The organism is Paraburkholderia solitsugae (assembly GCF_013177695.1).
GTDB classification, from domain to species: domain Bacteria; phylum Pseudomonadota; class Gammaproteobacteria; order Burkholderiales; family Burkholderiaceae; genus Paraburkholderia; species Paraburkholderia solitsugae.
Genome location: NZ_WOEY01000011.1, coordinates 1 through 57,295, shown reverse-complemented (window position 1 = coordinate 57,295; position 57,295 = coordinate 1). Strand labels below are relative to the sequence as shown.

The window sequence follows — 57,295 nt, the reverse complement described above, 5'->3', positions numbered from 1 at the left end:
GATCCAGAGCGAGAACCAGACGCTCGCGTCGATCACGTTCCAGAATTACTTCCGTATGTACGCGAAGCTGTCCGGAATGACCGGTACGGCCGATACTGAAGCGTACGAATTCAACGAGATCTACGGTCTCGAAACGGTCGTGATCCCGACCAACCGTCCGCCGAAGCGGATCGACAAGCAGGATCAGATTTACAAGACCGCCAAGGAACGCTACGACGCGGTGATCCGCGACATCCGCGATTGTCACGAGCGCGGTCAGCCGGTGCTGGTCGGCACAACGTCGATCGAAAACTCGGAACTGCTGTCGCATTTGCTGAAGCAGTCCGGGTTGCCGCACGAAGTGCTGAACGCCAAGCAGCACGCGCGTGAAGCTGAGATCGTCGCTGAAGCAGGCCGTCCGAAGCGCGTCACAATCGCGACGAACATGGCCGGTCGCGGTACCGACATCGTGCTCGGCGGCAACGCCGAAAAGCAGGCGTCCTTTATCGAAAAGGATGAAACGCTTTCTGACGATGAGAAGCAACGCCGCATTCAGAAGCTGCACGACGAATGGCAAGCACTGCACGATCAGGTGAAGGCCGCGGGCGGTCTGCATATCATCGGCACTGAACGTCACGAATCGCGCCGGATCGACAACCAGTTGCGTGGCCGTGCCGGCCGTCAGGGCGACCCGGGGTCGTCGCGCTTCTATCTGTCGCTGGAAGATCCGCTGCTGCGCATTTTCGCGGGCGACCGCGTGCGCGCGATCATGGACCGCCTGAAGATGCCGGAAGGCGAGGCGATCGAGGCGGGCATCGTGTCGCGTTCAATCGAATCGGCGCAGCGCAAGGTTGAAGCGCGCAATTTCGACGTTCGCAAGCAATTGCTCGAATACGACGATGTGTCGAACGATCAGCGCAAGGTGATCTACCAGCAGCGCAATGAACTGCTCGAAGCGAACGATATCACCGAAACCATCGGCGCCATGCGTCATGGCGTGATCAACGATATCGTTCACCAGTTCGTGCCGGCCGGCAGCATCGAAGAGCAGTGGGACGTGCCTGAACTGGAAGAAGTGCTGCGCAACGAATGGCAACTCGACCTCGCGATTCAGGAAATGATCAACGAGTCGAACTCGATCAGCGTGGACGAGATTCTCGAAGCGGTTGAAGCTGCTGCGGACGAAGCGTACGAATCGAAGGTCGAACAGGTCGGCCGCGAATCGTTCAGTGCGTTCGAGCGCTCGATCATGTTGCAAACGCTGGACCGCAGCTGGCGCGAACACCTGGCCGCGCTCGATCACCTGCGCCAGGGTATCCATCTCCGCGGTTACGCGCAGAAGAATCCGAAGCAGGAATACAAGCGCGAAGCGTTCGAACTGTTCGCTGCCATGCTCGACGCCGTGAAGCTCGAAGTCACCCGTGTGGTGATGAACGTGCAGATCCAGTCGCCGGAACAGTTGGAACAGGCCGCCGAGCAGTACGAAGAGCAAGCCAGCCACCTCGAAAACGTCGAGTTCCGTCACGCCGAATTTGCCGAAGCGGCAGCAGCAGCGCCTGCTGCTGCGGAAGCAGCCACTGCCGCGATGATCGGCGAGGCGATGAGCCACGGCTCGTCGCACGCCGTCGCGCCGGACCTGAGCGGGGACAACGTGCCGAAGGTCGGCCGCAACGACCCGTGTCCGTGCGGTAGCGGCAAGAAGTACAAGCAGTGTCACGGTAGGATTGCATAATGGCGAAAGCGGCGCGCTTTAAGCGCGCCGCTTCGTTTTACACAGCGCTTTGCTGGTGATTTCGCGGTGGTTCGGCAACGCGCCCGAACCATCAGTTTCCGTTTCCCTCGATGCCGGCGTCTGCCGGCATTTTCTTCGACAGGTCGCGACCATGGCTGTCAATTTTCCCTCGATCGATCCCGCTCAACTCCATCCCATCGCCGGCGTGACACTGGGCTGGGCGGAGGCGAATATCCGCAAACCGAACCGCAAGGACGTGCTGGTCATTTCCGTTGGCGAAGGTGCGACGGTAGGTGGCGTGTTCACACAGAACCGCTTTTGCGCCGCGCCCGTTACGGTGTGCCGTGAGAATCTGGAGCGCGTGCGTGCGGGCGGCAAGCCGATTCGCGCGCTCGTGATCAACACCGGTAATGCGAATGCGGGCACGGGCGAACCGGGCCTCGCTGCAGCACGCGAAACCTGCGCTGAACTCGCGAGTCTCGCGGACATCGCGCCGGAACAGGTGCTGCCGTTCTCGACCGGCGTGATTCTGGAACCGCTACCGGTCGATCGTCTGAAGGCAGGTCTGCCGGCCGCGCTGGCGAACCGCAAGGAAGCCAACTGGTACGACGCCGCCCAAGCGATTATGACCACTGACACCTTGCCGAAAGCGGCTTCGCGCCAGGTCACGATCGACGGCCACACGGTCACGCTGACCGGTATCAGCAAGGGCGCCGGCATGATCAAGCCGAACATGGCGACCATGCTTGGCTTCCTCGCGTTCGACGCCGCCGTCGCGCAACCGGTGCTCGACGCGCTGGTCAAGCACGTGGCGGACCGCTCGTTCAACTGCATCACAATCGACGGCGATACGTCGACCAACGATTCCTTCATCCTGATCGCGTCTGGCAAATCGAGCCTGCCCGCGATCACGTCCACCGACGCGCCCGCTTATGCAGCGTTGCGCGACGCGGTGACCGAAATCGCCCAGACCCTCGCACAACTGATCGTGCGCGACGGCGAAGGCGCGACCAAATTCATGACCGTGCAGGTCGAAGGCGGCTCGAGCGTAGGCGAATGCCGCCAGATCGCTTACGCGATCGGCCACTCGCCGCTCGTGAAGACGGCCTTCTATGCATCGGACCCGAATCTTGGCCGCATTCTCGCGGCTATCGGCTATGCCGGCGTGGACGATCTCGACGTCGGCAAGATCGATCTGTATCTGGACGACGTGCTGGTCGCCACTGCCGGCGGCCGCAATCCGGCCTACCGTGAGGAAGATGGCCAGCGCGTCATGAAAAAGAGCGAGATCGGCATTCGTGTCGTACTCGGCCGCGGCGATGCGCAAGCCACGATCTGGACTTGCGATCTGTCGCACGACTACGTGAGCATCAACGCCGACTATCGTTCGTAACCAGGTTCATTACGCGGCGTTTTGGCCGCTTATTTCACAGCCATGGACAAACTCGAAAAGTTTCTGACCCGGGCAGAAGCCGTACTCGTCCGCCTCGAAGCGATGCTTCCGCCCGCCGAACCGGAGATTGACTGGTCGGCGGCGGTTGCCTTTCGCTGGCGCAAGCGCCAGGGGCGTGGCTATCTGCAGCCGGTTCCCGCCATTTCGTCGATCACGCTCGACGACCTGCAAAACATCGATCGTCAGAAAGGATTGATCGAGCAGAACACGCTTCAGTTCGTGCACAAGCAGCCGGCCAATAACGTGCTGCTGACGGGTGCGCGCGGCACGGGCAAGTCGTCGCTGATCAAGGCTTGCCTGAACGCCTATGCGAAAGACGGCCTGCGCCTGATCGAAGTGGATAAAGACGATTTGCACGATCTCGGCGACATCGTCGATCTGATCGCGCAACGGCCGGAGCGTTTCGTGGTGTTCTGCGACGACCTCTCGTTCGAAGACGGCGAGTCGGGCTACAAGGCGCTGAAGGTCGCGCTGGATGGCTCGATCGCTGCGCAGTCAGACAACGTGCTGATCTACGCAACGTCCAACCGCCGCCATCTGCTGCCCGAGTACATGAGCGACAACGAGACGTACAAGCACATGGCCGACGGCGAGATTCATCCGGGCGAACTGGTCGAAGAAAAGATCTCGCTGTCCGAGCGCTTCGGGCTGTGGGTGAGCTTCTACCCGTTCAAACAGGACGACTACCTGTCGATCATCGGCCACTGGCTGCGCTATTTCGGCTGCGACGACGCAGAAGTCGAAGCGGCGCGCGGCGATGCGCTGGTATGGGCGCTGGAGCGCGGTTCGCGCTCCGGGCGTGTCGCGTGGCAGTTCGCGCGCGACTGGTCCGGCCGGAAGGCCCCGGCATGAGCGACGCGCAGAAGAATGCCGCTGGCCGCCCGGTGACGGAAGTCGCCGTCGGCGTGCTGATTCAGCCAGACGGACACTATCTGCTGGCGCAGCGCCCGGCCGGCAAGCCGTACGAAGGGTATTGGGAGTTTCCGGGCGGTAAGCTGGAAGCGGGCGAGTCGGTCGAGGCCGCACTAGCCCGTGAACTGCACGAGGAGCTGGGTATCGACGTCAAGGCGAGCCATCTTTGGCACACGCTCGAACACGACTACCCGCACGCCTATGTGCGGCTGTTCTTCTGCAAGGTGACGCAGTGGTCCGGTGAACCGCACGGCCGGGAAGGTCAGGCGTTTGTCTGGCAGACGCTGCCGGCGGATGTCTCACCGTTGTTGCCGGCGACGATTCCCGTGCTGGAATGGCTCGCGGCTGAGAAAAACTAGAAAACTGATTCGTGGTTGCAGGCGGCGCTGCGCGAGCAGCGTCGCCGCGCGCGACTGCATCGCATCGCTGCGTGAGTCTGCCGCCCTCAGTGTGGGTTGTAATCCCCAGTAGGCGATTCATCTGACGGCGCTTCTTCATCCGTGCCGCCTATCTTGTACTTCTCAGCGGCCCAGGCGCCGAGGTCGATCTGCTTGCAGCGGTCGGAGCAGAACGGGCGGAAGCGGTTTTCAGGGGTCCAGCGGACATCCTTCCCGCAAGTGGGGCATTTGACGACAGTAGGCATACGGTCAGGCAGTCAATCGGAAACGGAACAAGTAACGAATATAGGGGCATTTTTCGCCGGTTCAAAGGCGCGGCCCCGCGATTCACTTCTACAAGGCGGGCGTTACAGCTTGGCTTACAGGCTGCAAAGCGTGAGCTGGAACGGCACGTCGACATCGACCGCGCGCGGACGGAGATCGCCGTCCTGCACGGTGAATCGCACCCAGAGCATGTACTTGTTAGCACTCGCCTCTGGAATCACGCGCAATTCAGGCGCCACCCGTACCTGCATCAACTGGTATGAACGGCCCGACAGCATCTGCTGATAGCTGCCCTGCATGGCCATGACCTTGGACGCCTGACCCGATTCGCGTGCGAGGCGCAGCACGATGGTTGCCGCGTCGCGCAACGGCAGCAGCGGCGTGACCCATTTGGCGATGTCCTGCCGACGCTGATCGGGATGGATCTGTTGCCATGCGTAGTACGAAGGCAAATCGAACTTGCAGGTGCCGCCCGGGATGATCGCGCGGCTGCGGATGCTGGCGAGCCACTCATTGTCTGCCAGATGCTGGCCGGTCTTGCCCTGCATCTGTGAAAGCCCCGCCAAGGTCTGCTCGATTTCTCCTAGCACCGCCTCCAGCGCGTTCTGCTCGATGCCCGGATTGCCGCGGAACGGCGCCAGCGTTTGCCGTTGGCGCTCGAGCTCCTTCATCAGATCGGACTTCAGATCCGCACGACCCGCAACCTCTGAGATTTCGAACAACGTTGTCAGTGCGACGTGATGTTCCCTGGCGTCTTCCTGAGTCAGAAAGAACGTGAAGCGCTCGAACAGATCTTCGAGGCGCAATAGCGTCCGGATTCGCTCGTTGAAGGGATACTCGTAAAGGATCAAGCGGGCTCGCCTCGGGCGTGGTCGGTGACGGGAATGCAGAACATTCTAATGCCGTGAGACTACCCTAGCAATCACGCACTTTTTCAGCGCGAATTCGCAACTTTTTTCACGTGTTTCGGGTGGGTTTCGGCGTGCTTTGGTTCGTGTGCCACCGCGAAGCTCAACAAACCGACGTGGGACGCGGCGCACGGCCGCGTGTTGTCATGCGCCCGCTAGCGACAGATAGACGCGATGCTGCGCATCGACGTGCGCCTTGAGCGCGTCGAACGGTGCGTTGTCGTTCTCGATGACGTCGTCGGCAGCGGCGAGGCGTGCTTCGCGCGTCGCCTGGCGGGCGATGATCGCCAGCACCTGTTCACGGCTGAACCCGTTGCGACTCATCACGCGCGAGATTTGCGTCTCGACGCTGCAATCGACCGTCAGCACACGATTCACGCGCGTCTTCCAGTTACCTGACTCCACCAGCAGAGGTACGACCACGATCACGTACGGCCCTTGCGCCTCACGCTGCTCGCGCTCGGTCTCCGCACGAATCAACGGATGCGTGATGCCTTCCAGGCGTTTGCGCGCGCCGTCGTCGCTGAACACCAACGTGCGCATGCGGGCGCGGTCGAGCGAGCCGTCTGCCGCAACGAACGAATCGCCGAACTCCGCGGCGATCTGTGGCATCGCAATGCCGTGCGGCGTTGTGATGCGGTGCGCGATCAGGTCCGTGTCGACAAGCGGTACGCCGTGCGCGGCGAACAGGTCGGCCACGGTCGATTTGCCGCTGCCTATGCCGCCGGTCAATCCCACAGCAAACATGCTTCAGCCCCCCAATGCCAGGTAAAGCGGTGTGCCGAGAAATAGCGTAACAGCACCGCCCGCTGCGAGAAATGGCCCGAACGGCAGTGGCTCAGAGAAGTGCATGCGGCCGCGCCACGTCGCCGCGAGACCGACCACCGCGCCAGCGACCGCCGCGATCAGCACGATCTGCGGTAGCGCCGCCCAGCCGAGCCACGCGCCGAGCGCAGCCAGCAGTTTGAAATCGCCATAGCCCATGCCTTCGACGCCGCGTACCAGACGGAACAGCCAATGTACGGCCCACAGCATCAGGTAGCCGAAGATCGCGCCCAGCACGGCATCGTGGAGGCTTGCGAACGTGCCGTTGAAGTTCACGATCAAGCCGGCCCACAGGAGCGGCAGCGTCATGGAGTCAGGCAGCAGATGTGTATCGATATCGATCGCGCTCATTGCGAGCAATGCGGCGCACAGTCCGAAGGCGGCGAGTGCCATGCCGGTCGGCCCGTACAGTGCGAGCGCCCCGGCCGCGAAGGCGGCGCTGGCGATTTCGAGCAGCGGGTAGCGCAGACTTACGTGTGTCTTGCATGCGGAGCAGCGCCCGCGCAACAGCAAATAGCTCAGTACCGGCAGGTTCTCCCATGCGCTGAGCACATGGCCGCAATGAGGGCACGCGCTGCGCGGCACCCACAGGTTGTAGCGGGCGGGCAAGCCGTCGCCTTCGAGGGGTTGTTCGGTGGCCTCGCTGACTTCCTCGCGCCACGCACGCTCCAGCATGATCGGCACCCGATGCACGACCACGTTCAGGAAACTGCCGATCACCAGGCCGAATACGATCACGAATGCGATCTGCAGGCCGCTGGGCAAGCTGCCGAACGCGAGGCCGAGACCTGATGCGAAGTGGCCGGGCAGCAGGCCCGAAATGAGGCTGGAAGAAGTATCTGACACGAGCGGAATAGTGGCCTGCATATAAAAGGGTGGGATTCGGCTGCGATGCTACACTACGTTGCCGAGTTGAATAATGGGAAGATACATCGCGATCACCAGGCCGCCGACCAGCGTGCCCAGCACGATGATGACAAGCGGTTCGCACAGGCTCGAGAGCGTGCCGATCTTTTCGTCTACCTGCCGATCGGCGAGCGACGCCACATCGATCAGCATCGTGTCGAGCGCCCCGGACTCCTCGGCAACCGCAACCGGCTGCACGACCTCCGGCGGAAAGCAGTGCGCCGCGCGCATGGCCGCGGCAAGCCGTTCGCCGCGCCGCAGCCGGGCGGCAATTTCCACAGTGGCGCGATCGAAGAAAGCGTTGCCGGTGGCGTGAGTCAGTGAATCGAACGCGTCCGCGAGCGGTGTGCCGGCCGACAGCAAGGTGCCGAGCGCGCAGCTCCAGCGCGCCGCGCACAAGGTGCGCAGCAACGGACCGGCGACCGGCATTGTCAGCGATAAGCGCGCGAAGCGGATGCGCGCTGCTTCGGAACGTCGTAACAGAAACGTCACAACCGAGCCCGCTGCGAAGATCACGACGGCCAGAGGAATGCTCCATCGCGCGGCACCCGCCGACAAAGCCAGCACGAACTGCGTGGGGGCGGGCAGTTGCGCGCCGAAGCCGTCGAAGATCTGCTTGAAGGTCGGCACGACCCAAACCAGCAGCGCTGCGGTAATGGCAATTGCCAGCAACAGGATCGCGACCGGATAAGTGAGTGCGGCGCGCACCTTGGCACGCTGCGCGGCGGCGCGTTCGCGGTCGTCGGCAATCCGGGCAAGGACGGCCGGCAGCGCGCCGGCTGCTTCGCCGACTTCGACGAGCTGACAGTACAGCGCGTTGGACTGCGCAGGATGTCGCTGCAATGCCGCGGAGAAGCGCAGGCCACGGGTGATGTCGCGCGCCAGCGCGCCGACGATCCGCGGCATGCCTTGCCGGCGTGAATGCTGCGCTTGCGCCAGCAGTTCCAGCGAAGGTGCGAGTGGCAAACCGGCGCGTAGCAGACTGGCGAGCTGGCGGGTGAACACCGTGACGTCGATGGTGCGGGTTTGGGGACGTGGCGCCGGCCCGCGTGCCGCGAGTTCGACGATGAACAGCTTTTTACGCTTGAGCATGGCTCGCGCGGTGCTGACGTCTGGCGCAATGAGCGCACCGGTTTTCTGTACACCGTCGGCATCGACGCCGCGCCATCTGAAGCGCATCTCGGCCGCTGGCGGTGGGTGAGTCGCTGCAGTGCTCATGCGACCTCGGTAGCGGCCAGCGCTTCGGCAAGACTTGTCGTGCCGTCGCGCACACGCGCCAAGGCTGCGGCGCGCAAGGTGGTGACCTGTTCAGTGTGCGCGAGCCGGGCCAGCTCGTGGGTGCCTGCGCGTGCCACGATCAACTCACGCATCGCATCGGACACAGGCATGACCTGGTGAACCCCGACACGGCCCCGATAGCCGATATCGTGGCAGGCTGCGCATCCGGTGGCGGTGAATAGTTGCCAGCCGTCGAGCTGATCGTCGGCGAAACCCGCTGCCCGCAGCGCCGCCACCGATTGCCGAGCGGGTGCGCGGCACGCTGCGCAGAGCCGCCGCACGAGCCGTTGTGCCGTCACCATCCTGAGCGCGGCGGCGAGGTTGTACGGCTCGACGCCGATGTCGATCAGGCGCGCGACGGCAGCAGGCGCGTCATTCGTGTGCAAGGTCGACAGGACGAGGTGGCCGGTCTGCGCGGCCTTCACGGCAACATCGGCGGTTTCGTCGTCGCGGATTTCTCCAACCATGATCACATCGGGGTCCTGACGGAGAAACGCACGTAGTGCCACCGCGAATGTCAGGCCGGCCTTTTCGCGCACGCTGACCTGATTGATACCCGCCAACTGGATTTCCGCCGGATCCTCCACCGAGCACAGATTGCGCGCCTCATCGTTGAGCATGTGCAGGAAGCAGTACAGCGACAGCGTCTTGCCGCTTCCGGTGGGCCCGGTGACGAGCACGAGGCCGTGCGGCGCGCGAATCGCGGCATCGACGGCTTCGCGTTGTTGTGGATCGAGGCCGAGCGAGTCGAGCGAAAGATCGGTGGGTAGCGCGTCGAGCCTGCGCAACACCAGCTTTTCGCCGAACAGGGTAGGCAGCGAGTTGACGCGATAGTCTTCGACGCGGCCGGGTGACGTGGCAATACGCAGCCGGCCGTCCTGCGGCACGCGCCGCTCGGCGATATCCATGCGCGCCAGCACCTTCACGCGCGTGATGAACGCGTCGCGCAGATGCGCGGGAGGCTGAGGGATTTCATGCAGTACGCCGTCGATGCGCAAACGCACGCGCCAGCCATGTTCCGCCGGCTCGATGTGCAGGTCCGACGCATTGCGGCGGGTTGCTTCCTGCAGCGTGTCGGTTAAGAGGCGAACGGCAGGCGCGTTGTCGGAATCGACGAGACTCGCGTTGAGGTTGGCACTGACACTGGCATCGGCCGGAAAGGTGTTGTGCCTGGGTTTGGCTGGGCTTTCGCTATCGAATGCGACGGGCCGCAACGACGCCGCGCGTTGAAAAGAACCTTGCATGAGCGACCGGTGATGAGCCGCCTGTAGAACACGACGACTTCATCATCCGGTAAGGCCGCCAACACCACCATTCAGCCAATCGGCTAATGGCGCGCGTTGCGCCACTGTGCGATGCTCTGCGGCGTGCGGGGCTTAGCCGCGCGCGGCCTTGACGGCCTTTGCACCCGCGCGAGCGGGCGGTCTGAACAGCTTGACGGTGCGAATCGCCTGGTCGTCGCTGCGCATCACTTCGAGTTTCACCTCGCCGATCTGCACGCACACGTCACCATCGGGAATCTCTTCGAGTATTTCGAGAATCAACCCGTTGAGCGTCTTTGGTCCGTCGGTCGGCAGTGTGAGATGCAGCCAGCGGTTCAGTTCGCGCAGCGGCATGCTGCCCGCAACGATACATTCGCCGCCCTCGTTCCAGCCGCCGCGCGAATTGGCGCTACGCGGAATCGACGTGGTGAATTCGCCGATCAACTCTTCGATGATGTCTTCCGGCGTGACCAGCCCTTGCAGCTCGCCGTACTCGTTCACGACCAGCGCCGTACGGTGACGGCTCTCCTGGAAGTACTGCAGTTGCTGGAATACTGGCGTACCGGTCGGCACGAAATACGGCTCGGCCAGCAACTCGCGCAGTGTCTCGCGCTCCAGTTCCTGGTTGTGCAGCGCAGCCAGTGTCTTGCGCACGTGGAGCACGCCGAGCACCCGGTCGATGTCGCCTTGATAGACGATCAGCTTGTTGTGATAACAGGTTTCCAGCTGATGCAGGATCTGTTCGAACGGCGCGTCGAAGTCGAGCGCTTCGATGCGGCGGCGCGGGATCATCACGTCGTCGACGGAGATGTTCTCGAGGTCGAACAGGTTCAGCAGAATGCTGCGGTGCTTGGTCGGCATGAAGCTGCCTGATTCGAGCACGATGGTGCGCAGCTCTTCGGTGGAAAGCCGCTGATCGTGCGCGCCTTTGGTATTGATATGCAGCACGCGCAAGATCGTGTTCGCGAACAGATTGACGAACCAGACGAGCGGCTTGCCGACTCGCATCATTGGTGCAATCAACAGGCTGGCCGGCAGCGCGATCTTCTCCGGGAACGTCGCGCCGACGATCTTCGGCGTGATTTCCGCGAACACGATGATCAGGAACGCGACGATGCCGGTCGCGATTGACAGCACCACATTGTTATGGCCGAAGGTATGCAACGCGATCGAGGTGGTGAGCACCGGGATAATCGTGTTGAAGAGATTGTTGCCGATCAGGACCACGCTCAACAGCTGGTCGGTGTGTGCCAGAAGACCCTGAGTGGTCTTCGCACCGAGCGCATTCTTATTGGCAAGGTGTTTCAGGCGATGGCGGTTGATCGCCATCATCGCCGTTTCGGAAATCGAAAAAAAGCTGGAGCAGATAAGCAGCAGAAAGACGGCGCCAATCTGCGCCCATAAGGGAAGTTGTTCCACGCGTTGTGAAAGATAGGGGACGGGATGGAGAGAATATAGCAGAGGGGGCTGGGCTAACCGCCTGTGCGGATGGCCTAAGACGCTCAGGACAAGTCGCACGCAACGGCATGCCGTTGACGAGGTGCAGAAAAATCGCGACCCAAAACAAAAAACCGCCAAGCAAGCTGGGCGGTTTTTCGAGCCTTGAACTAACAAGGCAAATCTGGTCGGGGTGAGAGGATTCGAACCTCCGGCCTCTACGTCCCGAACGTAGCGCTCTACCAGGCTAAGCTACACCCCGATCTGTACTGCTGGACTCTTACGGTGTTTCAGTCTCGTTCAAGACTGTCTTGCCGTCGAGTAAGAACATAATTCTAGCAGACTATCTTTGAAAATGGAATCGGGAAATGAAGAAATTGCTGCAGCTGCTGCCAGCGCTTCCTGCTTCGCGCACTCGAGCGTGTGATCCAGTGCGCCGGAACGCGTGATCGCTTCGAAAATGGTGTCGAAACGGTCCGTGCCGCCTTGCTCGATGGCTTCCCGTGCGAGCGCCGACTGCTCAGGCGTGCCGCGTTCGATCAGATAAATGAGCGGGAGCGTGGGTTTGCCTTCGCGCAGATCGTCGCCGGCGTTCTTGCCCATCGATTCAGCCGTGCCCGTATAGTCGAGCCAGTCGTCCATGATCTGGAACGCGGTGCCGATACGGCGGCCGAATTCCGCCGCCGCGGCTTCCGTCTTTGCATCCGAACCGGCCAGCACCGCCCCGAGTTGGGCGGCGGCTTCGAACAGCTTGGCCGTTTTGTAGCGGATCACCTGCATGTAGCGCGTTTCGTCCACGTCGGCGTCGTGCATGTTCAGCAACTGCAGCACTTCGCCCTCGGAGATGATGTTGGTCGCCTCCGACAGGATTTCCATCACGCGCATCTTGCCCACGCCGACCATCATCTGGAACGAGCGCGAGTACAGGAAGTCACCGACCAGGACGCTCGCGGCGTTGCCGAACAGCGCGTTGGCGGTCTGGCGGCCGCGCCGCAGGTCGGATTCGTCGACCACGTCGTCGTGCAGCAGCGTGGCCGTGTGGATGAATTCCACCACCGCCGCCAGTTCGTGGCGATGCCCGGTGGTTTCGCCCAGTGCACCCGCCATCAGCAATAGCAGCGCGGGCCGTAGCCGCTTGCCGCCTGCACTGATGATGTACTCGGAGATCTGATTGATCAGCATCACGTCGGACGCCAGACGGTGCCGTATGACGCGATTGACCTGCTGCATGTCTTCGGCGATCGGAGCGAGCAGGCTGGCGGCGTTGGAGGAGGGGGTGGCAGTCGACGACATGATGGCTGAGTTGGGTAGTGCCGCGAATTATAAGGCGAATCGTGGCAGTTCCGGGTCGCAGGCTGCGGCACGGCGCGACGGAGGCCGCGGCAGGGCCGCGTGCCGGGGCTGGACGGCAAGGCGCCGGGCGGTGCGCGCGGCGACGCTCAATGAGTTTTGACCGAGCAGCTAACTCTATGTATAATCACGGGTTTCCGCGCGCGGTGCGTGGGAAAAATGAACACAGAGTGAGGTTCTCAATGTACGCGGTCATAAAAACCGGTGGCAAGCAATATAAGGTTGCCGTCGGCGAAAAACTTAAAGTAGAACAGATACCGGCAGACATTGACGCTGAAATCACGCTCGACCAGGTTCTCGCAGTGGGCGAAGGCGAATCGATTAAGTTCGGTACGCCGCTGGTCAGTGGGGCTTCCGTCAAGGCTACCGTCGTGTCGCAAGGTCGTCACGCAAAAGTGACCATCTTCAAGATGCGTCGCCGGAAGCACTACCAGAAGCATGGCGGCCACCGCCAGAACTATACCGAACTGCGCATCGACGCGATCAACGCGTAAGCGCACCGGTTAAGGAGCAAATCAAATGGCACACAAAAAGGCAGGCGGATCATCCCGCAACGGCCGCGACTCTGAATCGAAGCGTCTCGGCGTCAAGGTTTACGGCGGTCAGGCCATCAACGCTGGCGGCATCATCGTGCGTCAACGTGGCACGCGCATGCACCCGGGCGAAAACGTCGGTATCGGCAAGGATCACACCTTGTTCGCGCTGACGGACGGCCACGTCAATTTCTCGACGAAGGGCGCAGCGAAGAAGCACATGGTCAACGTCGTCCCGGCAGCAGTCTGAGTTTACTCAGGCACGGGCTTCAGGACCGGAAAAAGGCCCCGCGAAGTTCGCGGGGCCTTTTTTATTGCAGCGTCTTTTGCCTGAAGAATGGGCGGATTGAGTGGCCATGTCGGCGCGGTTAGCCGATCGGCTGATTGCTCACCGCACGGCGGGCGCGGCAAAATAGCATCATCTGAAAGCATCAACCCAGCAGCACCATCTAGCAGTACACCACGGGACGGAGTTACGCATGAAGTTCATTGACGAAGCGAGGATTGAAGTCATCGCCGGCGACGGAGGGGATGGCAGCGCGTCGATGCGCCGCGAGAAATTCGTTCCGTTCGGCGGCCCGGATGGCGGCGACGGCGGGCGGGGCGGCAGCGTGATCGCGGTCGCGGACCGCAACATCAATACGCTGATCGACTACCGCTACGCGAAAAAACATTTGGCGCGCAACGGCGAAAACGGCCGCGGCGCGGACTGCTACGGCAAAGGCGGCGACGACATCACGTTGCGCATGCCGGTCGGCACGACCATTTCCGATATGGAAACCGGCGAACTGATCGCCGACTTGACCGAGCACAACCAGAGCGTGCAAATCGCGCAAGGCGGCGCGGGCGGTCTCGGTAACCTGCATTTCAAATCCAGTACGAACCGCGCGCCACGTCAGAAAACCGACGGCAAGCCGGGCGAGCGCCGCATGGTGCGCCTCGAATTGAAGGTGCTGGCCGACGTCGGTCTGCTCGGCATGCCGAACGCCGGCAAGTCGACCTTCATCGCGTCGGTGTCGAACGCGCGGCCGAAGATCGCGGATTACCCGTTCACCACGCTCGCACCGAATCTCGGCGTGGTGCGTGTCGGGCCGAGCCGTAGCTTCGTGATCGCCGATATTCCTGGTTTGATCGAAGGTGCGGCGGAAGGGGCCGGCCTCGGCCACCAATTCCTGCGTCACCTGCAACGTACCGGCCTGCTGCTGCATATCGTCGACCTCGCACCGTTCGACGAAGCAGTCGATCCGGTCGCGGAGGCCAAGGCGATCGTCAACGAGCTGCGCAAGTACGACGAGTTGCTGTATGAGAAACCCCGCTGGCTCGTGCTGAACAAGCTCGACATGGTGCCGGAAGACGAGCGTGAAGCGCGTGTGTCGGCATTCCTCGAAGGCTTCGGTTGGGATGGCCCGGTGTTCGAAATCTCGGCGCTGACCGGCCAGGGCTGCGAAAGTCTTTGCTACGCGATATATGACCACATCGCCGCGCATTCGGACGCGCAGCGCGCGGCCGAAGCCGAAGATCTCGCCGCTGATGTGCGCTTCCGCGAGAAGCCAGAAGCGCCGGCCGCTGCGCCGGACGACTCCAGCGTCGACCCGCAGTAATAACAAGCCTGAGCGCCGGCGCCTGTAAGGGTCGCCGGCATGCATCACGCGTCATCTTGGGAGACCGCGCACAATGCGTTCCGTCATCGCAGATTCACGGCGATTGGTAGTGAAAGTCGGCTCGAGCCTCGTCACGAATGACGGGCGCGGCCTCGATCATGCTGCGATCGGCCGCTGGGCCGCTCAGATTGCCGCACTGCGCGCGCAAGGCAAGGAAGTGGTGCTGGTCAGTTCGGGCGCCATTGCCGAAGGGATGCAGCGGCTCGGCTGGACCAAGCGGCCACGCGAGATCGACGAATTGCAGGCGGCCGCCGCGGTCGGTCAAATGGGTCTCGCGCAAGTCTACGAAAGCCGCTTTGCCGAACATTCGATCCAGACCGCGCAGATTCTGCTGACCCACGCCGATCTGGCCGACCGCGAACGCTATCTGAACGCGCGCTCCACGTTGCTGACGCTGCTGCGTCTTGGCGTCGTGCCGATCATCAACGAGAACGACACCGTTGTCACCGACGAAATCAAGTTCGGCGATAACGACACGCTGGGCGCATTGGTCGCGAATCTGATCGAAGGCGATGCGCTCGTGATCCTCACCGATCAGCAAGGTCTCTTTACCGCCGACCCGCGCAAGGATCCGAACGCAACACTGGTTCAGCAGGCAGATGCTGGTGCGCCGGAGCTCGAAGCAATGGCGGGCGGTGCTGGTTCGAGCCTGGGGCGTGGCGGTATGCTGACCAAGATTCTCGCGGCCAAACGCGCGGCGCACAGCGGCGCCAATACGGTCATCGCGAGCGGTCGTGAAGCGGACGTGCTGTCACGGCTGGCCTCGGGCGAGGCGATCGGCACGCAGTTGATCGCTCGCACTGCACGCATGGCGGCGCGCAAGCAATGGATGACTGATCACCTGCAGGTGCGTGGTCATGTCGTGATCGACGATGGCGCAGTCGAAAAGCTGACCGAAGGCGGCAAGAGCTTGCTGCCGATCGGTATCGTCGGCGTGCAGGGCGCGTTTGCGCGCGGCGAAGTGATCGCCTGCCTAAGCGCGGCAGGGCGTGAAGTTGCACGTGGCCTGACGAACTACAGCAGTGCGGAAACCAAGCTGATCCAGCGGCGTCCGAGCGGCGAGATTGAATCGGTGCTCGGCTACATGCTGGAGCCTGAGTTGATCCACCGCGACAACCTCGTGCTGGTCTGATCTCCGGACAAAGTACGCGCCAAAGACAAAAAAGCCGTTCCAGCGTGAGCTGGAACGGCTTTTTCACGTCCGCGGCGTCTTCCAGATTCGAAGTGCGCTCGCGAAGCCTGCCTTAGTGAACCAGTGAGGTCTGCGTGCGCTTGTAGCGGATGTTCTCGACAATCTGCTTCGCGTTGCCGATGGGTATCTTGTTCGCGCAGAAATAATCCTGATACAGCGCTGCCTGATAGGCGTTCAGCGCGCCATTCTCGATGCGCCTGAAGTCGTTGGCGACGGTCTGGTCCCAGCCGTCGTGATCGGCGTTCAGCCCAGCGTACTGGCGCCATTCATACGTGTCGCAGCGAATCCCTTCGTAGTTCACGTTGCGCGCGCCGCTTGGGCTTGTCACGACCACCGTGTAGCGCACCACGCCGTCGGTGCCGACGCTCAACGAGTTTCTATCGATCGAGAACTGCAGCGGGGTGTTGCCGGAGACATCGAAAGGAAGAAGATTCGAGTCTTGTGGCAGCGGCGGCAACGTGTCCACCTTGTTCTCCACCCAGTTGCTCGGCCGGTCCAGCAAGTAGGCAAACGCGCTGTCGTCTTTATTTGTGGGTTTGCTGGCGCAACCAGCCAGCAGGGCGCCGGTGGCGACGCACGCCACGACGAGAGCAAGTGCTTTCAATATGGTTTCCTCGAAACACGGGTGCGGCTCATTGAGCCGCACCCGCAGAGGCGGCGTGGACAAGCCGCACAGAGTTGTTAATTGCTTACGCCAGGGCGGAACAGCGAGCCGGCGGTTTCGCGCTCCGATTCGTCTTCGTGTTCCGACTCGGAGCCAACCTCGGCTACCGACCCGGAGCCCGGACCGCAATCAGACACGATCGTCGTGTGAATCGACGTTTCGATGCTGAGTGTGGTCACCGAGGCAGTGACCGTCATCATCGTCGAATCCGGCGGACTTTCCATTGACGACGCTATCCGGGGATAACGCGGCCCATGGTGCCCGCCAGGTTTTTCCGCACGCGGCGCAGCCCGGCGCATGAAACGGGATAGCTCCGTCAGCGCCAACTGATACACATCCCGCTTGAACTCGATCACACAGTCGAGGGGCACCCAGTACTCGTTCCAGCGCCACGCATCGAACTCAGGGTGGTCAGTGGCGCGCAAGCATATGTCGCAATCGCGTCCAACCATCCGGAGCAAAAACCAGATTTGTTTCTGGCCGCGGTAATGACCGCGTACTTCGCGCTTGATGAACTTGTCAGGCACCTCGTAACGCAACCAGTCGCGCGTGCGACCGATCACCTTGACGTGCTCAGGAAGCAGCCCGGTTTCTTCGTGTAACTCCCGATACATCGCTTGCACAGGGGTCTCTCCGTACTTGATGCCCCCTTGCGGAAACTGCCAGGAATGTTCACGGAGCCGTTTGCCCCAAAACACCTCGTTGTGCGCGTTCAAGAGGATGATGCCGACGTTCGGGCGAAAGCCTTCACGATCCAGCATACAACCACCTTCGAATCCTTTAAAATTGCTTTGATTATAAACAGATAACGGACCCGACGCACCGATTCGCACCAGATTGGAACGATTCGCCGCAAAAGGCCCGCGTTTGCGGTAGCCTGTTAGTCTTTCCGTGCCTTATCCCTTGCTGCAAAGGCTTTGCGCGGCGGTTTCAGCGCCGCGATCGGGGCGTTTTTGCCGGGGTTTTGCCTGGGTATCAGGGTGTTTGCCGGGTCTGAGTCGGGTCCTGACCAGACTTTGGCCGGGTGTTCGGCGAGTCCGTGCCGGCTCCAAGCCGGGTCTGTGTCGATTTCCTCACCGTTTTCACCTTTCGGGCGGTCCCTCCGGAGCCGCCGCTTTTGGAAAATCTGAATGAAAGCTTCCCGTTTCTTTATCGGCACGCTGAAAGAAGCGCCTGCCGACGCCGAGATTGTCAGCCACAAGCTCATGGTGCGCGCCGGCATGATCCGCCGCGTCGCCGGTGGCATCTATAACTACCTGCCAGTCGGCCTGCGTTCGATCCGCAAGGTGGAAGCCATCGTGCGCGAAGAAATGAACCGGGCAGGTGCAATCGAACTGTTGATGCCGGCCGTGCAGCCGGCCGAACTGTGGCAGGAATCGGGCCGTTGGGAAAAATACGGCCCCGAACTGCTGCGCTTCAAAGATCGCAAGCAATCCGATTTCGTGATCGGCCCGACCCACGAAGAAGTGGTCACGGACATCGCGCGCGGCCAGATCAAGAGCTATCGCCAGTTGCCGGTGAACTTCTATCAGATCCAGACGAAGTTCCGCGACGAGATCCGTCCGCGTTTCGGCGTGATGCGCGGCCGCGAGTTCATCATGAAAGACGCGTACTCGTTCGACAAAGACGCGGAAGGCCTGCGCGAGTCGTATCGCAAGATGTACGACGCGTACGTGCGGATCTTCACGCGCCTTGGTCTGGATTTCCGCGCCGTGGCCGCGGACAACGGTTCGATCGGCGGCAGCGGCTCACATGAATTCCACGTGATCGCCGACACCGGTGAAGACGCGATCGCCTATTGCCCGACCTCGGATTTCGCTGCGAACGTTGAAGCGGCTGAAGCTTTGCCGCTTTACACGGAACGCGCGGCGCCGACCGAGGAAATGAAGAAGACCGCAACGCCGGGTAAAGCAAAGTGCGAGGCCGTGGCTGAGCTCTTGAACATCCCGCTCGAGCGCACGATCAAGTCGATCATCCTCGCCACGGAAAACGAAGGCGCTGAACCGACTATCTGGTTGCTGATGCTGCGCGGCGATCATGAGCTGAACGAGATCAAGGCAAGCAAGCTGCCGGGTCTGGCGGACTTCCGCATGGCGACCGAAGCCGAGATCATCGAGACCTTCGGCACGCCGCCGGGTTACCTCGGCCCGATCAACACGAAGAAGCCGATCAAGGTCGTCGCGGATCGCACGGTCGCGAACATGAGTGACTTCGTGGTGGGTACGAACGAAATGGATTACCACACCACCGGCGTGAACTGGGGCCGCGATCTGCCGGAGCCGGTCGTCGCCGATATCCGCAATGTGAAGAAGGGCGATCCGTCGCCGGACGGCAAGGGCGTGATCGAAATCTGCCGCGGCATCGAAGTCGGCCACGTGTTCCAGCTCGGCAAGAAGTATTCGGAAGCGATGAACGCGACCTGCCTCGACGAGACGGGCAAGCCGCAGCCGATGGAAATGGGCTGCTACGGCATCGGTGTCACGCGTATTCTGGGCGCGGCGATCGAACAGAATTTCGACGACAAGGGCATCATCTGGCCGGAATCGATCGCGCCGTTCGTGGTCGTGCTGTGCCCGATGGGTTACGACCGCAGCGAAGCGGTGCGTGAGCAGGCCGACAAGCTGTACGCGGAGTTGGTTGAAGCGGGCATCGACGTGATCCTCGACGATCGCGGCGAACGCCCGGGCGTGATGTTCGCCGACTGGGAGCTGATCGGCGTGCCGCATCGTCTGGTGATCGGCGATCGTGGTCTCAAGGACGGCAAGCTGGAGTATCAAGGGCGCCGCGATGTTGAAGCGACGCTGCTGCCGGTCGAAGACGCCGCGCAAACGGTGATCGGTAAAGTTCGCGCCGCGTTGGCGCAGTAAGCGGAGCGGACGGTGGAGTACACCTTCCTGTCCGCGACCATCCTGCTGATTTTGATCACCGACCCGCTCGGCAACATTCCGCTCTTCATCAGTTGTCTGCGGGGTGTGTCGCCGAAGCGGCGTTCGGTCGTCATTCTCCGTGAGGTGGCGATCGCTTTCGCGATCCTGCTGGTCTTCATGGTGGTTGGTGACGGCTTTCTGCGCATGATGAGTCTGACCGACCAGTCGCTACGCATCGGCGGCGGGATCGTGCTGTTTCTGATCGCGCTCAGAATGGTGTTCCCGCATCCGGACGGTCCGTTCGGCGGCGACACGCGGGGCGGCGAGCCGCTCATCGTGCCGCTCGCTATCCCAGCGTTGGCGGGCCCATCGGCGCTGGCGACGGTGATGCTGCTGACGTCACAGGCGCCCGGCAAGATGTTCGAATGGATCGGTGCGCTGACCGTCACGATGATCGTCTGCGCGATCGTGCTGATGCTGGCGGAGCGCATTCAGGCGTGGCTCGGCGAGCGCGCGATGATGGCCTTCGAGCGGCTGATGGGATTGGTGCTGGTGGCGATCTCAGTCGAAATGATGCTCGGCGGTATCCGCTCTTTTGTGCATCAACTTTGAGTGAGACCCGATGCGGGTTTCAACACGGTAGCGCGTTGGTGTTATCAACGGCCTGACAAACAAAAAAGCAGCCCGCGGGCTGCTTTTTTTACGCCAATGCGCGCCGTAAATGGCGCTGCTGGACCAGCAACGCTCAGGCGCCCTCGGTCAACGCCCGAATGGTCGGCAGGTTGCGCCAGTAGCCCTTGGCGTCCATTCCGCAACCGAACACGTAGCGGTCCGGCACTTCGAATCCACAGTAATCCGGACGCAGCGGCTTGGCCTTCGGAATGATCTTCTCGCACAGCACCGCGCTCAGGAAGCGCTTCGCGCCCATCGCGAGAATGCGGTCGCGGATCGCGGCCATCGTCTCGCCTTCGTCGAGGATGTCGTCGAGCACCAGCACGACGCGATCCTTCACCGACTCGGCCGGCGCCACGCGCCACTGCATCTCGTTGCCACCCTTGGTGGTGTTGCGATAGCGGGTCAGGTGGATGTAGTCGAACTCGAGCGGGAAATCGAGGTGCGGCAGCAGCATGCCAGTGAACACCGCCGCGCCGCCCATCACCGACAGCACGAGCGGGAAGTCCTCGCTCATCTCGTCGCGGATGGCGGCCGCCATGCCGCTGATCGACGCGTTGACGTCGTTGGCCGAAACAATTTCTTCGGAGTGGCTATAGATGTGGAGAGCTTCTTCGCGGTTCATGACGTCTGACGGGCGGTAACTGTATACATAGTGTGGGTGAGAACGCCCCGAAGGAAGTCCTCTTTGGGGACGGCGGTGTGCGGTTCAGAATAAACCCGCACAAATCCGGAATCAGCCGCGCGTGCCGTTGTTCATGCATGGAACCACGCGCGCCGCCGTCTTGCTAAAGCTTAGCGCATGCCGGGCATCATGCCCTTCATGCCGCGCATCATCTTCTGCAGATTGCCGCCCTTCAGCTTCTTCATCATCGTGCGCATCTGGTCGTACTGATTCAGCATGCGGTTGACTTCCTGCACCTGCACGCCCGCGCCAGCGGCGATGCGGCGCTTGCGGGTGGCCTTGATCAGGTCGGGCTTGGCGCGTTCCAGCGGCGTCATCGAATTGATGATGCCTTCCATGCGGCGCATCTGCTTTTCGGCCTGGCCCATGTTGGCGCCGGCGGCGGCTTGCTGGAACTGGGCCGGCAATTTGTCCATCAGCGACGACAGGCCGCCCATGCCCTTCATCTGGGTCAACTGCGCGCGGAAATCGTTGAGGTCGAAGTCGCCGCCTTTCTTGACCTTGTCAGCGAGCTTCTGCGCGGCTTGAACGTCCACACCGCGTTGCGCTTCTTCGACGAGGGCGAGAATGTCGCCCATGCCGAGAATCCGGTTCGCCATGCGATCCGGATAGAAGACTTCGAGACCGTCGAGCTTTTCGGCGACACCGACGAACTTGATCGGCTTGCCCGTCACGTGACGCACGGAGAGCGCCGCGCCACCGCGCGAGTCGCCGTCGAGCTTGGTGAGGACCACGCCGGTGAGCGGCAATGCGTCGCTAAAGGCCTTCGCGGTATTGACGGCATCCTGACCGAGCATCGCGTCGACCACGAACAGCGTTTCCGCAGGCTTCAGCGTGCTGTGCAGCGCGGTGATTTCCTGCATCATCGCTTCGTCGATACCCAAGCGGCCGGCCGTGTCGACCAGCAGCACGTCGTGGTAGTGGCGCTTGGCCCAATCCACCGCGGCGATCGCGATATCGACCGGTTTCTGATCCGGTTCCGACGGGAAGAAGTCCGCGCCGACCTGCTCGGTCACCATCTTCAACTGCGCAATAGCAGCCGGGCGGTAAACGTCGCACGAAACGGTCAGGACCTTCTTCTTGTATTTTTCGCGCAGGAGCTTGGCGAGCTTGCCGACCGTGGTCGTCTTACCGGCGCCTTGCAGACCCGCCATCAGGATGACGGCCGGCGGCGTGACGGCGAGATTGAGCTCGACCGCCTTGCCTTCATAGTCGCCGCCGATGATCGCGGTCAGCTCGCGCTGCACCACGCCGACCAGCGCCTGACCCGGCGACAGGCTGCTGAGGACCTCCTCGCCGAGCGCTTTTTCCTTCACCTTGGCGATGAACTCGCGCACGACGGGCAGCGCCACGTCCGCCTCGAGGAGCGCGAGGCGCACTTCGCGCAGCATTTCCTGAGTGTTCGCCTCGGTGAGCCGGGCTTCGCCGCGCAGCGTCTTGACGACGCGCGCCATCCGTTGAGTCAGATTGTCGAGCATGGGGAGCGATGAACAGTGCGGCCGGAGCGGGGCGCGATGCGGGAGACGTCGCGGAGCAGGGGCCTAGTGTAAACTTCGAATATGGATATTGTACTGTATGCCCTCACTGCGCTCCTCTACGGCGGTCTCGCCGTGGCCGGCTGGCGCTCGCACCGGCACGCCGCCGTGCGCCCCATGCTCGAGAGCGTGCCGCCGGTGCCCGTCGCCACGGGCCTGTCGGCTTCATCGGCCGCCTCGGGCATGAGCACGTCGGGACGCGCGCTACTGTTCGTCGCGCTGCTCGCGCACGGCGTGCTGCTGCATACCACCATCTTTCCCCAAAACGCGATGGTGTTCGGTTTTGCGTTCGCGTTGTCGGCGATGTTCTGGCTCGGCGCCGGCATCTACTGGATCGAGAGCTTTTTCTTTCCACTCGACGGCCTTCGCCTGCTGGTGTTGCCGCTCGCCTGCGTCGCTTCTTTATTACCGCTGGCGTTCAATGGCGTACGCGTGCTGCCGTATTCGGCCGCGCCAATGTTCAAGCTGCACTTCCTGATCGCCAATATCGCGTATGGCTTGTTCGCGATCGCGGCGCTGCACGCGATTCTGATGCTGCTGGTCGAGCGGCGTTTGCACGCAATGCGCGGCGGCGTGTCGCAACGGAATGCGGCTGCTGCGGGCAACGGCTGGTTGTCGAGCTGGCTCGATACCTTGCCGCCGCTGCTGACACTGGAAAAGCTGTTGTTCCGTCTGATCGGCGCCGGCTTCGTGCTGCTTACACTGACGCTGGTGTCGGGCATCCTGTTCAGCGAGCAACTGGTCGACCGCGCATTGCGGCTGGATCACAAGACTGTCTTCGCGATTCTTTCCTGGGTGATGTTCGGCGCGCTGCTGACCGCGCGCAAGGTTTCCGGCTGGCGCGGCCGTGCGGCATTGCGCTGGGTGCTGGCGTCGTTCGTCGCGCTGTTGCTCGCGTACGTCGGCAGCCGTTTTGTATTCGAGGTGCTGTTGCACCGTGCTGTAGTGTGAGTGTCCTGCTATGCGACAAATTTTTCTGCTGATCCTGTTGTTCATTGTTGGCCAGTGGCTGGTCAAGGCGCTGCGTCGTCATGACGCTCAAGCGCCGCAACGCACGGGTGCCGGGGCGAATGGCGCCGCGGGTGCGGGCGGTGCACAAGGCGCGAACGGCGGGGCGCGTGGGCCCAATGCGCCGCAAGCGCAGCCGCAGCTCGCCGAGCCGATGATCCGTTGTACCGAGTGCGGCGTGCACGCGCCGAAGAGCGACTCCGTGGTGGTGGCGGGGCAGCCGTTCTGCAGCGCCGCGCACGCCCAGCGTCACGGCGCGCGACCCACGGGCCGCGACGCTCGATGAGCGTCGCGTTCACCGTCGATGCCGACGGTTGGGTCAGCGCCGCACGCAAACTGCCATCGCCGAATTTCGAAGCGCGGCCCGAAGGGGCTGTGCCGACGCTGATCGTCGTCCACAACATCAGCCTGCCGCCCAATGAGTTTGGCGGCACGGCGATCGCCGAGCTGTTCCTGAACACCCTCGACTGCGACGCTCACCCTTACTACGACACGCATCTGCGCGGCGTGCGGGTGTCGGCGCATTTCGTGATTCATCGCGACGGCGCGCTCGAGCAATTCGTGTCCTGCAACGAGCGGGCATGGCACGCCGGGCCGTCGAATTTTTTCGGCCGCGAGCGCTGTAACGATTTCTCGATTGGCATCGAGCTGGAGGGCAGTGATACGACTGCTTTCGAAGCGGCGCAATACCGCACGCTTGGTGCACTTGTGACGGCGCTCAAGACCCGCTATCCGGTCGAGGGCGTCGCCGGTCACTCTGACATCGCCCCCGGTCGCAAGACCGATCCAGGGCCGCATTTCGAGTGGCAGCGTCTGCAGCGCGATACCGCGTTGGCGGATCAGTACTTCCCCTATCTCAAGTTTTCCAAAACGCTGTAACGACCCTTCGCGCGACCTCGCGTGATGCGAGGAGAACAAGGCGCTGCCTTGTTCTCCGGGGAGTCGGCTTCGCGTCGCGCTATGCAAAAGTCAAGCCTTTGAAAGCAAATAAAACGATTTGACCTGTCTTGAAACTACACTATACTTGGTGCCTGAAATTCAGTTTCGCACTATATCTTGTGTCCGGTGTGTATAACTCTGTGCATAACTGAGTGCATAAGTCTGCGGCGCCCCGCTTCCCGAGCACGGCGCCGCAAGCATTCCGGGCAGCGAAAAATATTCCTGCGGCGTGGCCGATCGAGAGAACCGGCAGCGTCCAGAAACATTCAGGAAAAGGGCATAGCAAGTGATCGCGACACACATGGTGAAGACCGTTATCAATTCGAATCAGGCTTCACCGCTGTCGCATCCCGCCACCCGGCTCAGCCGGCCTTTTTCCTGCACCCCATCGCTTGCGCACGCGGCGGCGCAGCGTTCGTTTTAATCCGCGGCTATCTCCGCAACATTTCCAAGACCAGGAGCTTTGCACATGCAAACCACCGACAACGCGACGACCCGGTACGAGGGTTCACCGGCTGGCCAGGCCTTCGGCCAGACACAAGGCGCCCAGGCGCTCGCGCCGCAAGTGACCTACGCCGACTACAAGGTGATCCGTCGTAACGGCAGCGTGGTGTCGTTCGAGCCGTCGAAAATCGCCATCGCCGTGACGAAGGCATTTCTGGCCGTCAACGGTGGTCAAGGCGCGGCATCGGCTCGCGTGCGCGAACTGGTCGAGCAACTCACGCAGAACGTGGTGCGCGCACTCGTGCGCAGCCGTCCGAACGGCGGCACGTTCCATATCGAAGATATCCAGGATCAGGTTGAACTCGCGCTGATGCGCGGCGGCGAGCACAACGTCGCGCGTGCGTACGTGCTGTATCGCGAGAAGCGCACCCAGGCGCGCGGTCATGACGACCAGATCGTCGCCAACACGCCGGGTCTGAACGTCACCGACAACGGCGTGACGCGTCCGCTCGACATGGCTGCGCTGCGCGGCATCATCGAACTGGCTTGCTCGAACCTGGGCGACGCCGTGAATGCCGATCCGATCATCGCGGAAACGGTGAAGAATCTGTACGACGGCGTGCCGATGAGCCAGGTCTACGACTCGGCAATTCTGGCTGCCCGCACGATGATCGAAAAGGATCCGGCTTATAGCCAGGTCACCGCACGCATCCTGCTGCACACGATCCGCCGCGAGATCCTCGAAGAGGAAGTCACGCAGACGGAAATGGCCGACCGCTATGCCGAGTACTTCCCGCAATTCATCAAGCGCGGCATCGGCGCCGGCCTGCTCGACGACAAGCTCCAGCAGTTCGACCTGAAGCGCTTGGGCGCCGCGCTCGACAACAGCCGCGACCTGCAGTTCGGCTACCTCGGTCTGCAAACGCTGTATGACCGCTACTTCCTGCATCACGACGGCGTGCGCATCGAAATGCCGCAGGCATTCTTTATGCGTGTCGCAATGGGCCTGTCGCTGAACGAGATCGACCGCGAAGCGCGCGCCATCGAGTTCTACAACATCCTGTCGAGCTTCGACTTCATGTCGTCCACGCCGACGCTGTTCAACTCGGGCACGCATCGCTCGCAACTGTCGTCGTGCTACCTGACGACGGTCGACGACGACCTCGACGGCATCTACGAAGCGCTGAAGGAAAACGCGCTGCTGTCGAAATTCGCCGGCGGTCTGGGCAACGACTGGACGCGCGTGCGTGCTCTGGGTTCGCACATCAAGGGCACCAATGGCAAGTCGCAAGGCGTCGTGCCGTTCCTGAAGGTCGTTAACGACACGGCTGTCGCTGTGAACCAGGGCGGCAAGCGCAAGGGCGCGGTCTGCGCGTACCTGGAAACGTGGCACCTGGACATCGAGGAATTCCTCGAGCTGCGTAAGAACACCGGCGACGACCGTCGCCGTACCCACGACATGAACACGGCGAACTGGATTCCCGACCTGTTCATGAAGCGCGTGCACGAAGGCGGCGACTGGACGCTGTTCTCGCCGTCCACCTGCCCGGATCTGCACGACAAGTTCGGCGCGGAATTCGAAACGGCTTACACGGCTTACGAAGACAAGGTCGCGCGCGGCGAGATCAAGCTGTTCAAGAAGATCCCGGCGGCGCAGCTGTGGCGCAAGATGCTGGGCATGCTGTTCGAAACCGGACACCCGTGGATCACGTTCAAGGATCCGTGCAATGTGCGTTCGCCGCAACAGCACGTCGGTGTCGTCCACTCGTCGAACCTGTGCACGGAAATCACGCTGAACACCAGCGACGCCGAAATCGCCGTCTGTAACCTGGGCTCCGTGAACCTCGTCGCTCACCTGAAGGAACAGGCCGACGGCACCCTGGCGCTCGACCACGACAAGCTGAAGCGCACCGTCAGCGTCGCGATGCGCATGCTCGACAACGTGATCGACATCAACTACTACGCGGTCGCCAAGGCGCGTAACTCGAACCTGAAGCACCGTCCGGTCGGCATGGGCATCATGGGCTTCCAGGACTGCCTGCACCTGCTGCGCACGCCGTACGCGTCGCAAGAGGCGGTTGCGTTCGCCGATACGTCGATGGAAGCGGTCTGCTACTACGCGTACTACGCGTCGACGGAACTGGCGCAGGAACGCGGCCGTTACTCCAGCTACCGCGGTTCGCTGTGGGATCGCGGCATCCTCCCGCAAGACTCGGTGAAGCTGCTGGCGGAAGCGCGCGGCGGTTACGTCGAAGTCGATTCGAGCGAATCGATGGACTGGACTGAGCTGCGTTCGCGTATCGCCACCTACGGCATGCGCAACTCGAACTGCGTCGCCATCGCTCCGACGGCGACCATCTCGAACATCATCGGCGTGTCGGCCTGTATCGAACCGACGTTCCAGAACCTGTATGTGAAGTCGAATCTGTCGGGCGAATTCACGGTGGTCAACGACTACCTGGTGCGCGACCTGAAGGAACGCGGTCTGTGGGACGAAGTCATGGTCGCCGACCTGAAGTACTTCGACGGCACGCTCTCGCGCATCGACCGCATCCCGGCCGACCTGCGCGCGATCTACGCGACCGCGTTCGAACTCGATCCGGTGTGGCTGGTCGAGGCGGCTTCGCGTCGTCAGAAGTGGATCGACCAGGCGCAGTCGCTGAACATATACATGGGCGGCGCGTCGGGTAAGAAGCTCGACGAGATCTACAAGCTCGCATGGGTGCGTGGCCTGAAGACGACCTACTACCTCCGCACGATGGCGGCGACGCACGTCGAGAAGTCGACGGTGGCGCACGGCGCGCTGAACGCGGTGAGCTCGGGTGGCGGCGAAGGTTCGGGCGGTGCTGCAGGTGGCGCGGCAGGTGGCTTCGGCGCGAGCGGCGGTGCAGCTTCGGGCGGCATCCAGGCAGCAGCGGCAGCACCGGCAGTGGCAGTTGAAGCGGCGCCGGAAGCGGATGGTCCGGTGTGCATGATGCGTCCGGGCGATCCGGGTTTCGACGAGTGCGAGGCTTGTCAGTAAAACCTGGCGAGCGCGAAGCAGGCAGCAGGATCGCTGCGTGGCGAGGGTTGTAGGTAAAGACCCGCATGCAGCGATCAGCAAGCCTGGTAGAAGTGATGCAGAAACGAAGTAGATGAGCGGCGCGGCGAAACGAAATTGAAGTCGCGCCGCTCGTCGAAAAGCAGCGAAGCATGGCAAGCAACTGAAGTCGTGAAGCGGTAAGCAAGTGATAGATGACGCAGTCAGCAGTCGGCAGCACAGACGAAGCGCTCGACATGAAGCGCTCAGCAAACGCTCCGGTCGATGGTCGAACGACACAGCCGGCCAGATGCATCGCTCGATATTGCATTGAGCTTCACCTCGCTAGCACTGACGGACAGGGAACCGCGAGGCACCCACGAGGCAAACGCCACGTCAGCAAGACAGCAGGATGCAATCGCAAAACGCCTCAAGCACGCTCCGCAATACAGATAGATAGAGCAGCGAAACGTCGCTTTAACACGTTGCTCTTCGAGCTCGCGAAGCACCTCGACGACACACGTTCAACACGCTTCACATGAGGCGACACACACAGTCTGTTGAACAAAGTGTTGTATGAACGTAGCAACGCGAATCGAAAACAGGATTTTTCATCAGCGAACTCTTTTATCGCTCGTGAAAAGATGGTACAAACCGTTCTAAATTGATGGTGACATTTATGCTCAACTGGGATGACGAGATCACTGCCGTAACTCCCTCGAGCGCTACGCAACAGAATGTGTTGCGCAACGCTGCGGGATCGGCTGTCGGTTCGCAAGTCGGAACGCGTTCCGCTCCTCACGCTCCCTCGGCTCAAGACATCTTCGCGAACGACATCGCTGTCGCTCCCGTCGCTCCCGCTTCCGGAACGGCTGCCGTTTCCGAAGCGCGGGTCAATGTCGCCGACAAGCGCATCATCAACGGCCAGACCGACGTCAATCAGTTGGTGCCGTTCAAATACAAGTGGGCCTGGGAAAAGTATCTGGCGGGTTGCGCCAACCACTGGATGCCGCAAGAAGTGAACATGTCGCGCGACATCGCCCTCTGGAAAGACCCGAACGGTCTGACCGAAGACGAGCGCCGCATCGTCAAGCGCAACCTGGGCTTCTTCGTGACGGCGGATTCGCTGGCCGCCAACAACATCGTGCTGGGCACCTACCGCCACATCACGGCGCCCGAATGCCGCCAGTTCCTGCTGCGCCAGGCGTTCGAAGAGGCGATCCACACGCACGCTTACCAGTACATCGTCGAATCGCTGGGCCTCGACGAAGGCGAAATCTTCAACGCGTATCACGAGGTTTCCTCGATCCGCGCGAAAGACGAATTCCTGATTCCGTTCATCCATACGCTGACCGACCCGGCCTTCAAGACCGGCACGCTCGAAGCAGACCAAACCCTGCTGCGCTCGCTGATCGTGTTCGCCTGTGTGATGGAAGGCCTGTTCTTCTACGTCGGCTTTACGCAAATCCTGGCGCTCGGCCGTCAGAACAAGATGACCGGCGCGGCGGAACAGTACCAATACATCCTGCGCGACGAGTCGATGCACTGCAATTTCGGCATCGACCTGATCAACCAGATCAAACTCGAAAACCCGCAACTCTGGACGGCTGAGTTCCGCGCGGAAATCCGCGAGATCTTCCAGCAAGCGGTCGAACTTGAATATCGTTACGCAGAAGATACGATGCCGCGCGGGGTGCTCGGCCTCAATGCGTCGATGTTCAAGAGCTATCTGCGCTTCATCTGCAACCGCCGTTGCCAGCAGATCGGTCTCGATCCGCTGTACCCGAACGAGGAAAACCCGTTCCCGTGGATGAGCGAGATGATCGACCTGAAGAAGGAACGCAACTTCTTCGAGACGCGAGTGATCGAATATCAGACTGGCGGCGCGCTGACCTGGGAGTGATCCGGGTTCGTGTCGCAGATGCATTCTTTGATGGGGATGCCGGCGGGCTTCGGCCGCGGCAATTTAGTTAGGAGCAGAACCGCCTGATGCAAATCGTGCCCGGTGCGCCGCGTGCCTTCGCGGCCCACAAACATGGCTGGCACTTTGCGAACCCTTCAGTGGGATGGGCAAACTTCCCCCCGGAAAAAGCCGCTGGCGTTAGCGCCGGCGGCCTGATCAAGCAATTGCCGGTGCTGAGATCCAGCATCGACCAGATCTGGCGCGCGGTGCCCATTGGCACCGCGCGCCTTACCGCATTCATTAGCGTAAGCGCGCAGCACCTGCGTACGCCGATGAATAGCCCGCTTCGTAGCGCGCGCCCTGAGAAGCGTCCGCGGGAAGCGGGTTTTGACGAAGGGTGTAGTTTGAACTGACTCTCATCTGAAAACCTGAAGGAGAAAAATGATGGCAACTGCAAAGAAAGCGGCAGCTAAGAAACCCGCAGCCAAGAAGGTTGTAGCAAAGAAGGCTGCGCCGGCTAAGAAGGCTGCACCGGCTAAGAAAGTCGCTGCCAAGAAAGTCGCAGTGAAGAAGGTTGCAGCAAAGAAGGCAGCACCGGCTAAGAAGGTTGCAGCGAAGAAAGCTGCTCCGGCCAAGAAGGTTGCAGCCAAGAAAGTCGCAGTGAAGAAGGTTGCAGCGAAGAAGGCAGCACCGGCAAAGAAAGCAGCGCCGGCTAAGAAGGCCGCAGTGAAGAAGGTTGCAGCAAAGAAGGCAGCACCGGCAAAGAAGGCCGCAGCAAAGAAGGCCGCGCCGGCTAAGAAGGCTGCTGCCAAGAAGGCTGCGCCTGCCAAGAAGGCTGCTGCCAAGAAAGCTGCGCCTGCGAAAAAGGCTGCTGCTAAAAAGGCTGCGCCTGCCAAGAAGGCTGCCGCGAAGAAGGCCGCTGCTCCTGCCAAGAAGGCTGCCCCTGCGAAGAAGGCTGTCGCCAAGAAGGCGGCTCCTGCACCCGCTGCGACTTCTGTCTCGAGCGCAGCACCGGCGGCGACGGTGAAGACCGCGCTGAACCCGGCAGCAGCATGGCCGTTCCCGACGGGCAGCCGTCCGTAATTTGGACGATAAGCGGTAGAAGTACTTCGACACGTCGTACCCAGTGTCGATGATCGAGTAGCGCTTAAGTAGCATGACCGAGCGCTACTCGGTCAGGGTCCCGTTGCCGGGTTTCTGGCGACGGGATTTTTTTTGGATCTCGCGAAAGCGTCCGCTTCAACGAACGACTTCAAAACCAGCAGGCGAAAAAAACGCATGCACAGGGAGGGCATGCGTTTGAGGTCGCCGCGGCGGCGCGTGAAGCGCGACCGCGCGAGAGGGGAAACTTAGTGCGTGACGCGGGTGACGCCGCCGCTGGAGAGCAGTCGCACGCGGTCGCCGGCGCGGAAGATCTCGCCGGTGGCACTTTGCGTGATCGCGCGCATATCGCCGTTATCGAGTCGCACGGTGATCTCGAGACCGTCGTGCACCGCGACGCCGTTCTCGACCGCATTGCCTGCCACCGCGCCGGCCAGGCCGCCGATGATGCCCGTCACGATCGAGCCACGCCCGCCGCCGATCGCGCTGCCGGCCACCGCACCCAACGCGCCGCCGCCGATCGCGCCCAGCCCGCTCGACTGACCGTTGTTCGAACTGATCTTCACGGCCCGAACGCTGTCGACCGTGGCCATGCGAACCGTCTCTTCGCGCTGTGCCTGCGACGCCGTGTAGACGTCCGCAGAGCTGCTGTTGTATGCACACCCCGACATGGCCAGCGAACCGGCAATTAAAGCGGTCACGACCAGGCGACTCGTTGTTCTCATTCCCTAACTCCAATAGCTTGCGGTATTACGGCAGGTCGTATTCGAACGCCTGCTTGAACCGTTCGTTGATCTCCGCCCGGCTGGGCGCGTAGTTTTGCGGGCCTTGGTGTTCGATCTTCAGCGCGCCCATCAGGCTCGCCAGACGCCCGGTGGTCGCCCAGCCAAGCTTGTTCTCGATGCCGTACAACAAGCCGCCGCGGAACGCGTCGCCGCAGCCTGTAGGATCAAGCACTTGCTGTGCCTTGACCGCCGGAATCTCTTCGACGCCGCCGGCATGATGGATCTGCGCGCCTTGGTCGCCGAGCGTGATAATCAGCGCTTCGACCTTGCCGGCGATCTCATCGATCGACCAACCCGTTTTGTTGCTCACCAGTTTGGCTTCGTAATCGTTGACAGCTACGTAAGTAGCAAGTTCAATCATACGGCGCAGTGACGCACCGTCGAAGAGCGGCAAACCTTGGCCCGGATCGAAGATAAACGGCACGCCGGCCGCTGCCAGGCGCTCGGAATGCTGGACCATGGCGTCGTAACCATCCGGCCCGACGATGCCGAGCGTGATGCCCTTCGCTTCGTCCGCGCGGTTCAGATGCGCCTGCATCATCGCGCCCGGATGGAACGCGGTGATCTGATTGTTTTCAAGGTCGGTGGTGATCATCGCCTGGGCCGAATAGGTATCCGGCACCACCAGCACGTTCTCCGTCGACAGGCCGAGTTGCGCAAAGCGGTCCATGTAGCGCTGCGCGTCGATCGCGCCGAGCGCGCCCATGATGCGCGCGTTGCCACCCAGCAGATGCAGCGAGTAGGCAATGTTGCCTGCGCAGCCGCCGAATTCGCGGCGCATCGTCGGTACGAGGAAGCTCACATTCAGGATGTGGACCTGCTCCGGCAGGATGTGCTCCCGAAAGCGGCCTTCGAAGGTCATGATGTTGTCGTAGGCGAGCGAGCCGCAAATCAGCGTAGCCAAGGTGAGCGTTCCTGTAAAAGTCGATAAAGAAAATGGGCGCGACGATGCGACAGCGCCGCGCATGAAGCGCGGCGCCGGGGTTCGTGCGCGAAGGTTTTACTTCAGCGCGGCGAGTGCTGCGTCGTAGTTCGGTTCGTTCTTGATTTCGCCGACCAGTTCAGCGTGCACGACCTTGTTGTTTTCGTCGACGACCACCACGGCGCGTGCCGTCAGACCCGTCAGCGGGCCGCTCGTCACGTCGACGCCGTAGGCTTGTGCGAACTCATGGCCGCGGAACGTGGATGCCGTGACGACGTTCTCGATGCCTTCGGTCGTGCAGAAGCGCGATGCGGCGAACGGCAGATCACCCGACACGACGATCACAGCCGTGTTGCTCAGCTTGGCCGCGGCCTCGTTGAACTTGCGAGTCGACGTGGCGCAGGTCGGCGTGTCGAGGCTCGGGACGATGTTCAGCACTTTGCGCTTGCCGGCGAAGTCTGCCAGCGACACCGGCTTCAGATCCTTGCCCACCAGCGAGAAGGCGGGGGCGTTCTGGCCCACGGTCGGGAACGTGCCGGCTACTTCAATCGGGTTGCCACCCAGCGTAACTTGACTCATGTTGTCGTGCTCCGAAAATTCGTCAGTAATGACGGTGAACACGCCCGGTCAGTGCCGGGCGCGCGAGGATGCGTTACGGATAAAAAATCTGTACGCGGAAATTGGACGCGACCGCGTTGCCCGTGTCGAGATGAACGATCATGGTCTGGGTCGTGTGCGCCGGCAGGCCGGCTGCGATCGGCGTGCCGGGTGCGACGTAGTCTTGTGGCCACAGCACGCGCCGCACGGCGACATTGTTCTGGTCGTCGAGCAGCGTGAGTTCGATGGCCGGGTAGGCCAGCGCAACATTGAAGCGGTTGCGCAGCGGCATCCTCAGTTCGAGCTTGTGCGGGCCGTCGATCTGCCGCAGATCGGACGGCTCGACCTGCAAACCGTCGATATCGTGCGGCGGCGTGATCTGGCAGCCGAGCTGAGCGCAGGCCTTTGCGTAGAGCGTCTGTGAACGTGGGAAGTAGACCTGCACGGTTTCACGCTGCCACCAGGCGAGTTGCGCGAGCAGGGCGATAACCAGCAACGTTGCGACCACCGAGCCGGCGATGATCCAGCCGAGGCGCCGCGGTTCGGCCGGGCGCGTTTCACGCACCACCGGGAAGGGATCGATACCGTCATGCACCGGCTGGACCGCGAAAGGTTCGCCGCTTGATCCGAATGTGGCGGGTCCGTGGCCACTGGGGCCGCCTGTGTCTGAGCCGCTGCCTGCGCCGAGGCCATCCGCGCCGGCTGCACCTAAGCCGGCCCCACCTCCGGCCCCACCTAAGCTGGCCGCACCAAAATGCGGTTCATTGTCAGGAATGCCATGCAAGGTGGCCGGCTCGTTCAGAACCGGTTCTTCAGCGTCAGCAAGATGTTCAGAAGGGCGCTCGGTCTTGTGCCAGACCCGCGGCGCCGCCTCTGCTGGCGGATTCGCCTGGTGAGCGAAAGGCTCACGCGGAACGTCCGCAGGCGCGTCGGCCTCGTAGGCGTAGGGTTCGCGCGGCGCGTCTGCGAGAATGGGTTCGTTGTCCGGAGGAACCGGCGTGGTGAAGGCGCTGGCCGGCAGTTCCGGCTCGGTAGCATGACGCGGCGTGACCGCGACGCCTGCACCGGTGGAGATCGCCGTAAGCGGTAGATTGCTGGCGTTGTGAAGCAGGCGGTTGTCGATCGCGGCGTCGGGCGCCGGTGCCCACGGATTCCAGGCTTCGGCGCTGAAATCGGGGCCCTTGGGGCGTACGCCGGACAACGCCTCGATCGCCGCAGCCGCGGCAACCGGCTTGGCAGTGGAGAAGTCGCCCCCTTCGTTCAGTTCGAACAGGCTGCTCGACGCGTCGAATACTTCATGACAATACCCGCAACGCACGAGGCCACGGCGCAGCGCGAGCTGCGCCGGTTGCAGGCGGAAGACGGTTTCGCAGAAGGGGCAACGCGTTGCCAGGAGCATATTGAGCCGGTAAGCCGAAAGGCTGTTGGTTGGACAATACGCATTATTCTAATGGCTTTCGCGGCGTGTTCCCGTTAGACATACCCAACCTTCGTGTTCGCGCCATACGGCGATATCGATCCATCGTGCATAGACCTGTGCCACTTCGTCCGCCTGGCGCGCCAGGATGCCTGACAGCGCGATCCGGCCGCCCGGTTTGACCTTCGACGACAACATCGATGCCATGAGTTTCAGCGGATTGGACAGGATATTGGCGACCACGATGTCGAACTCACCGGTGGGGCATTCGTCAGGCAAACCGTACGTGACTTCCGCCCGGTTGCGCTCGCTGTTGTGACGCGCCGATTCGACCGCTTGCGGGTCAATATCGATGCCGTACACGGGATTGGCGCCGCACTTCTTCGCGAGGATCGCAAGGATGCCCGAGCCGCAGCCGTAGTCGAGCACGGATTGCTCCGGCTTCACCGATTGCTCCAGCCACTCCATACACAGGCGTGTAGTGGGATGGCTGCCGGTTCCGAATGCGAGGCCGGGATCGAGTTCCAGCACGAGTGCGTCAGGGTCCGGTGCATCGTGCCACGAGGGCACGACCCAGATGCGCTCGCCGATTGGAATCGGATCGAATTGAGATTGCGTGAGACGTACCCAATCCTGCTCTTCGACTTCACGCACGGTAAACGATGGTGCGGGATCGAGGCCGAGCTCATTGGCCGCTGCGGTGAGCAGCACGGCCGGCTCGTGGTCCGGCGCGAGCAGCGCGATCACGCGCGAGCGCTGCCATGCGGCGCGATCCGGCGTGAGACCGGGCTCGCCGAACAGCGGCTGTTCGTCGGGTGTGTCGGCATCCGCATCTTCAACCGATACGGACAGCGCACCCAACTCGAGCAACGCGTCGGAGAACTCCTCCGCGTGCTCGCGTGCCAGCTCGGCGATCAGTTCCCGGTAGCTCATGACTTACGCTTCTTCCGGCGCGGCCTGCTGCTTCGCGGCCAACCGGTTTTCGAGGTAGTGAATGCTGGTGCCGCCTTCGACGAACTTCGCGTCCAGCATCAGCTCGCGGTGCAGCGGGATGTTGGTCTGAATGCCTTCGACCACCATTTCCGACAGCGCGATGCGCATCCGCTTGATCGCCTGTTCGCGCGTCGCGCCGTAAGCGATCAGCTTGCCGATCATCGAATCATAGTTCGGCGGCACGAAATAGCCATTGTAGGCGTGCGAATCGACGCGGATGCCGGGGCCGCCCGGCATGTGCCACGACGTCAAACGTCCCGGCGACGGCGTGAACTTGAACGGATCTTCCGCGTTGATCCGGCATTCGATCGCATGGCCCTTGAACACGATGTCGCGCTGGCGGAAGGCGAGCTTCTCGCCCGCTGCGATGCGAATCTGTTCCTGCACGATGTCGACGCCGGTGATCAGCTCGGTCACCGGATGCTCGACCTGCACGCGCGTGTTCATTTCGATGAAATAGAACTCGCCGTTTTCGTACAGGAACTCGAACGTGCCCGCGCCGAGGTAGCCCATCTTCTTGCAGGCGTCCGCGCAGCGATCGCCGATGCGGTCGATCAGGCGGCGCGCGATGCCCGGCGCCGGCGCTTCTTCGATCACTTTCTGGTGACGGCGCTGCATCGAGCAATCGCGCTCGCCCAGCCAGACCGCGTTCTTGAACGAGTCGGACAGGATCTGGATTTCGATGTGCCGCGGGTTCTCCAGGAATTTCTCCATGTAGACCTGCGGATTGCCGAAGGCACGGCCGGCTTCTTCGCGCGTCATGTTGACCGCGTTGACCAGCGCCGCTTCGGTGTGGACCACGCGCATGCCGCGACCACCGCCGCCGCCGGCGGCCTTGATGATCACCGGATAGCCGACCTGGCGCGCAATTTTCACGATCTCTTTCGGATCTTCCGGCAATGCGCCTTCAGAACCCGGCACGCAAGGCACGCCGGTTTTGATCATGGTTTGCTTGGCCGTCACCTTGTCGCCCATCATCCGGATGGTTTCCGGGCGCGGGCCGATGAAGGTGAAGCCGGACTGCTCGACGCGTTCGGCGAAGTCGGCGTTTTCCGACAGGAAGCCGTAGCCGGGGTGGATCGCTTCGGCGTCTGTCACTTCTGCCGCGCTGATCAGCGCCGGCATGTTCAGGTAGCTCAGATTCGAAGGCGCCGGGCCGATACAGACCGCCTCGTCGGCGAGCTTCACGTACTTGGCTTCCTTGTCGGCTTCCGAATAGACGACGACCGTCTTGACGCCGAGTTCGCGGCAGGCGCGCTGGATACGAAGCGCGATCTCACCACGATTGGCAATAAGGATTTTTTCAAACATAGCGGGTTTTCGACTCATCAATGGGCGCCGGGTTGTTCACAACCCAGGCTGCCTCAGAGGATCGGTCGCGCGCCCCGGGAGGGCAGGCGCGCGGGCGGCAAGCGCAAAAAAAGCGCAAAACGTGCCGCGTTAGCCGACCACGAACAACGGTTGGCCGTACTCGACTGCCTGGCCGTTTTCGACGAGGATTTCCTTCACCACGCCGGACTTGTCCGACTCGATTTCGTTGAGCAGCTTCATCGCTTCAATGATGCAGATCGTCTGGCCTTCCTTGACCGTGTCGCCCACCTGGACGAACGGATCGGCGCCCGGCGACGGTGCGCGATAGAAGGTGCCGACCATCGGCGAGGTCACCACGTGGCCTTGCGGCGCGGCGACGACCGGCACAGCCGGGGCGCCCGCTGCTGCAGCCGGCGTTTCGCTGCCCACCATCGGTGCCGGCTGGGCATATTGCGGCGCATACGAAGCGGACGGTTGCACGTAAACCGGCGGCGCATTCTTGACGATGCGGACCTTGCCTTCGCCTTCGGTCACTTCGAGTTCGGAAATACCGGACTCCGAGACGAGGTCGATCAGAGTTTTCAGTTTACGTAGATCCATCAGGAAGCCCCTTTCAATGCGTAAAGTGCCGGCGCGTACGCAGCCGGCGCAAATTAGACGTGTTTGGAATCAGCCGCGCGACGAGCCGGCGGACAGCCGGTCGAGCGCGAATTCGAGTGCGTACAGGTATCCCTTCCAGCCGAGGCCGCAAATGACACCCTCAGCCTGGTCGGAGAAATACGAGTGATGCCGGAACGGTTCGCGGCGATGTACGTTCGACAGATGAATCTCGACGAACGGGATGCCGACCCCCGCCAGTGCGTCCCGAATGGCCACGCTGGTGTGCGTGTACGCGGCGGGATTGATCAGTATGAAATCGGTTTTCTCAGTCCGGGCGGATTGGATGCGATCGACGAGCGCGCCTTCATGATTGCTCTGCAACGACGCGAGTTCGACGCCTGCATCCGCAGCGCGGTCCGCCAGTGCCTGATCGATCTGCGGCAACGTTACACGGCCATAGACCTCGGGTTCCCGGGTGCCGAGAAGGTTGAGGTTGGGTCCGTGCAGTACCAGCAGTCGCGTCATGGTCGCTTCTTTTTCCGTGGAATTGGGCGCACTTTAGCGCTGATTAGAGAAACTTGTCTAGTTTCCTGCGCGTTCGGAACGGCGTCAGCGATCTTTCGCCGCTTCTCCGGGCACCCATCTTCTCTCAAATTTGAGCGATTTGCGCGTAATTTCGCGCCTTTTGCCCCTATCTGATCGTCAAAAGAATGTGAAATTTAGAGCGCGTCGAGCGTCTGTTTCAGCGCTTGCGGGTCGATTTGTCCTAATTTTGTCGAGCGGATGTTGCCTTTCGCGTCGATTACGACGGTAAAGGGTAGTGCACCGGCCGTATTGCCGAACGCGCGCGCGAGGTCGGCGCCTCCGAACCCGGTCACATAGACTGGGTAGGCGACTTTCACCTTTTGCAGGAACGCCTGCACGTTTTTATCCGAATCGACGCCAAGTCCTACGAACTGGATCCCTTTCTTTGCATAATCGCGCTGAAGTTGCGACAGAGCGGGCATCTCTTCGACGCACGGTCCGCACCACGACGCCCAGAAGTTGACGACGATTGGGTGACCTTTAAGCAAACTTAGCGATTGCGGCTTGCCGTCGACATTCGTGACGGGCGCGGCCCAAAGTTGCTCGACGGCGCTTTGCGTGGAACCGGGTTGCGCCGCATGGGCGACTTCCGGACTTCCGTTCAGCCAATGATTGGCCAGCACTCCGCCGCCCGCAGCGGCGATCGCGACAAGCATGCCTGCCAGAATCCGTCTCGTGTTCATTCCAGGTCTGTCTAATTAGTTGAAGGGGTGACGTTGCTATTGTCGAGGAGCGCCTGGACCGCCTGCTGATTTGCCCGCGCAGTGCGGCCGCGCGCGTCGGCCCGTACCGCGCCGCGCAAGTCGTCGGTTTCGTACAGGGCCACGTGAACGCCGGCCGGCTCCGCGTCGCGCCCTTCGTTCGTGGGGCGCCAGAGGAAGCTCAGCGTCTCGACGTAGCCGCGACCGGCAAAATGCCGCGTCTCCGAGACGTCGTACTGAATGTTGGCGTTCAGAAAGTAGATCGCGACTTCTTTCGGATTGTCGCAGAACACCTGAAGATGAATATCAGAGTGTTCGCCGGCCGTGCCGCCAAGCACCGCACCAGTCAGATACGGATTGAACGGCGCAAGCCGCTCCATCCAGTCGATCGCAATGCGGCGCAGCCGCCGCAACAGGGCCGGCTGGCTATCACCTTGGAAAAGCGACTGATACTCACGGATTTCTTCTTCGATCTGATCATTATCTGGCAGCCATTCTCCGGCAACACGGCTCTCGCCGACTACTTGCCGTGCCGCTTTACGCTTGGCCGTTGCGTAGTCCAGACCGTCTTCAGCGATCATCCTGGCAGCCGCGATGGCGATTTCCTCGCGCACGCGCTGCGGATCGAAATGTGATTTGCGAACCATCTCTCAATCATACTAGAGATTGATGACAGCCCTTTCTGGGCGGTTCGCGCCGGGTGCTTCGCGTCGGCGAGGCGGGCGGCCACCTTCGCGGCCCCCGCGCATAGGGCGATGGAAAGGCGTCGGTTACAATAGCGTCCTTTGCAGACGGTCGTTTCGGCCGCTCCTCTGCACTCCCATCCCTTGCAAAATACGCCCGCGCGGCACGACAGGCTTATGCACATCCACATCCTCGGCATCTGCGGCACGTTCATGGGCGGACTCGCGGTCCTCGCGCGCGGCGCGGGTCACACCGTGACGGGCTGCGACGCCGGTGTCTACCCGCCAATGAGCACGCAACTCGAGGCGCAAGGCATTCGTCTGATCGAAGGTTATGACGCGGAGCAATTGAATGGCCTCAACGCGGATCTGTTCGTGATCGGCAATGTGGTCTCGCGCGGCAACCCGCTGATGGAAGCGATCCTCGATCGTGGCCTGCCTTATGTTTCCGGTCCGCAGTGGCTCGGCGAGCATGTGCTGAACGGCAAGTGGGTGCTGGCGGTGGCCGGCACGCACGGCAAGACCACGACCAGTTCGATGCTGACCTGGTTGCTCGAAGACGCGGGCCTCAATCCGGGCTTCCTGATCGGCGGCGTGCCGCTGAATTTCGGGGTGTCGGCGCGGCTGACCGATTCGAGCTTCTTCGTCATCGAGGCTGACGAGTACGACACGGCCTTTTTCGACAAGCGTTCCAAGTTCGTGCACTACCGGCCTAAAACCGCGGTCCTGAACAACCTCGAGTTCGATCACGCCGACATTTTCCCGGATCTGGCGGCGATCGAAACGCAGTTCCATCACCTGATCCGCACGGTGCCGGGCATTGGCCGTATCGTCACGAACGGTCGTGAAGACGCGCTGGAGCGCGTGCTGACGCGCGGCTGCTGGAGCGAAGTCGAGCGGTTCGGCGTGCAAGGGGGCTGGGAAACCTTGCCGGCGGAAGACGGCGTGCCGGTCGACGAGCGTTTTGCCGTGTATCACAACAGCGAGCGCGTCGGCGTGGTCGAGTGGCAGGTGCAGGGCGAGCATAACCGCATGAACGCGCTGGCCGCGATCGCCGCCGCGCGTCATGTCGGCGTGCCGCCGACGCAAGCCGCGAAGTCGCTGGCGAGCTTCCGGAATGTAAAGCGCCGCATGGAAGTGCGCGGCAGCGTTGACGGCGTGACCGTCTACGACGATTTCGCCCATCACCCCACGGCAATCGAAACCACGGTGGCCGGGTTGCGCGCACGCGTCGGCCACGACAACACGCGAATTCTTGCCGTGCTGGAGCCGCGTTCGAACACCATGAAGCTCGGCGTGATGAAAGCGCAACTGCCGGCGAGTCTGGCCGATGCCGATCTCGTGTTCGGCTACGGCGCGCCGGCTGGCCGCGACGCACTCGGCTGGGATCTCGGCGAAGCGCTCGCGCCGCTCGGCGGCAAAGCGCAGGCTTTCGACAACCTCGACGCGCTGGTCAAAGCGGTGGTTCACGCCGCACGCCCCGGCGACCAGATTCTGGTCATGAGCAACGGCGGCTTCGGCGGTGTCCATCAGAAGCTGCTCGACGCACTTTCCGCGCGAGGCACGTCGTGATCCTTTATCTGCACGGTTTCCGTTCGTCACCCAATTCGTTCAAGGCGCGCGTGCTGGCGGCTCGCCTCGTCGAACTCGGCCGTAGCGACGAATGGTGCTGCCCGATGCTGCCGGTCTCGCCGTTCGAGACCGTAGCGCTCGCCGAATCGCTGGTGGCGGCGGCGAAGCCGAAAAACGTGACGGTGATCGGCAGTTCGCTCGGCGGCTACTTCGCCACGCATCTCGCCGAGAAACACGGCTGGCCGGCGGTGCTGCTGAACCCGGCGGTCGTGCCGCAGCGCGACCTGAGCGCCTATCTCGGCGAGCAGCCGTTGTGGCACGGCGGCGGTAGCATCACGGTCGAGCCGCATCATCTGGACGAGCTGCGCGCGCTGGGCGTTGCGTCGATCACGCGGCCCGAACGCTATTATTTGATGGCCGCCACCGGCGACGAAGTGCTCGATTACCGCGAAATGCTTGCGCACTATCCGGGCGCACGCACTACGCTGATCGAAGGGAGTGACCACGCGATCAGCGAATTCGCGCAGTACGTCGACGAGGTGCTGGCCTTTTGCGACGCCGAAGACGTTCAGCCGCCAGCGCCGCGCGAAGTGGCCTGACAGTGCCGACGATCCTGCAGCGAGGTCGTTGCGGATCACCAGATTCATGCCGCCGGCGCGCGCGTATCGCGCCGCGGATCCACTACCACGAACACGTTGCCGTGCCGCGCACGCAGTGACCGATAGCTGAACCCAATCGGGCGCGCCGGCAGATGCAAGTCAGAACGAGAGTATTGAGTGAACGTTTTCTTCGAGGAATCGGGCAGTTTCAAGGCGGGCAGCGTGCTGTCGCGCCAGGGCGATGCTTTTCAGGTCGAGTTGCCGGGCGGCCGGCGCGCCAAGGTGCGCGCGAAAGATGTGCTGATCGAATTCGAAAAACCGACCGCCGGCGAGCTGATGCAGCAGGCGGACGCCGCCGCGCAGGACATCGATCTGGACTTCCTGTGGGAATGCGCGCCGGATGACGAATTTCCGTTTGCCGCGCTGGGCGCCGAGTACTTCGGCGAATCGTTCGGCTCCATCGAGCGCGCGGCGTTGGTGCTGCGCATGCACGGCGCACCGGTGTACTTTCGCCGCAAGGGCCGCGGCATGTATCAGCGCGCGCCGCAGGAGCAACTCAAGATGGCGCTCGCCGGGCTGGAGCGCAAGCGTCAGCAGGCGCTGGTGCAGGCCGGCTACGAAGACGAACTGAAGGCAGGCCGCCTGCCGGAAGGCTTCAGCGGCAGCAAGGCGCTGGCTTTGCTCACCCGGCCGGACAAGAACACGATCGAATACAAGGCGCTCGAAGGCGCGGCCGCGGCGCGCGGCATCTCGCAGGCGCGGCTGATGCTTGAGTGCGGCGGGATTCCATCGGCCCGCGCATTGCACGAGGCGAAATTCCTCTCCGAGTTTTTCCCGCACGGCACCGGTTTTCCGCCGGTCACGGTGGGCGCGTTGCCGGAAGATCTGCCGGAAGCCGACGTGCAGGCCTTCTCGATCGACGACATCACCACCACTGAAATCGATGATGCGTTCTCCGTCGAGCATCTGGCCGACGGCCGCGTGCGGATCGGCGTGCACATCGCCGCGCCGGCGCTCGGCATCGCGCGTGGCGACGATGTTGATGCGATTGCCCGCACGCGTTTGTCGACCGTCTATATGCCGGGCGACAAGATCACGATGTTGCCCGATAGCGTCGTCGAAGCGTTCACGCTGGCTGAGGGGGGCTTGCGGCCGGCGCTGTCGCTGTATGTGATCATCAATCGCGAGACGCAGGAAATCGTGGCGAGCGAAACGCGCGCCGAGCGCGTGTTCGTGAAGAACAATTTGCGCCACAACACGCTGGACGAGCTTGTCACCGAAGAGGCGCTCGCCGCCGGCACCGGCGATTATCCGCACAAGGAAGATATCGCCGTCCTGTGGCCGTTCGCGCAGGCGCTGTTCGAAAAGCGCCAGACCGCGCGCGCCGGTTACGGCCTGCGCCGCGAAGTGCAGCGCAACACCGATTTCAACTTCTACGTGGAAGGCGAGCACATCACGATTACGCCGCGCCGGCGTGGTTCGCCGCTCGACACGATCGTCGCGGAGCTTGCGATTCTTGCCAACTCGTCGTGGGGCGCGTTCCTGCACGACCACGGCGTGCCGGGCATCTATCGTTCGCAGCGCGCGTTCGGCGCGCCGACCGGTCCGAAACGCACCCGCATGCAGACCAATGCGGCGCCGCACGAAGGCCTGGGCGTCACGCAATACGCGTGGAGCACGTCGCCGCTGCGCCGTTACGTCGACCTGGTGAACCAGTGGCAGTTGCTTGCCTGCGTTCAGCATGGCGTGACAGCGAAACTGGCCGCGCCGTTCAAGCCGAAGGACGCCGATCTGTTCGCCGTCGTGCAAGGTTTCGATGACACCTACACTGCGTACGCCGATCACCAGCGCCGCATGGAGTACTTCTGGTGCCTGCGGTGGCTGAAGCAGGAGAACCGGAAGCAGGTGGTGGCGTCGGTGGTGAAGGGCGACCTCGTGCGCCTCGAAGAGATTCCGCTGCTGCTGCATGTACCGGGTCTCGGCGTGCACGCACGTGGTACGCGTTTGCAAATGGAAGTGATGTCGATCGACGAGCTGACCGTCGAAGCGTCTGTGCGCCTGCTGCACGTGCTCGACGCGCCCACCGTGACGAGCGGCAGCGAGGCTGAAGAAGCCGACGAGGGCGACGAAGAAATCATCGACGTGGCTGAGGAAAGTGCCGAAGGCGAAGCTGAGGCCCAGGCGGAAGCCGACCTCGACGGCGGCGCGGCTGAACCGGGCGATGCCGAAGACGGCGCGGGCGCCGGCTCCGGTGATGCCACAGCCGATCAGCAGCATGTCGCGGAGCCAGGGCGATGAGCGCTAGCGATTCACGTGACCGTTACGCGGTCATCGGCAACCCGGTCGGCCATAGCAAATCGCCGTTCATTCATGGCCGCTTTGCCGCGCAAACGGGCGAGCCGATCGAGTACGGCCATCTGCTGGCACCGGTCGATGCCTTTGTGCCGCATGTGCGGGCGTTTATCGAAGCGGGCGGACGCGGCCTGAACGTGACGGTGCCGTTCAAGCTCGACGCGCATGCATTCGCCGACACCCTGTCGCCGCGCGCGGCGGCAGCGGGCGCAGTGAACACATTGCGGTTCGACGCGAGCGGTGTCTACGGCGACAACACGGACGGCTTCGGTCTCGTGCGAGACATCGAAGTGAATCTCGGCGTTTCGTTGAAGGGTGCGCGGATTTTGCTGCTTGGTGCAGGTGGCGCCGCGCGTGGTGTCGTGCTGCCAATGCTGGACCGTGCGCCGCATACGCTGACGATCGTCAACCGTACGGCGGCGAAGGCTGAAGTGCTCGTCGACCAGTTCGCGCAGGCCGCACACGACGCCGCTTGCCGTCTGACCGGCGGCAGCGCGCGAGCGATCGAAGCCGGCGAGTACGACGTGATCGTCAACGCGACGGCGGGCAGCCTGGACGCTTCGTTGCCCGAATGTGACGACCGCGCGTTCGGTAGCGGCACGCTCGCTTACGACATGATGTACGGCGCGCATCCGACGGTGTTCATGGAGCACGCGCGGAAGCTGGGTGCGCGTGGCGCCGATGGCCTTGGCATGCTGGTCGAGCAGGCGGCCGAATCGTTTTACGTGTGGCGTGGTGTGCGGCCCGATGGCGCGCCGGTGCTGGCCGAGTTGCGTGCGTTGTTGGCGGCGCCGTCGCACGCCTAGGTCGCTGCTTGACTTTCCGGAACACGCGTACTCACCCACCGACTCGAGGACTCCAGGCACGATGACAGCAACGCGGCGCGCGAGCCGGCCAGGTCCGGTGCGATGGATGTTTTATCTGGGCGCCGTGGTGGCGATTGCGTGGCTTGCGACGCAGGCGTTTTACTTCGCGCAGATCGCGGTCTGGAACTACGTGAATCCCCAGTCGACGGCTTTCATGCGCTCGGATGCATGGCGGTTGTCGGAGGATCGGCCGGATCTTTCGGTACAGCATACGTGGGTGCCGTATGAGCAGATTTCGCACAATCTGAAGCGGGCGATTATTGCTTCCGAAGACGCGAATTTCGTGACTAACAATGGCTACGAGACGGACGCTATTTTGCAGGCGTGGGAGCGGAATAAGGCCAAGGGCAAGATTGTTCGCGGCGGGTCGACGATTACCCAGCAGCTGGCGCGGAATCTGTTTTTATCCCGGGAGAAGAGTTATATCCGTAAGGGTCAGGAGTTGATCATCACGTGGATGCTTGAGACCTTGATGGATAAGCAGCGGATCTTTGAGATCTATCTCAACTCCGTTGAGTGGGGGAATGGGGTTTATGGCGCTGAGGCGGCCGCGCATTATTACTACAAGACTTCTGCTGCCAAGTTGACTGCTGGGCAGTCGGCACGGCTGGCGGTGATGCTGCCGCAGCCTAAGTACTTTGACGAGCACAGGGGCTCGGCATATCTGGCTCAACGTTCGCGCGTGATTGCGCGGCGGATGGGGGCGGCGGAATTGCCCGACTAGGTTTTTTTTGCCTTCGCGGCGCTTGGTCTGTACGCCTGCGGCGTTGGCCTTTCCTTGAATTCTTATTGGTTTATTAGCGTCACCCCTGTGCGGGGCGGCACCTACTTTTCTTTGCCTGCCGCAAAGAAAAGTAGGGGCAAAAGAAAGCGGCTCAAACCGCTAACTCTTAAGCGGGTCCCCCGCACAGTTGCGGTAGTGGTGCATCTGGAATCCGTGCCCTCGCACATTCAACGTGAGTGACAAAGCGCTCATCAGCTCCCACTCCGCACTGCGTGCGTCGCGGACGGGTCCGCATGGGAAACCGTGGGGCTTCGATTACGCACGGTGGGCGCCGTCGGCTTCACCTCGGCGAGAACGGGGCTGCATGGTGGTACACCAAGGGCTTCGGGTGCGCGTGGTGGAGCCCATCGATTTCGCCTCGGCGTGGACGAGTCTGCATGGGAGACCAGCCGCTACGTTTGAAGCGAAGGGGGTGCATCGGCGAGGTGCAGCGTTCGATTACTCGCCGTGAGATGCACAGATGCGTGGCAATACGAGCTTGGGTTTCAAACCAAGCGTCGTGCGCATTCGCGGCGGGACGGTGACCTACTGTGCCGAGTAGTTGAAGTCGGGCGCGAAAACGAGCGAATGGTTTGATGAAATGCGCGTCGGCGCGCGCAGCGCCGCCGGAAGTATGACTGCCTTGTCACCAGGGCGGAATGTGCGAGAACACGGATTCCAGATGCACCACTGCCCCCTCCGAGCCAGGGGACCCGCTTATGAGCTAGCGGTGTGAGCCGCTTTCTTTTGCCTACTTTTCTTTGCGGCAGGCAAAGAAAAGTAGGGGCCTGCCCCGCACAGGGGCGACGCTAATAGACCAATAAGAATTCAAGGAAAGGCCAACGCCGCAGGCGTACAGACGAAACAAGCGCCGCGCAGGCAAACAACCCCAGCAAAGCCCGACCCCGCCGGCAACCAGACAAAAAGCGTCGCGAAGACAAACAAACTAGGGAAAGACCACCGCCCTAGGCAAACAGACAAAAACCGGCCCCCGGCAAGGCAAAAATCCCATTATATGAATCCAGCACTCACATATTGGAGTTTCCAAAAAAACCGCCCTACAATCCAACCCAACACGCACCGTGAGGCAGAAAAATCAGCCACGGCCAGCGACAGCAAGTAAAAAAACCGGAGACAAGCCAAACCATGCCCAAGCCTCAAAGGCAGCACCCGCATGCCCGTGCCACAGGCAACACGCACTGTGCCGCGAGCAAAACAGGCGTCCTCTCCGGCCCCGCGCTGTAAGCGCAAAAAACCACCGAAAACCCAATCGCCATGAACAAAGCGATGCCTACTCACGCCGCCGGCGCATCCGAAACCGATCTGGCGCCGTCAGCCGATCATGCGACCCGCGCAGCGCCGCAACCGGCCGCGAACGCCGTCGAAACCGCGAACGCCGCCAAAGCCCCGCGCGCCAGCGCGCAACCGCCCGTGGTCGACGAAATCGCCTTGCCCAGCACGCTGCTCGACATCACCCCGCAGCAAGCCGGCACACAAACGCTGCTGCGCGGCCTCGCGATTCTGGAAGCCGCCGCCGCCGGCGTGCGTGATCTGCGCACCTTCGGCGCCGCGCTCGGCACAACCCGCAGCACCACGCACCGGCTGGTGAGCAGCCTCGTGCAGGCGCGCTATCTGCGCCAAGTGCAAGGCGGCTATCTGCTCGGCCCGAAGCTGATCGAACTCGGCACCATCGCGCTCGAACAGATGCCGCTCACCGCGGTCGCGCGCCAGCATCTCGAGTCGCTCGCTGAACAGACCCTCGACACGATCCACCTCGGTGTGCGCGACGGCGATGATGTCCTGTACATCGACAAGATCCCCGGCACCCGTGGCCTCGAAATGCGCTCGCGCGTCGGCCACCGGATGCCGCTGGCGTCGACGGGCATCGGCAAAGCCATGATGCTCGACCTCACGCCGGACGTCTGGCAGTCGCTCTTCGAAGCCTCGCGGCGCGCGCTCGCCAGCGTCAGTTTCAAGCCGGATAACCGCCCCGACGCGCAGACCTTCATGCAACGCATGACCAACTACGCGGCGGGCGGCTACACCTTCGACCTCGAAGAAAACGAAGCCTCGATCCGTTGCGTCGCGGCGCCGGTGCGCGATGCATCGGGTGCAGTGGTGGCGGCGCTGTCGGTGGCGAGCACGATTCCGTATATGTCGCTCGAACGCATGGACGAACTGATTCCGGTCGTTCAGCGCGAAGCGCGTGCGATCTCGGAAGAACTCGGCTGGCGTGCCCCGCAACCGGCAACCCGCAGGATCAAGCGATGAAGCAGGCGGGTTCTCACACGCAAGCGGTCAATCCGGTGAACAACGCCGCGGCCGCCGACGCCAATCTCCAGCACGCAGCGCTCATTGCGCTCGACTGGGGCACGACGTCGCTGCGCGCGTATCTGTACGACGCGGCCGGCGACGTGCTGGCGACGCGGGCATCGACGGACGGCATCATGAATTTGCCGCGGAGCGCCGAGCAAGGCGGCTTCGACGCCGCCTTCGAAGACGCATGCGGTGCCTGGCTCGAACAGGCGCCTGCCGTGCCGGTGATCGCAGCCGGTATGGTCGGCAGCGCGCAAGGCTGGGTCGAAGCACCGTATGTCGACGCGCCGGCGAATGCCGATGCGCTGGTGGCCGGCATCGTGCGTGTAAAAGCCGCGTGCGGCGCGACGCTGCACATCGTGCCGGGCGTCCTGCAGCGCGGCGACCTGCCGAATGTGATGCGCGGCGAAGAAACACAGATCTTCGGTGCACTCGGTCAGGACACCAGCGCCGTGGACAGCGGCAAGCGTGCGCTGATCGGTTTGCCTGGTACCCACGCGAAATGGGCCGTTGTGCAGGCGGGTCGCATCGAACGTTTTCATACCTTCATGACTGGTGAAGTGTTCGCGGCATTGCGCCAGCACACCATCCTCGGCCGCACGATGGTCACGCCGGATCGTCCGGATACCGGCGCATTCCTGCGCGGCGTGAAGATCGCCCGCGACAAAGGCCAGGCGGGCATGCTGGCCACCGTATTCAGCGCTCGCACGCTCGGGCTCACCGGACAACTTTCGCGCGAACAGCAGCCGGACTATTTGTCGGGCTTGCTGATCGGGCACGAACTGGCCGGTCTCGAAGCCGTGCTCACGCAACAGCAAAACTCGCTCGCCGGGCAGCACTTGCGCCTGATCGGCAATGAAGCGCTGTGCGAGCGCTATCGCGTGGCTCTTACGCAATTCGGCTGCACTCACGCGGAGCTGGTGAAGCACGCCACTGAACGCGGCTTGTGGCGCGTCGCCACCCAGGCGGGGCTCGTCAATCCGGCCGCCCAGACCGCGCACGCCGGCTGACCGGCAGCGCCGCCGCCCACGAAACAAGGAATCGACATGCAACCTCACATCAATCTGCCCGCCCCGTACATGCCGCACGCGGGTCTGATCGCGGCGTTCGAGGTCTGTCCGCTGATCGCGATCATGCGCGGCGTGACGCCCGTGGATGCCGCCGAGCACGGTCAGGCGCTGTACGAAGCCGGATTTCGCATCGTCGAAGTGCCGTTGAATTCGCCGCAACCGTTCGACAGCATCGCGGCGATCCGCAAGGCGTTGCCGGCCGATGCGATCGTGGGTGCAGGCACGGTGCTGCATCCGAGTTTTGTCAACGACGTGAAGTCGGCGGGCGGCGAACTGATCGTCATGCCGCATAGCGACCCGGAGGTCGTCGGCGCCGCGAAAGCGCAAGGCATGGCCTGCGCGCCGGGCGTGGCGACGCCGAACGAAGCCTTCATCGCGCTGAAAAACGGCGCCGACGTGCTGAAGATGTTCCCCGCGGAACAACTCGGCTGCCACGTCGTGAAGGCATGGCGCGCGGTGATCGCAGCGGAAGTGCCGCTTGTGCCGGTCGGTGGGATCACGCCGAACAACATGGGTCCGTTCCTGAGTGCCGGCGCGAACGGTTTCGGCCTCGGCTCGGCGCTTTACAGGCCGGGGCAGAGTGCGGCGGTGACGGCCTCGCATGCGAAGGCGTTCATCAACGGGCTGCGCATCGCCCGCGCAGGCGCGAAGAAATGAAGCGGCTCGCCGACAAAGTCGCGTTGATCACCGGCGCCGGGCGCGGCATCGGTGCGGCGATCGCGTTCGCGTTTGCGCGCGAGGGTGCGGCGGTCGTCCTGGCTGAACTCGATATCGAAACGGCCGAGCGGACGGCGCGCGAAATCCGGGCGGCGCTCGGTGCCAGTGACACGCATGGAGCGGACGGTGCCAGCGAAGCAAAAGTGCTGGCAGTGCAGACGGATGTGACGCAATCGGCGTCGGTCCAGCACGCGGTCAGTGAGGCGGAACATGCGTTCGGCGCGCTCGACGTGCTCGTCAACAACGCCGGCATCAATGTGTTCTGCGACCCGCTGACGATGACCGACGACGACTGGCGCCGTTGCTTCGCGGTCGATCTCGACGGCGTCTGGAACGGGTGTCGTGCGGTGTTGCCGGGCATGGTCGAACGCGGCGCGGGCAGCATCGTGAATATCGCGTCGACGCATGCATTCAAGATCATTCCGGGATGTTTTCCGTACCCGGTCGCGAAGCATGGCGTGCTCGGTTTGACACGTGCGCTCGGTATCGAATATGCACCGCGCAATGTGCGGGTCAACGCGATCGCGCCGGGGTACATCGAAACGCAATTGACGCACGACTGGTGGAACGAACAAGCCGATCCGGCCGCCGCGCAACAGGCGACGCTCGATCTGCAACCGATGAAGCGCATTGGCCGCCCGGAAGAAGTGGCGATGACGGCGGTGTTTCTGGCCTCGGATGAAGCGCCGTTCATCAACGCTACCTGCATCACCGTGGATGGCGGTCGCTCGGCGCTGTATCACGACTGAACGTAGCGGACCAGCAGGCAACAAGAAGCAGGACCAGCAGCAGGAACAAGCAATAAGGGGCACTCAGGTTTCACCGGACGACGCGCTGGCCGCGTGTGTCATCACCGGTACAAGAAAACGCGGCCGATACCTTCTCGTTACCAATTAGTCAGGAGACACGCATTATGAAACGAAGAATTTTCCTCACGCTGGCAGCAGCGGCGGCGGGTGTGCTCTTCAACGCACCGGTTGCGCAAGCTGCCGATCCGGTCAAGATCGGCTTCCTCGTGAAGCAGCCGGAAGAACCGTGGTTCCAGGACGAATGGAAGTTCGCCGAAATCGCTGCCAAGGAAAAGGGCTTCACGCTGGTGAAGATTGGCGCGCCGTCGGGCGAGAAGGTGATGAGCGCAATCGACAACCTGTCTGCGCAGAAAGCACAAGGCTTTGTGATCTGCACGCCTGACGTCAAGCTCGGACCGGGCATCGTCGCCAAGGCAAAGGCCGACGGCCTGAAGATGATGACGGTGGACGATCGCCTCGTCGACGGCGCGGGCAAGCCGATTGCTTCGGTGCCGCATATGGGCATCTCGGCATACAACATCGGCAAGCAGGTGGGTGATGGCCTTGCAGCGGAAATCAAGAAACGCGGCTGGGACATGAAGGACGTCGGCGCGATCGACGTGACCTACAACCAGTTGCCGACCGCAGTTGACCGCACTACCGGTGCAACCGACGCACTCGTCGCCGCCGGTTTCCCGAAGGCCAACGTGGTTGAAGCGCCGCAAGCGAAGACCGATACGGAAAACGCGTTCAACGCCGCCAACATCGCGCTGACGAAGAATCCGCAGTTCAAGCACTGGGTGGCTTACGCACTGAACGACGAAGGCGTGCTCGGCGCGGTGCGCGCAGCGGAAGGCCGGGGCTTCAAGGCGGACAATATGATCGGTATCGGTATCGGTGGGTCGGACTCGGCGTTGAACGAGTTCAAGAAGCCGACGCCGACCGGCTTCTACGGCACGGTCATCATCAGCCCGAAGCGTCACGGCGAAGAAACCTCGACGCTGATGTACGACTGGATCACGCAAGGCAAGGAACCGCCGATGCTCACGCTGACGACCGGCATGCTGGCCACGCGTGACAACGTGGGTGAAGTGCGCGAGAAGATGGGCCTGGCATCGAAGTAAGCCGCTGTTTGTTGCGGTGCAGTGAAGTGAACAGCCGGTGCGTCATTCTCCAAGGATTGGGCGCACCGGCAGCAATACAAGATGAGTAGTTGAGACAGACCGCGCTTGGTGTCCATGAGGCACCTAAAAGAGCACGGTTCACACGAAGCAGCAACTTACTTGCATGGGACCGGAGTAAGCGCTAAAGCGCTAACTCGGGTCGACAGAGGAGGCGAAGTGTCAGCGACGCTACGTTTTGACAATATCGGCAAAGTCTTTCCAGGCGTGCGCGCGCTCGACGGTGTGTCCTTCGACGTCAACGTCGGCCAGGTGCACGGCCTGATGGGCGAAAACGGCGCAGGGAAATCGACCCTGCTGAAGATTCTCGGCGGTGAATACCAGCCCGATTCAGGCCGCGTCATGATCGACGGCAACGAGGTGCGCTTCACGAGCGCGGCATCGTCGATCGCGGCGGGGATCGCGGTGATTCACCAGGAACTGCAATACGTGCCCGATCTGACGGTCGCGGAAAACCTGCTGCTGGGCCAACTGCCGAACTCGCTCGGCTGGGTCAACAAGCGCGAAGCCAAACGCTTCGTGCGTGAACGGCTCGAAGCGATGGGTGTGGCGCTGGATCCGAACGCGAAGCTGAGGAAGCTCTCGATCGCGCAACGGCAGATGGTCGAAATCTGCAAGGCGCTGCTGCGTAACGCGCGCGTGATCGCACTGGATGAACCGACCAGCTCGTTGTCGCATCGCGAGACCGAAGTGCTGTTCAAGCTGGTACGCGATCTGCGTGCTGACAATCGCGCGATGATCTACATCTCGCACCGCATGGACGAGATCTATGAGCTGTGCGATGCCTGCACGATTTTCCGCGATGGCCGCAAGATCGCCTCACATACGACGCTGAAAGGCGTGTCGCGCGACACCATCGTGAGCGAAATGGTCGGACGTGAAATCGCCGACATCTATAGCTATTCAGCGCGGCCGCTCGGCGACGTACGCTTCGCGGTGAAAGCGATCGAAGGTCATGCGCTCGCGCAACCGGCCAGCTTTGAGGTACGGCGCGGCGAGATCGTCGGCTTCTTCGGTCTGGTGGGTGCGGGCCGCAGCGAACTGATGCATCTGGTGTACGGCGCTGATCACAAGAAGAGCGGCGAGATCGTGCTCGACGGCAAGCCGATCAAGGTGCGAAGCGCCGGCGAGGCGATCAGGCACGGCATCGTGCTGTGCCCGGAAGACCGCAAGGAAGAGGGCATCGTCGCGATGGCGACCGTGTCGGAGAACATCAACATCAGTTGCCGCCGCCACTACTTGCGCGTGGGGATGTTCCTCGATCGCAAGAAAGAAGCGGAAACGGCCGACCGTTTTATCAAACTGCTGAAGATCAAGACGCCGAGCCGCCGCCAGAAGATTCGCTTCCTGTCGGGCGGCAACCAGCAGAAGGCGATTCTGTCGCGCTGGCTGGCCGAGCCTGATCTGAAGGTGGTGATTCTCGACGAGCCGACGCGCGGGATCGACGTCGGCGCGAAGCATGAGATCTATAACGTGATTTATCAGCTGGCCGAACGCGGCTGCGCGATCGTGATGATTTCGTCGGAATTGCCGGAAGTGCTCGGCGTGTCCGACCGGATCGTCGTGATGCGCCAGGGACGGATTTCCGGTGAGCTGTCGCGCAAGGAAGCCACGGAACAAACGGTGTTGAGCCTCGCGTTGCCGCAAAGCTCGACCGCGCTGCCCGGAACCGGAACCGCAGCCACCGAGCAAGCGGCCTGAACATTATCTGGACGAAAGTCCGGCAACCCGTGGGGAACGGGAGGAGTCTTCAACATGCAAGCCAGAGAAAACCTCGCGCAACAAGCCGCCAAAGGCGCGGCCGAAGCGCTGATTCCGCAGTCGAACGACAAGGCGAAATGGTGGCAGCAGCTCACCGAGTACAGCCTGATTCTGATCTTCATCGTGATGTTCATCACGATGTCGCTGACCGTCGATCACTTCTTCTCGATCGAGAACATGCTCGGTCTCGCGCTGTCGATCTCGCAGATCGGCATGGTCGCGTGCACGATGATGTTCTGTCTGGCCTCGCGCGATTTCGACTTGTCGGTGGGTTCGACGGTCGCGTTCGCCGGTGTGCTGTGCGCGATGGTGCTGAACGCCACGGGCAATACGTTCATCGCGATCATTGCCGCTGTGGCAGCGGGTGCGGTGATTGGCTTCGTCAACGGCGCGGTGATTGCGTATCTGCGCATCAACGCGCTGATCACGACGCTCGCGACGATGGAAATCGTCCGCGGTCTTGGTTTTATCGTGTCGCACGGGCAGGCAGTGGGTGTGTCGTCGGATACGTTTATCGCGCTGGGCGGCTTGAGCTTCTTCGGCGTGTCGCTGCCGATCTGGGTCACGCTGCTGTGCTTCATCGTGTTCGGCGTGATGCTCAATCAGACCGTGTACGGCCGTAATACGCTGGCAATCGGCGGTAACCCGGAAGCCTCGCGTCTTGCTGGTATCAATGTCGAGCGCACGCGCGTTTATATCTTCCTGATTCAAGGCGCTGTCACGGCGCTGGCCGGTGTGATTCTGGCTTCGCGGATTACGTCGGGTCAGCCGAATGCGGCGGAAGGCTTCGAGCTGAACGTGATTTCGGCGTGCGTGTTGGGCGGCGTGTCGCTGCTCGGCGGTCGCGCGACGATCTCCGGTGTCGTCATCGGCGTGCTGATCATGGGTACGGTCGAGAACGTGATGAACCTGATGAACATCGACGCGTTCTACCAGTACCTTGTGCGCGGCGCGATTCTGCTCGCCGCTGTGCTGCTCGACCAGTTGAAGAACCGCGGCTCGCGAGACTAATCCCGCGACTCACTCATTTTGCTCTAAAAGGAATCGAACGATGTCGTCTCCGGCCCATGCAAACGACCGTCTCGCGGACAGCACGTTTGCCCGCTATCCGAGTCTCGTCGACCGAACGGTGTTGATCACGGGCGGCGCGACTGGTATCGGCGCATCGTTCGTCGAGCATTTCGCGGCGCAGGGTGCGCGCGTCGCGTTCTTCGATATTGATGCAACCGCGGGTGACGCGCTCGCCGATGAACTTGGCGATTCGAAACACAAGCCGCTGTTTTTGCCGTGCGATCTGACCGACATCGACGCGCTGCAAAAAGCGATCGCCGACGTGAAGGCCGCACTCGGTCCGATTCAGGTACTGGTGAACAACGCGGCAAACGACAAGCGCCACACGATCGGCGAAGTGACGCGCGAGTCTTTCGACGCCGGCATCGCGGTGAATATCCGTCACCAGTTCTTCGCTGCGCAAGCGGTGATGGAGGACATGAAAGCCGCCAACGCGGGTTCGATCATCAATCTCGGTTCGATTAGCTGGATGCTGAAGAACGGCGGCTATCCGGTGTACGTGATGTCGAAATCGGCGGTGCAGGGTTTGACGCGCGGCCTCGCGCGCGACCTCGGTCACTTCAACATCCGCGTCAATACGCTGGTGCCGGGGTGGGTGATGACGGAGAAGCAGAAGCGTTTGTGGCTCGACGACGCAGGCCGTCGCTCGATCAAGGAGGGTCAGTGCATCGACGCTGAACTGCAACCCGCCGATCTCGCGCGCATGGCGCTGTTCCTCGCCGCGGATGACAGCAGGATGATCACCGCGCAGGACCTCATCGTCGACGGAGGCTGGGCGTGAGTGCGGGTGGTCGTACAGGTCTGCCGGCGCCAGGCGCGACGCTGCTGCTCGACACGCAATGCACGCTCGGCGAAGGCGCGACTTGGTGCACAAAATCGGGTCGCTTTTACTGGACCGATATCGAAGGCGCGCGGCTGTGGCGCTATGACCCGAGCGACGGCCAAAGCATGTTCTGGCGCATGCCCGAGCGTCTCGCTACGTTTGCGCTGTGCGCCGATCCGCGCTACCTGCTGCTCGGACTAGCGACGCATCTGGCGTTCTTCGATCTGGCAACTGGCGTAACGCGGCGTATCGTCGACGTCGAACCGGGCTTGAATACGCGTGTGAACGACGGCCGCTGCGACCGTCAAGGCCGTTTCGTATTCGGCACGAAAGACGAAGGCTCGCCGCTGCAGGCGGTCGGTGGGTTCTATCGCCTGAACCATGATTTGTCGCTGGAGCGTTTATTGCTGCCTGCACCGGCGATCTCGAACAGCATCGCGTTCAGTCCTGACGGCGCGACGATGTACTACTGCGATTCGCCGGCGCGTGAAATCCGCGTCTGCGACTATCGCGCGGACGGCAGCATCGCCAACGACCGCGTGTTCACGACACTGACCGACGCGACGGGCGAGCCCGACGGCTCGACCATCGACCGCGACGGCGGATTGTGGAACGCGCAATGGGGCGGCAGGCGCGTGGTGCGATATGGCCCCGACGGCGTGGAAACCGAGCGCGTCGATGTGCCGACCATGCAGCCGAGCTGCGTCGCGTTCGGCGGTCCCCCAAGCGGACTTCCTGCGGGGCCTGCGCAACTGGACACGCTGTACATCACGAGTGCGCGCATCGATCTCGACGCGGCGGCGCTCGCGAGCGATGCGCATGCGGGCGGCGTGTTTATCGCAACGCCTGGCCGGCAAGGTTTGCCGGAACCGGTGTTCCAAGGCTCGCCCGCATAGCGCAAAATGACGCAGCCTCAGCGTCGAGGCGGCAGCGGAGGATGGTAGAGCAGTGGCTTTGACAGTAAATCAGCAGTTGGGTGTTGCAAACCCAGTGCCAGCAGATCGGCAGCAAATCGGCAGCATGCAGTTCGGACCCAGAGGCGACCGGTGCAAAAAAATCGCCCAACAGCATCCGTCAGCAATGACGGCAACGTCCCACGCCTCTCGATGGAGCCAGATATGACTGTTGCGAATCCTGTTTCCGCTTCTTCCCAGAGCCGACGCGCGCGACTCAACGCGGCGGCCAATCCGGTGCTTCCGGGTCCCAGCACGTCGGCGGTTGCAGTCGGTGAGACGAGCGGCGGCGAGCTCGCGTGCATCACGCTCGCCAACGCACATTTGCGCCTCGACGTCGCGCCGACGCTTGGCGGCGGCGTCACCCGTTTCGATTGGCGCAACGACGGCGCGCTCACGCCGATTTTCCGGCGCTGCCGTCATGTCGCTGCGGATACCCAGCCGAACGAGCTGGCCTGCTATCCGCTGCTGCCGTATTCGAACCGGATCGGCGGCGGTCAATTCAATGTGGCGGGGCGGCGTGTCGAGGTGCCGCAAAATCGCGCCGACGAACCCCTGCCGATCCATGGCGACGGCTGGCTCTCCGCCTGGCAGGTCGCGGAGTCGGACCGCGAAAATGTGCGTCTGACGCTTGATCGCCATGACGGCAAACCATACGCATTCCGCGCGGCGCAAACCTATGCGCTAGACGGCCCCACGCTCGTCATCACGCTGGACATCGAGAATGCCGGCCGCGAGGTGCTGCCTTTCGGGCTGGGCCTGCATCCATTTTTTGTGCGTGACGCGGATACCGAACTGTCGGCAGCGGCCGGCGGCCTGTGGCTCTCCGGCGACGACTGGCTGCCGGTGCGTCACGTGCCGGCGCCGCCCGCGTGGCAATTCGGTGTGGCGTATCCGCTGCCGGAAATCATCGTCAATCACGCGTTCACGGGCTGGAGCGGG

At 62.4% G+C, this 57,295-nt stretch carries 54 protein-coding genes and 1 tRNA gene (1 of these 55 cut by a window edge); 32 read left to right on the top strand and 23 right to left on the bottom strand.

What is annotated here, in order from left to right; translation table 11 throughout:
* The 4 genes from secA to GNZ12_RS02045 form a co-directional block, all read left to right on the top strand.
* Window positions 1-1,711: the 3' portion of a preprotein translocase subunit SecA gene (gene secA / locus GNZ12_RS02060; RefSeq protein ID WP_172308787.1), read on the top strand. Its footprint begins 1,100 nt before the window's first position; 1,711 of the gene's 2,811 nt are visible here — the last part of the coding sequence; the start codon falls outside the window, past its left edge; it ends in the stop codon at window positions 1,709-1,711.
* Between the two features lie 151 nt (window positions 1,712-1,862).
* Complete coding sequence (gene argJ, locus GNZ12_RS02055; protein ID WP_172308770.1) at window positions 1,863-3,104, top strand: bifunctional glutamate N-acetyltransferase/amino-acid acetyltransferase ArgJ; 1,242 nt, start codon at window positions 1,863-1,865, stop codon at window positions 3,102-3,104.
* Window positions 3,105-3,146: 42 nt separating this feature from the next.
* Window positions 3,147-4,016, top strand: a complete 870-nt coding sequence (locus GNZ12_RS02050; protein WP_172308769.1) for an ATP-binding protein — start codon at window positions 3,147-3,149, stop codon at window positions 4,014-4,016.
* On the top strand, window positions 4,013-4,435 hold the full coding sequence (locus GNZ12_RS02045; RefSeq protein ID WP_159000773.1) for an NUDIX domain-containing protein: 423 nt from the start codon (window positions 4,013-4,015) through the stop codon (window positions 4,433-4,435). The genes GNZ12_RS02050 and GNZ12_RS02045 overlap by 4 nt, the downstream gene beginning before the upstream one ends.
* Window positions 4,436-4,521: 86 nt before the next feature.
* Here the strand turns inward: GNZ12_RS02045 and yacG are convergent, their stop codons facing one another.
* The 9 genes from yacG to GNZ12_RS02000 form a co-directional block, all read right to left on the bottom strand.
* Window positions 4,522-4,719 (bottom strand): DNA gyrase inhibitor YacG, encoded by a 198-nt coding sequence (gene yacG, locus GNZ12_RS02040; RefSeq protein ID WP_172308768.1) that lies wholly within the window; start codon window positions 4,717-4,719, stop codon window positions 4,522-4,524.
* A 114-nt stretch (window positions 4,720-4,833) separates the two neighbouring features.
* Window positions 4,834-5,589, bottom strand: coding sequence for a cell division protein ZapD (gene zapD, locus GNZ12_RS02035; protein WP_091798841.1), 756 nt, complete (start codon window positions 5,587-5,589; stop codon window positions 4,834-4,836).
* A gap of 201 nt (window positions 5,590-5,790) precedes the next feature.
* A complete protein-coding gene (gene coaE / locus GNZ12_RS02030) occupies window positions 5,791-6,393 on the bottom strand; it encodes a dephospho-CoA kinase (RefSeq protein ID WP_172308767.1) in 603 nt (200 codons plus the stop codon).
* Between the two features lie 3 nt (window positions 6,394-6,396).
* Window positions 6,397-7,338 carry a prepilin peptidase gene (locus tag GNZ12_RS02025; protein WP_172308766.1) on the bottom strand — a complete coding sequence of 314 codons (942 nt, stop codon included), beginning with the start codon at window positions 7,336-7,338 and terminating at the stop codon, window positions 6,397-6,399.
* A 27-nt stretch (window positions 7,339-7,365) separates the two neighbouring features.
* The gene (locus GNZ12_RS02020) at window positions 7,366-8,595 is read right to left on the bottom strand and encodes a type II secretion system F family protein (protein ID WP_172308765.1); all 1,230 of its coding nucleotides are present in this window, start codon (window positions 8,593-8,595) and stop codon (window positions 7,366-7,368) included.
* Window positions 8,592-9,899, bottom strand: coding sequence for a GspE/PulE family protein (locus GNZ12_RS02015; protein WP_172308764.1), 1,308 nt, complete (start codon window positions 9,897-9,899; stop codon window positions 8,592-8,594). The genes GNZ12_RS02020 and GNZ12_RS02015 overlap by 4 nt, the downstream gene beginning before the upstream one ends.
* Before the next feature lie 132 nt (window positions 9,900-10,031).
* Window positions 10,032-11,336 carry an HlyC/CorC family transporter gene (locus tag GNZ12_RS02010; protein ID WP_172308763.1) on the bottom strand — a complete coding sequence of 435 codons (1,305 nt, stop codon included), beginning with the start codon at window positions 11,334-11,336 and terminating at the stop codon, window positions 10,032-10,034.
* A gap of 203 nt (window positions 11,337-11,539) precedes the next feature.
* Window positions 11,540-11,616, bottom strand: a tRNA-Pro gene (locus GNZ12_RS02005).
* 38 nt (window positions 11,617-11,654) lie between these two features.
* A complete protein-coding gene (locus GNZ12_RS02000; protein ID WP_074282147.1) occupies window positions 11,655-12,647 on the bottom strand; it encodes a polyprenyl synthetase family protein in 993 nt (330 codons plus the stop codon).
* Window positions 12,648-12,886: 239 nt separating this feature from the next.
* Here GNZ12_RS02000 and rplU point away from each other — a divergent pair, with 239 nt between their 5' ends.
* The 4 genes from rplU to proB all read left to right on the top strand — a co-directional run bounded on the left by rplU (window position 12,887) and on the right by proB (window position 16,030).
* A complete protein-coding gene (gene rplU / locus GNZ12_RS01995; RefSeq protein ID WP_007180329.1) occupies window positions 12,887-13,198 on the top strand; it encodes a 50S ribosomal protein L21 in 312 nt (103 codons plus the stop codon).
* 25 nt (window positions 13,199-13,223) lie between these two features.
* Window positions 13,224-13,487, top strand: a complete 264-nt coding sequence (gene rpmA, locus GNZ12_RS01990) for a 50S ribosomal protein L27 (RefSeq protein ID WP_007180330.1) — start codon at window positions 13,224-13,226, stop codon at window positions 13,485-13,487.
* Window positions 13,488-13,716: 229 nt separating this feature from the next.
* Window positions 13,717-14,838 (top strand): Obg family GTPase CgtA, encoded by a 1,122-nt coding sequence (gene cgtA, locus GNZ12_RS01985; RefSeq protein WP_172308762.1) that lies wholly within the window; start codon window positions 13,717-13,719, stop codon window positions 14,836-14,838.
* Between the two features lie 73 nt (window positions 14,839-14,911).
* The gene (gene proB, locus GNZ12_RS01980) at window positions 14,912-16,030 is read left to right on the top strand and encodes a glutamate 5-kinase (protein ID WP_172308761.1); all 1,119 of its coding nucleotides are present in this window, start codon (window positions 14,912-14,914) and stop codon (window positions 16,028-16,030) included.
* Between the two features lie 112 nt (window positions 16,031-16,142).
* Here proB and GNZ12_RS01975 read toward each other — a convergent pair whose 3' ends face one another.
* Together GNZ12_RS01975 and GNZ12_RS01970 are read right to left on the bottom strand one after the other, a co-directional pair.
* Window positions 16,143-16,694 (bottom strand): CNP1-like family protein, encoded by a 552-nt coding sequence (locus tag GNZ12_RS01975; protein ID WP_172308760.1) that lies wholly within the window; start codon window positions 16,692-16,694, stop codon window positions 16,143-16,145.
* 77 nt (window positions 16,695-16,771) lie between these two features.
* Window positions 16,772-17,515 (bottom strand): RNA pyrophosphohydrolase, encoded by a 744-nt coding sequence (locus GNZ12_RS01970; protein ID WP_172308786.1) that lies wholly within the window; start codon window positions 17,513-17,515, stop codon window positions 16,772-16,774.
* A gap of 369 nt (window positions 17,516-17,884) precedes the next feature.
* Between GNZ12_RS01970 and GNZ12_RS01965 the strand changes: the two genes are divergently transcribed.
* Both GNZ12_RS01965 and GNZ12_RS01960 read left to right on the top strand, forming a co-directional pair.
* Entirely contained in the window at window positions 17,885-19,621 is a 1,737-nt protein-coding gene (locus GNZ12_RS01965) for a proline--tRNA ligase (RefSeq protein ID WP_172308759.1), read from the top strand.
* 12 nt (window positions 19,622-19,633) lie between these two features.
* Window positions 19,634-20,233 (top strand): MarC family protein, encoded by a 600-nt coding sequence (locus GNZ12_RS01960; RefSeq protein ID WP_172308758.1) that lies wholly within the window; start codon window positions 19,634-19,636, stop codon window positions 20,231-20,233.
* A gap of 133 nt (window positions 20,234-20,366) precedes the next feature.
* Here the strand turns inward: GNZ12_RS01960 and GNZ12_RS01955 are convergent, their stop codons facing one another.
* A complete protein-coding gene (locus GNZ12_RS01955; RefSeq protein WP_074282154.1) occupies window positions 20,367-20,918 on the bottom strand; it encodes a hypoxanthine-guanine phosphoribosyltransferase in 552 nt (183 codons plus the stop codon).
* Window positions 20,919-21,088: 170 nt separating this feature from the next.
* Window positions 21,089-22,456, bottom strand: a complete 1,368-nt coding sequence (gene ffh, locus GNZ12_RS01950; protein ID WP_172308757.1) for a signal recognition particle protein — start codon at window positions 22,454-22,456, stop codon at window positions 21,089-21,091.
* Between the two features lie 81 nt (window positions 22,457-22,537).
* On the opposite strand from ffh, the gene GNZ12_RS01945 reads away from it, so the two are divergent.
* The 7 genes from GNZ12_RS01945 to GNZ12_RS01915 all read left to right on the top strand — a co-directional run bounded on the left by GNZ12_RS01945 (window position 22,538) and on the right by GNZ12_RS01915 (window position 30,909).
* Window positions 22,538-23,464 carry a cytochrome C assembly family protein gene (locus GNZ12_RS01945; protein WP_172308756.1) on the top strand — a complete coding sequence of 309 codons (927 nt, stop codon included), beginning with the start codon at window positions 22,538-22,540 and terminating at the stop codon, window positions 23,462-23,464.
* A gap of 10 nt (window positions 23,465-23,474) precedes the next feature.
* Complete coding sequence (locus GNZ12_RS01940; protein WP_172308755.1) at window positions 23,475-23,807, top strand: PP0621 family protein; 333 nt, start codon at window positions 23,475-23,477, stop codon at window positions 23,805-23,807.
* Window positions 23,804-24,400 carry a 1,6-anhydro-N-acetylmuramyl-L-alanine amidase AmpD gene (ampD, locus tag GNZ12_RS01935; protein WP_172308754.1) on the top strand — a complete coding sequence of 199 codons (597 nt, stop codon included), beginning with the start codon at window positions 23,804-23,806 and terminating at the stop codon, window positions 24,398-24,400. The genes GNZ12_RS01940 and ampD overlap by 4 nt, the downstream gene beginning before the upstream one ends.
* A 529-nt stretch (window positions 24,401-24,929) precedes the next feature.
* Entirely contained in the window at window positions 24,930-27,926 is a 2,997-nt protein-coding gene (locus GNZ12_RS01930) for a ribonucleoside-diphosphate reductase subunit alpha (protein ID WP_172308753.1), read from the top strand.
* A gap of 676 nt (window positions 27,927-28,602) precedes the next feature.
* Window positions 28,603-29,826: a ribonucleotide-diphosphate reductase subunit beta gene (locus GNZ12_RS01925; protein ID WP_172308752.1), complete on the top strand. Its 1,224-nt coding sequence runs from the start codon at window positions 28,603-28,605 to the stop codon at window positions 29,824-29,826.
* Window positions 29,827-29,912: 86 nt separating this feature from the next.
* A complete protein-coding gene (locus GNZ12_RS01920) occupies window positions 29,913-30,239 on the top strand; it encodes a hypothetical protein (protein WP_172308751.1) in 327 nt (108 codons plus the stop codon).
* 31 nt (window positions 30,240-30,270) lie between these two features.
* A complete protein-coding gene (locus tag GNZ12_RS01915) occupies window positions 30,271-30,909 on the top strand; it encodes a histone H1-like DNA-binding protein (protein ID WP_172308750.1) in 639 nt (212 codons plus the stop codon).
* 266 nt (window positions 30,910-31,175) lie between these two features.
* Here the strand turns inward: GNZ12_RS01915 and GNZ12_RS01910 are convergent, their stop codons facing one another.
* The 10 genes from GNZ12_RS01910 to GNZ12_RS01865 all read right to left on the bottom strand — a co-directional run bounded on the left by GNZ12_RS01910 (window position 31,176) and on the right by GNZ12_RS01865 (window position 39,485).
* Window positions 31,176-31,652: an outer membrane lipoprotein gene (locus tag GNZ12_RS01910; protein ID WP_172308749.1), complete on the bottom strand. Its 477-nt coding sequence runs from the start codon at window positions 31,650-31,652 to the stop codon at window positions 31,176-31,178.
* Between the two features lie 25 nt (window positions 31,653-31,677).
* Window positions 31,678-32,616: a carbohydrate kinase family protein gene (locus GNZ12_RS01905; RefSeq protein WP_172308748.1), complete on the bottom strand. Its 939-nt coding sequence runs from the start codon at window positions 32,614-32,616 to the stop codon at window positions 31,678-31,680.
* Between the two features lie 96 nt (window positions 32,617-32,712).
* Window positions 32,713-33,213, bottom strand: a complete 501-nt coding sequence (tpx, locus tag GNZ12_RS01900; protein WP_172308747.1) for a thiol peroxidase — start codon at window positions 33,211-33,213, stop codon at window positions 32,713-32,715.
* Window positions 33,214-33,286: 73 nt separating this feature from the next.
* Window positions 33,287-34,630: a zinc-ribbon and DUF3426 domain-containing protein gene (locus GNZ12_RS01895; protein WP_172308746.1), complete on the bottom strand. Its 1,344-nt coding sequence runs from the start codon at window positions 34,628-34,630 to the stop codon at window positions 33,287-33,289.
* Between the two features lie 48 nt (window positions 34,631-34,678).
* Window positions 34,679-35,581, bottom strand: coding sequence for a 50S ribosomal protein L11 methyltransferase (prmA, locus tag GNZ12_RS01890; RefSeq protein ID WP_172308745.1), 903 nt, complete (start codon window positions 35,579-35,581; stop codon window positions 34,679-34,681).
* A gap of 3 nt (window positions 35,582-35,584) precedes the next feature.
* Complete coding sequence (gene accC / locus GNZ12_RS01885) at window positions 35,585-36,952, bottom strand: acetyl-CoA carboxylase biotin carboxylase subunit (RefSeq protein WP_054040733.1); 1,368 nt, start codon at window positions 36,950-36,952, stop codon at window positions 35,585-35,587.
* A 129-nt stretch (window positions 36,953-37,081) separates the two neighbouring features.
* Window positions 37,082-37,552, bottom strand: coding sequence for an acetyl-CoA carboxylase biotin carboxyl carrier protein (gene accB, locus GNZ12_RS01880; protein WP_172308744.1), 471 nt, complete (start codon window positions 37,550-37,552; stop codon window positions 37,082-37,084).
* Window positions 37,553-37,621: 69 nt separating this feature from the next.
* Entirely contained in the window at window positions 37,622-38,077 is a 456-nt protein-coding gene (aroQ, locus tag GNZ12_RS01875; protein ID WP_172308743.1) for a type II 3-dehydroquinate dehydratase, read from the bottom strand.
* 194 nt (window positions 38,078-38,271) lie between these two features.
* Entirely contained in the window at window positions 38,272-38,820 is a 549-nt protein-coding gene (locus tag GNZ12_RS01870) for a TlpA family protein disulfide reductase (RefSeq protein ID WP_172308742.1), read from the bottom strand.
* A gap of 11 nt (window positions 38,821-38,831) precedes the next feature.
* Entirely contained in the window at window positions 38,832-39,485 is a 654-nt protein-coding gene (locus GNZ12_RS01865; RefSeq protein WP_074282170.1) for a UDP-N-acetylmuramate--alanine ligase, read from the bottom strand.
* 213 nt (window positions 39,486-39,698) lie between these two features.
* Between GNZ12_RS01865 and mpl the strand changes: the two genes are divergently transcribed.
* The 15 genes from mpl to GNZ12_RS01790 all read left to right on the top strand — a co-directional run.
* Entirely contained in the window at window positions 39,699-41,093 is a 1,395-nt protein-coding gene (mpl, locus tag GNZ12_RS01860) for a UDP-N-acetylmuramate:L-alanyl-gamma-D-glutamyl-meso-diaminopimelate ligase (protein ID WP_172308741.1), read from the top strand.
* On the top strand, window positions 41,090-41,692 hold the full coding sequence (locus tag GNZ12_RS01855; protein WP_172308740.1) for a YqiA/YcfP family alpha/beta fold hydrolase: 603 nt from the start codon (window positions 41,090-41,092) through the stop codon (window positions 41,690-41,692). Before mpl ends, GNZ12_RS01855 begins: the two co-directional genes overlap by 4 nt.
* A 177-nt stretch (window positions 41,693-41,869) precedes the next feature.
* Window positions 41,870-43,990, top strand: a complete 2,121-nt coding sequence (locus GNZ12_RS01850; RefSeq protein WP_172308739.1) for a ribonuclease catalytic domain-containing protein — start codon at window positions 41,870-41,872, stop codon at window positions 43,988-43,990.
* Window positions 43,987-44,850: a shikimate dehydrogenase gene (gene aroE / locus GNZ12_RS01845; RefSeq protein WP_172308738.1), complete on the top strand. Its 864-nt coding sequence runs from the start codon at window positions 43,987-43,989 to the stop codon at window positions 44,848-44,850. Before GNZ12_RS01850 ends, aroE begins: the two co-directional genes overlap by 4 nt.
* A 61-nt stretch (window positions 44,851-44,911) precedes the next feature.
* Window positions 44,912-45,634 carry a monofunctional biosynthetic peptidoglycan transglycosylase gene (gene mtgA / locus GNZ12_RS01840; protein WP_074282175.1) on the top strand — a complete coding sequence of 241 codons (723 nt, stop codon included), beginning with the start codon at window positions 44,912-44,914 and terminating at the stop codon, window positions 45,632-45,634.
* 1,314 nt (window positions 45,635-46,948) lie between these two features.
* Complete coding sequence (locus GNZ12_RS01835; protein ID WP_172308737.1) at window positions 46,949-47,944, top strand: IclR family transcriptional regulator; 996 nt, start codon at window positions 46,949-46,951, stop codon at window positions 47,942-47,944.
* Window positions 47,941-48,999, top strand: coding sequence for a 2-dehydro-3-deoxygalactonokinase (locus tag GNZ12_RS01830; RefSeq protein WP_172308736.1), 1,059 nt, complete (start codon window positions 47,941-47,943; stop codon window positions 48,997-48,999). The genes GNZ12_RS01835 and GNZ12_RS01830 overlap by 4 nt, the downstream gene beginning before the upstream one ends.
* Before the next feature lie 36 nt (window positions 49,000-49,035).
* Complete coding sequence (locus tag GNZ12_RS01825; protein WP_172308735.1) at window positions 49,036-49,716, top strand: 2-dehydro-3-deoxy-6-phosphogalactonate aldolase; 681 nt, start codon at window positions 49,036-49,038, stop codon at window positions 49,714-49,716.
* Window positions 49,713-50,525, top strand: a complete 813-nt coding sequence (locus GNZ12_RS01820) for an SDR family oxidoreductase (protein ID WP_172308734.1) — start codon at window positions 49,713-49,715, stop codon at window positions 50,523-50,525. The genes GNZ12_RS01825 and GNZ12_RS01820 overlap by 4 nt, the downstream gene beginning before the upstream one ends.
* 164 nt (window positions 50,526-50,689) lie before the next feature.
* Window positions 50,690-51,688 (top strand): arabinose ABC transporter substrate-binding protein, encoded by a 999-nt coding sequence (locus tag GNZ12_RS01815; RefSeq protein WP_172308733.1) that lies wholly within the window; start codon window positions 50,690-50,692, stop codon window positions 51,686-51,688.
* A gap of 216 nt (window positions 51,689-51,904) precedes the next feature.
* On the top strand, window positions 51,905-53,446 hold the full coding sequence (gene araG, locus GNZ12_RS01810; protein WP_172308732.1) for an L-arabinose ABC transporter ATP-binding protein AraG: 1,542 nt from the start codon (window positions 51,905-51,907) through the stop codon (window positions 53,444-53,446).
* A 54-nt stretch (window positions 53,447-53,500) separates the two neighbouring features.
* Window positions 53,501-54,517: an L-arabinose ABC transporter permease AraH gene (araH, locus tag GNZ12_RS01805; RefSeq protein WP_172308731.1), complete on the top strand. Its 1,017-nt coding sequence runs from the start codon at window positions 53,501-53,503 to the stop codon at window positions 54,515-54,517.
* A gap of 40 nt (window positions 54,518-54,557) precedes the next feature.
* A complete protein-coding gene (locus GNZ12_RS01800; protein WP_172308730.1) occupies window positions 54,558-55,358 on the top strand; it encodes an SDR family NAD(P)-dependent oxidoreductase in 801 nt (266 codons plus the stop codon).
* A complete protein-coding gene (locus GNZ12_RS01795; protein WP_172308729.1) occupies window positions 55,355-56,296 on the top strand; it encodes an SMP-30/gluconolactonase/LRE family protein in 942 nt (313 codons plus the stop codon). The genes GNZ12_RS01800 and GNZ12_RS01795 overlap by 4 nt, the downstream gene beginning before the upstream one ends.
* A gap of 222 nt (window positions 56,297-56,518) precedes the next feature.
* The coding region (locus tag GNZ12_RS01790; protein ID WP_172308728.1) for an aldose 1-epimerase at window positions 56,519-57,295 on the top strand (777 nt) is incomplete at its 3' end.

Excerpts from the sequence above, each read along its gene's own strand:
- argJ (WP_172308770.1), top strand. The coding sequence starts at position 1,863 with ATGGCTGTCAATTTTCCCTCGATCGATCCCGCTCAACTCCATCCCATC.
- GNZ12_RS02050 (WP_172308769.1), top strand. The coding sequence starts at position 3,147 with ATGGACAAACTCGAAAAGTTTCTGACCCGGGCAGAAGCCGTACTCGTC.
- GNZ12_RS02045 (WP_159000773.1), top strand. The coding sequence starts at position 4,013 with ATGAGCGACGCGCAGAAGAATGCCGCTGGCCGCCCGGTGACGGAAGTC.
- yacG (WP_172308768.1), bottom strand. The coding sequence starts at position 4,719 with ATGCCTACTGTCGTCAAATGCCCCACTTGCGGGAAGGATGTCCGCTGG.
- coaE (WP_172308767.1), bottom strand. The coding sequence starts at position 6,393 with ATGTTTGCTGTGGGATTGACCGGCGGCATAGGCAGCGGCAAATCGACC.
- GNZ12_RS02025 (WP_172308766.1), bottom strand. The coding sequence starts at position 7,338 with ATGCAGGCCACTATTCCGCTCGTGTCAGATACTTCTTCCAGCCTCATT.
- GNZ12_RS02020 (WP_172308765.1), bottom strand. The coding sequence starts at position 8,595 with ATGAGCACTGCAGCGACTCACCCACCGCCAGCGGCCGAGATGCGCTTC.
- GNZ12_RS02015 (WP_172308764.1), bottom strand. The coding sequence starts at position 9,899 with ATGCAAGGTTCTTTTCAACGCGCGGCGTCGTTGCGGCCCGTCGCATTC.
- GNZ12_RS02000 (WP_074282147.1), bottom strand. The coding sequence starts at position 12,647 with ATGTCGTCGACTGCCACCCCCTCCTCCAACGCCGCCAGCCTGCTCGCT.
- rplU (WP_007180329.1), top strand. The coding sequence starts at position 12,887 with ATGTACGCGGTCATAAAAACCGGTGGCAAGCAATATAAGGTTGCCGTC.
- rpmA (WP_007180330.1), top strand. The coding sequence starts at position 13,224 with ATGGCACACAAAAAGGCAGGCGGATCATCCCGCAACGGCCGCGACTCT.
- cgtA (WP_172308762.1), top strand. The coding sequence starts at position 13,717 with ATGAAGTTCATTGACGAAGCGAGGATTGAAGTCATCGCCGGCGACGGA.
- proB (WP_172308761.1), top strand. The coding sequence starts at position 14,912 with ATGCGTTCCGTCATCGCAGATTCACGGCGATTGGTAGTGAAAGTCGGC.
- GNZ12_RS01970 (WP_172308786.1), bottom strand. The coding sequence starts at position 17,515 with ATGCTGGATCGTGAAGGCTTTCGCCCGAACGTCGGCATCATCCTCTTG.
- GNZ12_RS01965 (WP_172308759.1), top strand. The coding sequence starts at position 17,885 with ATGAAAGCTTCCCGTTTCTTTATCGGCACGCTGAAAGAAGCGCCTGCC.
- GNZ12_RS01955 (WP_074282154.1), bottom strand. The coding sequence starts at position 20,918 with ATGAACCGCGAAGAAGCTCTCCACATCTATAGCCACTCCGAAGAAATT.
- ffh (WP_172308757.1), bottom strand. The coding sequence starts at position 22,456 with ATGCTCGACAATCTGACTCAACGGATGGCGCGCGTCGTCAAGACGCTG.
- GNZ12_RS01945 (WP_172308756.1), top strand. The coding sequence starts at position 22,538 with ATGGATATTGTACTGTATGCCCTCACTGCGCTCCTCTACGGCGGTCTC.
- GNZ12_RS01940 (WP_172308755.1), top strand. The coding sequence starts at position 23,475 with ATGCGACAAATTTTTCTGCTGATCCTGTTGTTCATTGTTGGCCAGTGG.
- ampD (WP_172308754.1), top strand. The coding sequence starts at position 23,804 with ATGAGCGTCGCGTTCACCGTCGATGCCGACGGTTGGGTCAGCGCCGCA.
- GNZ12_RS01930 (WP_172308753.1), top strand. The coding sequence starts at position 24,930 with ATGCAAACCACCGACAACGCGACGACCCGGTACGAGGGTTCACCGGCT.
- GNZ12_RS01925 (WP_172308752.1), top strand. The coding sequence starts at position 28,603 with ATGCTCAACTGGGATGACGAGATCACTGCCGTAACTCCCTCGAGCGCT.
- GNZ12_RS01920 (WP_172308751.1), top strand. The coding sequence starts at position 29,913 with ATGCAAATCGTGCCCGGTGCGCCGCGTGCCTTCGCGGCCCACAAACAT.
- GNZ12_RS01915 (WP_172308750.1), top strand. The coding sequence starts at position 30,271 with ATGGCAACTGCAAAGAAAGCGGCAGCTAAGAAACCCGCAGCCAAGAAG.
- GNZ12_RS01910 (WP_172308749.1), bottom strand. The coding sequence starts at position 31,652 with ATGAGAACAACGAGTCGCCTGGTCGTGACCGCTTTAATTGCCGGTTCG.
- tpx (WP_172308747.1), bottom strand. The coding sequence starts at position 33,213 with ATGAGTCAAGTTACGCTGGGTGGCAACCCGATTGAAGTAGCCGGCACG.
- GNZ12_RS01895 (WP_172308746.1), bottom strand. The coding sequence starts at position 34,630 with ATGCTCCTGGCAACGCGTTGCCCCTTCTGCGAAACCGTCTTCCGCCTG.
- prmA (WP_172308745.1), bottom strand. The coding sequence starts at position 35,581 with ATGAGCTACCGGGAACTGATCGCCGAGCTGGCACGCGAGCACGCGGAG.
- accC (WP_054040733.1), bottom strand. The coding sequence starts at position 36,952 with ATGTTTGAAAAAATCCTTATTGCCAATCGTGGTGAGATCGCGCTTCGT.
- accB (WP_172308744.1), bottom strand. The coding sequence starts at position 37,552 with ATGGATCTACGTAAACTGAAAACTCTGATCGACCTCGTCTCGGAGTCC.
- aroQ (WP_172308743.1), bottom strand. The coding sequence starts at position 38,077 with ATGACGCGACTGCTGGTACTGCACGGACCCAACCTCAACCTTCTCGGC.
- GNZ12_RS01870 (WP_172308742.1), bottom strand. The coding sequence starts at position 38,820 with ATGAACACGAGACGGATTCTGGCAGGCATGCTTGTCGCGATCGCCGCT.
- GNZ12_RS01865 (WP_074282170.1), bottom strand. The coding sequence starts at position 39,485 with ATGGTTCGCAAATCACATTTCGATCCGCAGCGCGTGCGCGAGGAAATC.
- mpl (WP_172308741.1), top strand. The coding sequence starts at position 39,699 with ATGCACATCCACATCCTCGGCATCTGCGGCACGTTCATGGGCGGACTC.
- aroE (WP_172308738.1), top strand. The coding sequence starts at position 43,987 with ATGAGCGCTAGCGATTCACGTGACCGTTACGCGGTCATCGGCAACCCG.
- mtgA (WP_074282175.1), top strand. The coding sequence starts at position 44,912 with ATGACAGCAACGCGGCGCGCGAGCCGGCCAGGTCCGGTGCGATGGATG.
- GNZ12_RS01835 (WP_172308737.1), top strand. The coding sequence starts at position 46,949 with ATGAACAAAGCGATGCCTACTCACGCCGCCGGCGCATCCGAAACCGAT.
- GNZ12_RS01830 (WP_172308736.1), top strand. The coding sequence starts at position 47,941 with ATGAAGCAGGCGGGTTCTCACACGCAAGCGGTCAATCCGGTGAACAAC.
- GNZ12_RS01825 (WP_172308735.1), top strand. The coding sequence starts at position 49,036 with ATGCAACCTCACATCAATCTGCCCGCCCCGTACATGCCGCACGCGGGT.
- GNZ12_RS01820 (WP_172308734.1), top strand. The coding sequence starts at position 49,713 with ATGAAGCGGCTCGCCGACAAAGTCGCGTTGATCACCGGCGCCGGGCGC.
- GNZ12_RS01815 (WP_172308733.1), top strand. The coding sequence starts at position 50,690 with ATGAAACGAAGAATTTTCCTCACGCTGGCAGCAGCGGCGGCGGGTGTG.
- araH (WP_172308731.1), top strand. The coding sequence starts at position 53,501 with ATGCAAGCCAGAGAAAACCTCGCGCAACAAGCCGCCAAAGGCGCGGCC.
- GNZ12_RS01800 (WP_172308730.1), top strand. The coding sequence starts at position 54,558 with ATGTCGTCTCCGGCCCATGCAAACGACCGTCTCGCGGACAGCACGTTT.